The following is a 57,671-nucleotide window of genomic DNA, read 5'->3' as shown; positions in this document are numbered from 1 at the left end:
TCAACATTTAGTGACCGCGACACATCAATTTGATCCCAACTACCAAGGCAACTTAACGAATCACTTACCCATGGCTTTGGTGGCACTGGATCTTAGTGGTGCGTCAGAAGCCCGAATTCAGCGCTTTTATGATCATTACGTCAAAATACTGGATCCCAAGAAAGCCTCACGTACCGCGAAACAGCCACAAATGTCGAACCGAGATCATTTCAATGACTGGCAAGCATTCTTCCTCAATGAAATCCATAGCCACGGCATAGAGACGTGCTTGAAAACTCAACTTCCAGTACTCATTGAAGGGATTGCAGCGGCAGCGTTTCACGGTCTGATTCGGTTATCCTATGCCATTGACTTAGGTTCTCCAGACGAGATATCCCATGCGCTGGCATACCTCGCTAGCGAGTATCAGTATTTGGGCGATCTTCAGACCACAAATTCATACTCGCTGGACGAGCAAATAGTAGAAGGACATAACTTGTTCCACCAACACTCGTTTGAACCGGGAATCATTGTGGATAGAGTGCAAGAAGTGATCGAGTCAGAACGCTACGTATCCATATCAGCGATACCAGATACACTCCCACTGGAAGAGGTGTGCGATGTCATTCTGAAGCAATTTATCCGAACGAATGATTTCACGTATTTACACGGGGTGACAGGTCTACAAGCGTTCATCAATATCCTGCCTTATCTACAAGATCAAACCGTTGGACTACAGCGCTTTTGGCAAGCTTACGTGGCAGCTTATTGTGCGAGTAGCCCATACGCCAAAGCCACGGACTGTGCCATCACTCATCCCAGTAAAAATTGGCAACAACGATTGCAACGTGCGAGCCAAAGCAATGACGACCACACCATAAAGCTGGTTTTCAGTTGTTATCGCATCGATCAATCCCACCCTACCCCATTATCTATTCAAGCTGCTGAAATGCGTCTTGCTAAGGAGTCGTTATGAGTACTTATGTCGAACACGCTAATGTCACCGTTAAAAATGTGGATCGCGCCATAGAGTTTCTTCAAACCGCATTACCTGATTTCAAGATTCGCCATTTCGGACATAGCCATTATCGCTGGTGCCATATCGGTACAGAAGAAACCTATATTGCCTTACAGGAAGTCGTTGAAAAAGAATCCGTAGATCGCTCTCCCTATGTTGATGTAGGTATCAACCACATTGGGTTCGTGGTCGACGATATTGAGGAAGTAGAACGCAGGTTACTGAGTAATGGCTATGAACAGAACCCAATGGAAACAAAGCATCCATATCGTAAACGCCTCTATTTTTACGACAGCGATGGACTGGAATGGGAATTCATTCAATACCTGACTCACGATTCGACAAAACGAAATGACTACGAACACTAATAACCAGCCCACCAATATTAAGGATGACGTCAGTGACTAAAATATCTATTGTCTATTTTTCAAAGTGTGGCGCGACTAAAGCCTTGGCTGAATACATCGCCTGTGGCGTCCGTTCCGCGCCTAACGCATCACCCACACTGTTAGAAATTGAGCCTAAAGACATTCACGAAGGACGTTACAAAAATGACGCGCTGTTTGAAAAACTCAAAAACAGTGATGCCATCATTTTTGGGGCACCCACCTACATGGGCGGTCCCGCCGCCCAATTCAAAGCCTTTATGGATACAAGCAGTGATGCCTATGTTGAACGGGAATGGCATAACAAACTAGCCGCGGGCTTTACTTGCGGTGGAAGCCTGAATGGCGAACAAGAACAAACGCTGTTTTCATTCTTCGTATTGGCTTGCCAGCACGGCATGATTTGGGCTGGCTTAGACGAATCCGAACATGTCAGCGACAGCGGATTAAACCGGTTGGGATCCAATATAGGTCTGACGGCTTGTAATAAAGATATTGAAGAGTTAGTGCATTCAAACGACGCCAAGACCGCTATCTATTTAGGTGAACGTATCGCGAAGCTCACCAACTAGAACTTGATATATCCAAGTGGTTCAGAATTTAGAGCCACTTGGGTATATACCCAAGTGACCTCAAGATGCAGGATTCAGAGCCGCATATTCTGGCTCAGTTCAAGGAAAAGGATGCAGCGGAATGACGAGTCCTTTCCAAGTTCTTTGACGATGAAATGAGACAGAATATGGGCTCCCAAAGGCGAGTTTAACTGGCTTTCATACTGCGTTACCGATTTTTGATTTAGAATGACTAGATCTTCATATCGGTGCCTTGTCTGAACACCAGTTAAATCTCGCTGAACCAAGTACCTTGAGGTCACTTGGGTATAAGCCAATTAATACAGATAACACACTGGAATAAATATCATTTTATCTTAACAATTCAATCATATTTCCTCGTCAGAGTTTTGATTCATATGACACCCATTAAATATGTGATGCTTTAGGCTAATTTATAATTATGATGATAAAACTATAATACGCGAATCACATTTGCTTTTTTTGTGAATACCAAACTTCAGTAAGCTAATATATATTTATGTGAGTAGAGCAATATTCTTGCTTATGGGCAGAGGAACATACAATGAACATGTACCTTAATTGGCAATCCAAATTCCAGCTAACCCTGTTAGACTGGTATACCATCGATCATCAGATTTCATTTCATCTATCTTCTGAATAAGAACTTTCAAGTCAACCTCAGTGACGAAAAAGCACATCTAAAGCAAGCAAAAAACATCGGCGGAAATTGCTGTAAAGAATCATTATATGCTTTATTTTCCACCGCTTAACACCTGCTTTATTCATAGCTAAATCATCACTGTTCTATTTATTAACAATTAATTCTAAACATTGAATTTATTAATAATTTGATGGGCTTCATCTCATCTAAAATAAATATAATCTTGAAAGGTCTTAATATGGAAAACTTTAAACATCTCCCAGAACCATTTCGCATTCGAGTTGTAGAGCCAGTAAAACGTACCACCCGAGAGTACCGTGAACTAGCCATAATGAACTCAGGTATGAACCCATTTTTGTTAGACAGCGAAGATGTTTTTATCGATTTACTGACAGACAGTGGAACCGGTTCTATCACACAAAGCATGCAAGCCGCGATGTTAATGGGAGACGAAGCTTACAGTGGAAGCCGAAGCTACTATGCATTATCAAAAGCGGTAAGCGATATTTTTGGCTATGAATATACCATTCCGACCCACCAAGGACGTGGGGCAGAACAGATCTACATCCCTGTGCTCATCAAAAAAAGAGAGCAAGAAAAAGGATTGGATCGCAGCAAGATGGTCGCACTGTCTAATTACTTCTTTGACACCACACAAGGGCATACTCAAATAAACTGCTGTGTCGCGAGAAACGTGTACACAGAAGATGCCTTCGATACTTCAGTAAATGCTGATTTCAAAGGTAACTTTGATTTAGAAAAATTGGAAAGTGCCATATTGGAAGTTGGCGCTCAGAACGTCCCGTACATAGTCAGCACCATCACGTGTAATTCCTCTGGTGGGCAACCTGTTTCTATCGCGAACTTGAAAGCCGTGTACGAAATTGCTGGAAAATACGACATCCCAGTCATCATGGACTCAGCTCGATTTGCTGAAAATGCGTATTTTATTCAGCAACGTGAACCGGGTTATGAGGATTGGAGTATTGAGGACATTACACGCGAATCGTACAAATACGCAGACGGTCTCGCTATGTCTGCCAAAAAAGACGCCATGGTTCAAATGGGTGGGCTATTGTGCTTTAAAGACAGCCGATTCGACGATGTTTACAACCAATGCCGAACGCTATGTGTAGTTCAAGAAGGTTTTCCTACTTACGGTGGACTAGAAGGCGGAGCAATGGAGCGCTTGGCCGTTGGGCTTTATGAAGCTATGCGACAAGAATGGCTAGAATACCGCATTGGACAAGTTCAATACCTCGTGGATGGGTTAGAAAAACTGGGTATTGTCTGCCAGCAAGCAGGCGGTCACGCCGCGTTTGTTGACGCAGGAAAGCTTCTTCCTCATATCCCTTCACATCAATTCCCCGCACATGCTCTGGCTTGTGAACTCTACAAAGTTGCTGGTATTCGCGCCGTAGAAATTGGCTCACTGCTGCTGGGGCGCGATCCTGCTACCGGCGAACAAATGCCCTCACCTGCCGAGCTGCTCAGGCTCACGATACCTCGAGCCACTTACACGCAAACCCACATGGATTTCATCATCGAGGCATTTGGAAAAGTTCAACAAAATGCTCGAAACATTAAAGGATTGGAGTTCACCTATGAGCCTGAAGTACTCAGGCACTTTACAGCAAAGCTAAAAGAGGTAGAAGAAACAAGGAAGGTCGCACAGGAAGTGCCAATGGCCGAAGTCTAACTTATTCGGGCGCTTTTTAAGCGCCCTTAATTTTGCAGCATACACCTGATATCTCGGTATCGGGGGAGTATTGCTGTGCCTAGATAAACTGTAATCAGGGATACGATTATGAAAAAATCTCCATCAATTTTGGGTGGCGCATGCATTATTGCAAGCGTCTGCGTCGGCGCTGGAATGCTGGGGCTTCCCAGCGCAGGTGCTGGTGGCTGGACGTCTTGGTCGCTCATTGCTATCACCATTACTATGATCATCATGACACTGTCTGGATGGATGCTACTTGAGGCGTTTAAGCATTACGATCTCAAAGTCTCCTTTAATACAGTGACCAAAGATATGCTTGGCAACAACGTCAATAGGTTAAACAATTTGGCGGTGTATTTTGTCGGTGGCATATTACTTTACGCTTACATCACTTCTTCGGGGCTTATTTTACAAGAAGTCCTCGGAGTGAGCAGCCAATTGGCTTCTATCCTATTTGTATTCATCTTTTCTGGATTTGTTTGGCACTCCACCAGAGCGGTTGATCGAATCTCTGTGATTCTGATTGCGTTCATGGTGCTGAGTTTTGTATTTGGCGTGTCTGGTTTGGTCGCCAAAGTCGACATGTCCATCCTATTCGATAAAGCAGGCGATGAAACCCGTTACGCACCTTATGCGATGGCAATGCTACCCGTGGCACTCACTTCATTTGGTTACCATCATTCCGTGTCTAGCATGAGGCGTTATTACGGCGAAGAGAGGCGAGCGAAATACGCCATTTTAGGGGGGACCATTATCGCCATGTCTCTCTACTTCCTTTGGATAATGAGTATTTATGGCAACCTTCCTAGAAGCGGATTCGGTCCTATTTTGGAGCAATGCGGCAATGTCGATGCTCTTTTGAGTGCCCTTGGTTCGGTTATCGAATCTGAGCGTGTCGCCAATGCGATTAACTCATTTTCAATGGCAGCGATCCTATCGTCATTTATCGGAGTCGGGCTTGGCGTTTTCGACTACCTTGCCGATCTGTTCAATTTTGAAGATGACAAAAAAGGTCGCACAAAGACTTGGGCAGTAACCTTCCTTCCTCCACTTGTTCTATCACTGCTTTTTCCGTTCGGTTTTCTTATTGCGATTGGTTATGCCGGTGCAGCAGCAACATTGTGGGCGTGTATTATTCCCGGCTTGTTGGTGATGAAGTCACGCAGCCGAGAAGATGGACAAGAAGGTTTTAAAGCCCCTGGAGGATTACTCATGGTAGTACTGGTTATCTTCTTTGGTGTCACTACCGCTGTTTTCCATTTTCTCTCTATGTTTAATTTACTCCCCGCATTTACGGGCTAGCAAGGAATTCACATGAAAAAAATTGAAACCAACAACGCCCCTGCGGCAATCGGACCTTATGTTCAAGGTATCGACTTAGGTGGCTTAGTCATGACATCAGGGCAATTGCCTATTAATCCTACAACCAAAAGCATGCCCGAAAGCGCAGCCGAGCAAACCCAACAGAGTTTGAACAACGTGCTTGCGATTCTCGAACAAGCAGGGCTTGACGCATCAAACATTGTTAAAACCACTGTTTTCGTAAAAGACTTAAATGAGTTCAGCAATATTAATGTCGTATATGAGGCATTTTTTGTTCAAAATGGCGCACCATTTCCTGCCCGTTCATGCGTTGAAGTCGCGCGATTACCGATGGACGCCAAAGTAGAAATTGAAGTAATCGCGATACGTTATTGATCTCTTTTTACCCCTATATTTTTACCTTGAACCCTATTTAAGCCGCTGAAATAGCGGCTTATTCCACACTCAAAAAGTGATTCGAATCACACAATCACCTCAGAGCTTGTTTCCTTTTTGCTATTTCCTCGGTCTGTAATGTTTTTGCACTGCAGCTTCCTCTTTATGAACTAGTTTTAATAAAACTGTGTTGGATAGGCTAAACATTGGAGATGTCATCATGGAAAACGACCTGATCAGGGATCATCAAACCATTCTTCTTACAGGAGAAAATGAACAGGATAAAAGGAAAGAGCTCCTCCACTATTTTGATCAAACATGGCGCTTGTATGAGTCTTTGTTTGATGTGATCAACAACGATCAGGCTTATTACAAGAAAGCCGAACCCTTACGCCATCCGCTGATTTTTTATTTTGGTCACACCGCCACGTTTTTTATCAACAAACTGAAACTGGGCAAGATCATCGATCAACGCATCAATACGAACTTTGAATCCATGTTTGCTATTGGTGTGGATGAGATGTCTTGGGATGATCTTGATGAAAAACATTATGATTGGCCATCCGTTGAAGACGTCAGACATTACCGAGATCAAGCCAAACTATTGATCGAAAAAACGATCAACTCTATGCCTTTAAGCCTACCGATCACCCAAGACCAACCCGCTTGGGCAATATTAATGGGCATTGAACATGAACGTATTCACCTAGAAACCTCATCAGTCATCATTCGCCAGCTTCCCCTTGATGATGTCAGCCCTCATCCTATATGGGAAAGCTGCGTAGATACTGGAAGCGCCCCGAAAAACAGCTTAATCAGCATTGCAGGTAATAGCGTGACATTAGGGAAATCCCCAGAAGACGCGACTTATGGTTGGGACAACGAGTTTGGCACGCAAAGTTGCCAAGTAGACGATTTCAAAGCATCGAAATACTTGGTATCAAACCAAGAGTTTATGGAATTTGTTAAAGATGAAGGCTATCAACAACTGCGCTTTTGGAATGAGGAAGGGCAGAGCTGGCTTAACTACACGCAAGCGACCAGGCCTCGATTCTGGCGCAATCAGGAAGGGACTTTTTGGCAGCGTAATCTCACAGAAGAAATCCCCCTACCGTTAGACTGGCCAGTAGAAGTCAACCAGCTAGAAGCCAAAGCCTTCTGTAACTGGAAAGCGGAGAAAGCTCAGGCAAACATCCGGCTTCTCACAGAACCTGAATGGCAATTGTTGAGAGAAAACATCGACCAAGGTTCCCCCATTTGGCATGAAGTTCCCGGAAACTTACAGCTTTCATTTTATGCTTCATCTTGCCCAGTTAATCGCTTTGGGCATAACGGTTTGTTTGACGTTGTGGGTAATGTTTGGCAGCACACTGAAACGCCAATCGACGGATTCAGCGGCTTTGAAGTTCATCCACTTTACGATGATTTCTCTACACCCACCTTTGATGGTAAGCACAACATGATCAAAGGGGGATCATGGATATCCACCGGAAATGAAGCCATTCGCTCATCACGCTACGCGTTTCGTCGCCATTTCTATCAACACGCAGGGTTTCGTTATGTCGAGTCGGATCAAAACCCGCAAGATATGATCTCCATGAACATTTATGAAACCGATGAACTCATTTCCCAGTATCTTGAATTCCATTATGGAAAAGAGTACTTCGATGTACCCAATTTTTGCGTGAATGGCATCGAGCAAGTGATGCAAACTATTCAGCTAAAGCAAAGTGCCCGCGCTTTGGATATTGGTTGCTCTGTTGGACGCGCAACGTTTGAACTCGCGAAGCACTTCGACTACGTGGACGGCATTGATTTCTCAGCACGCTTTATTCAACAAGCTTATGCACTGACTGAGCAAGGTGAGAAACGATATACCATCAAAACAGAGGGAGATTTGGTTGAATTCAAAAGCGTGACACTTGAGCAACTTGGGTATGAAAACCTCGCTAATAAAGTGAATTTCATGCAGGGGGACGCCTGTAACCTCAAACCTCAGTACGCCAATTACGATCTGGTTTACGCATCAAATCTGATAGACCGATTGTCGGACCCTAACGCTTTTCTTACCAGTATTAGCCAGCGGCTAAACCAAGGCGGCTATTTAGTGATTGCCTCGCCCTATACTTGGTTAGAAGAATACACAGATAAGGAAAAGTGGCTGGGTGGCATAAAAGTAAATGGTGAAAACCAAACTACACTGGATGGGTTAACCGACGCGTTAATTGACGAATTTGAACGGATTGCCGTGAAAGAAGTGCCGTTTGTTATCCGTGAAACCAAACGTAAATTCCAACATACGTTGTCTGAAATGAGCATTTGGCGAAAACGTTAACGGCTCAAATCTACTTGTATTGGCACGCCCTGTGGTGTGCCTTTTTTTGTGCGCTTATTTGCTACTCAAAACCTCTCTTACACACTGCTGGAACGCATAAACCACGAATTCGAAGATTAAAAAAAGAACACAAATCGCACAATCGCTACCCAAGTCTAATTTACATTGGAGCGCGGCTTTTTTAAGCTTGTGACATTCATAAAGGCAAGGATGTCATATGCCCATCACATTATCCCAAGTACACACAAACAACTCTCCTCACGCGCTATCAATCAAACATTGGAAAATTGAAAACCAACAGAACTGGGGGATATTCTGTGCCAGAGGCGATATTGGTGAGCAACTTTACCAAGTTCTCACTGGCAGTTGTGAACTTGAATCAGGTAGTTGCGAGCTTGAGTCGGGTAGCTGTGAAAGTACAACAAACCAAATTGCTTATGTTTCTCTCTCCCAGCAACAGGCACTCCTTGAACAAGAGATCGCTGATGACGATACAGACTTTATGGATAAGTTTGATAACGGATCAACGGTAAGCGAATTACTATTGGCTTCAGATCAGCCAAGGAGCGACATTGACCTGCTTGTCGAACAGTTAGATTTAAAGCACCTACTTGATCGTGGTTTTCGTTTGCTTTCAACAGGAGAAACACGTCGGTTAATGCTGGCTCGAGCACTGCTTGAGAAGCCTGATCTTCTCATTTTAGATGAACCTTATACTGGGTTGGATCAAGCACACCGAAAAGCACTCGCTCATTTCCTCCAAGACCTCAGCCAAAAGGTACAACTATTGATTCTGGTTTCACGGGAAAATGAGTTGCCAGAATGGATTGAGCATATTGCGTTGTTCGAAAATGGAAAACTGACCCAAACACTCTCAAGAAAGGAGTGGGAAAGCCATCCCATCATCGCTCAGATCAATGCGCAATCCGAAGCCCAGAGTGAGCAAGTGCTCGATTTGTACAACAAGCATCAACACAAAGTGACCTTTTCTGAACCGCTTGTTGAGCTGGTGAATGGCAAAGTGGAGTACACCGACCAGAAAATATTTAGCGGAGTAAATTGGCAAATTAAGCACCACCAGCATTGGCAAGTTAGAGGACCAAACGGTTGTGGGAAAAGTACGTTGCTGGGGCTGATTTTTGGCGATCACCCTCAATGCTACAGTAACGATATTCGTTTGTTCGATATGAAACGTGGTAACGGTGAAACAGTTTGGGACATTAAGAAACACATCGGAATGGTATCTTCATCGCTGCACTTGCAATACCGTGTAAGTTGCAAAGCCATTGAAGTCGTTTTATCTGGCTTTTACGACTCTATCGGGCTTTATGAATCTCCAAGTAAAAATCAGATTGAAACTGCAAAGGAGTGGCTCGCTATTTTCCAAATGAGCGATATTGCCAATCAGCCTTTTAAAGAGCTCGAATATGGACAACAACGATTGCTGCTTATTGCCCGAGCCTTAATCAAACAACCTGCGCTTCTTATATTGGATGAGCCCTATCAAGGGCTGAATTTTCTGGGCAGAAGACTGGTGGTGAACTCGCTTGAATTAATTGCGAAACATAAACTTAGCCAACTTCTGTTTGTTTCTCACTATGAAGAAGATGCCATTGATAGCATTCAAAATTTCGTTGATTTTGTCCCTAGCGAAGACGGTGAAAGCTATGTTGTCCAAATCACTCAATAAGTGTTTTCGCTCACATAACATACAACGACCAAGACAAATGTATTGACGTTTTTTTACTCACACCTCAACCTAACAAAAGTTAGTTAATCAAACTTTTGTTAGGATTTCTTATGACGGAACGTGAACAGCAAATCTTTCAGTTGATTAAACAAGACCCAATGATCCCCCAGCAAAGTATTGCGGAGAAACTTGGGATCAGCCGAAGTGCCGTGGCTGGGCATATCATGAATATGACAAACAAAGGCATCATCCTAGGGAAGGGGTATATTTTGTCAGAATCTCAATACGCCGTAGTGATCGGCGGTGCAAACATGGACATCTTAGGTCAACCCAAACACACCATGCATCAAGGTGATTCCAATCCTGGCGTCGTTTCATGCTCGCCAGGTGGTGTTGGTCGAAACATTGCCGAAAACATTGCAAGGCTTGGTACAGAAGTGCGTTTAATATCCGTTGTGGGTAACGACACCTATGGGCAATTAATATTAGACAAAACACGCCAAGCAGGTGTTGATGTCTCGTCGGTATTGAAGCTTTCCGATGGTACAACATCCACCTATCTTTCTTTGCTCAATGAAGACGGCGACATGCAGGTTGCCGTTTCAGACATGTCTATCCTTGAGCGTTTAACGATTGAATCGCTAGAGCCTCACCTTGAAACCATTAAGCGAGCGGAAGTAATCGTCATCGATACCAATTTGAGTGAGTCATTGCTCGAATACATCTTCAGCCAGTTTTCCGATAAGCCGATATTTGTCGATACGGTGTCCAGTACCAAAGCGGTAAAAATCAAACCCTATTTAAACCAGATCCACACACTCAAACCTAACATCAAAGAAGCGCAATCTTTGTCTGATCTGCCTTATCACAATCAAGAAGATCTCAGCTCGATTGCCGACTGGTTCCTCAATCAAGGGACCCAGCAAATCTTTTTAAGCCTTGGGGCGGAAGGGGTGTTCTATAAAGATCATCAACGTACCCAGCTTTTCCCAACCGTGAGTGCTCGTATTGAAAATGCCAATGGTGCTGGAGATGCTTTCTTGGCTGGGTTAGCGCACAGCTTCATCAATAAATGGTCGGTAGAAAAAAGCGGCGAGTACGCCATGGCAGCCGCCAGCGTTGCGCTTTCTGATGTCGCAACCATCAACCCAAACTTTTCAGACAGCGCAATTCAGCGTGTATTAAATGAGACCGAATGTTAAAGGACACAATATGTTAACTCAGTATTTGGATGTAGCGCCTGAAGTCGCCCAAGCGCTCAAAGCAGGTCAACCCGTTGTTGCGTTGGAATCGACCATCATTTCTCATGGTATGCCCTACCCCCAAAACGTCGAGACCGCCCTTAAAGTGGAACAAACGGTTCGTGATAATGGCGCTGTTCCCGCCACTATTGCCATCCTAAAAGGGCGATTGAAAGTTGGGATGTCTCAAGATGAAATTGAATATCTAGGCAAAGCTGGGCAAAACGTTATCAAAACCAGCCGCCGAGATATTCCGTTTATTGTCGCCAAAGAAGAAGATGGCGCGACTACCGTTGCTTCTACTATGATCCTTGCTGCCATGGCTGGAATCAAAGTATTCGCGACTGGGGGAATTGGAGGTGTGCACCGTGGTGCGGAAACCTCTTACGACGTATCAGCCGACCTCCAAGAGCTTGCCAATACCAACGTAGCCGTTGTGTGCGCTGGGGCAAAATCCATTTTGGATATCGGTTTAACACTGGAATACTTAGAAACGCATGGTGTGCCCGTCATTGGATACCAAACAGAAACCCTCCCTGCATTTTATACACGAGAAAGCGAGTTCCAAGTCGACTACCGCCTAGATTCCCCAACTCAAATTGCTACCGCTTTAAAAGCAAAGTGGGATTTAGGGCTGGACGGTGGCGCTGTAATCGCAAACCCAATTCCAGAGCAATACGCGATGAATAAAGCGGAGATTGATCAGGTGATAGCGAGCGCTATCGAAGAGATGGATGCAAAAGGTATTAAAGGAAAAGACTCTACACCATTCCTTCTTGCAAAAGTCGCCGAAAAAACCGCAGGTAACAGCCTCGCTTCTAACATTCAGCTAGTGTTTAACAATGCGAAATTGGCGGCCGAGGTGGCTGTAAAATTAGCAACCAATCAACACTTATGTAACTGATTCTAAAATCAATATTCATTTATCTTTAGAACACCCCGCAAATAACTTCAATTCGTTTGAATTGTCTATCTGTACAGATATCCTCCGAGGATATTTTCAATTTCTCGGAGGATAGAGTGTATAACAAGTTACTAAAAACTGGAGCAAGTGGGCGCGAAGTTGTTTCACTTCAGTTTTATCTCAATAAAATTTTGATGCCCACAACTCCAACGTTACTTGATGGAAAGTTTGGTTCAGGTACGAAGAAATTAGTCAAAAAATACCAAGCGCAGTTTGGTCTTTTCACAGACGGAGAAGTAGGTTCAAAAACTTGGGAATCCATAAAACTCCAAAACACAAAAAAAGCATACAGAAAGCCACTCAAGTTCAGCAACAAATGTGTTGATATTGCTCACTTACAAAATGCGCTAAACAAACTCCTAAATCTCAGCCCCAAAATGTCACTTGACGGGCGGTTTGGCCCAGATACTGATCGCTATGTTCGTGAGTTTCAAGCTCGTCTATCGCTTGGTATAGATGGAATAGTTGGAAGGGATACTTGGCTAACGATAGAACAGCTATTGACTAATAAAATAGCAATAATGACTTTGAACTTTATTCAAAATTCAATGCACGACCTTCGTAAATTACTTGTTCGAAGAGGGGATACACCGTGGATAAATGTCGCCGAAAAGGAGAAAGATCCAAAGATAAGTAAAGAAATAAAAGGACCGAAGCATAACCCACGAATAATCGAGTACCATTCTACGACAACGCTCAGAGCTCAAACCGATGAAATCCCATGGTGCTCTTCATTTGTTAATTGGGTCATGATCAAGTCTGGTTATAAGGGTACAAATTCTGCAGCAGCGATCAGCTGGTTAAAATGGGGAAAGAAAGCTGCATCGACGCCTGGTTCTATTGTTGTTATTTACAATTCTAATGCAGCAAATTCAAACTTAACGCGTTCCGGAAACCACGTAGGGTTCCTAATTAGTGAAAATGATCAGTACTTTGAAATACTAGGTGGAAATCAAAGAGATCAAGTAAAAATAAGTTTTTACCCGAAGAGTAAGTGGAAAGTACGAGGTTACCGTCTGCCTAGCTAGCCTTTATCAAAACAGGAATCTATTAATGCTGAACGTAATTTTTATAGCCATAGCGTTTTCGGCAGCTATGGTAACAAATACCGGAAATATGTCCCCTCATAAAGCAGTAATTGCTGATGCAAATCACCGATGCGAAGGTTTTGTGGAATTTTGGTACAACTTAAAACCACACATAGAGAACCGAGACTACAACGCTATCGCTGATCATACGCAATTTCCGTTTACGGTTCAGGGTATAGCTGATTTCATTGCGCATAAGAAAGTATATAGAGAAGAATTTAGTGGAGTACTTAACGATATTCTTAATGACATACAGTCCGATAGCTCTGATGCTTTTGACTCTAAAGTAACAACCACGTACCAAATACTTCTAAAAGCTACCCCAATAAAAGGACAGCATTCTGTATGTCAAGGTGAATATGCAAGTATAGGGGATTTGGAGTTTAAGAAGATCGATGGTAGGTGGTATCTGTACGCAGGGTATCTATCAACTCTTGAATAGTTCATCCCTTAAAATCTATATTGTTAACCAATAAAAATCCCCACATATTTTCAAAACGGGGGTTTTCGCTCAATTATTTTCAACTACAGACACTCATATATGGAAATCACCAAAGTTCTATTGGTGCTTCAATTAGCTTTGCAGGCAGCGCTAGCTCAGGAACAGTTAAATCACTCGCTATTGGTATCCAAGAGGAACTAAAGTTTGAGTGATGAAAAACATATCCATCTGACGATTAAAAGTATCGCTTCCGCACTTTCAGTTATCCTCCTTCTTATCATTGGAGGATCGCTAACGATGTCGCTTATTGAAGCAACTTTTAGTGTTGGTGAGAGATTTGGTTATTTTTACTATTGGGTCGTAATGATGGGTACAGCAATAATGCTTGTCTGCATCCCAAATGGCATGATGATAATTCATGGCTTAAAGTTTTTTAGTCAAGTTAACCAGTACAATTGCTACTTTCAATTGGTCACAGCACTTGTTTTATTTAAAACCGGACCAATTTGGTTCTATATATCTTTATCAAATGTTGCCATCCCACTGTTATGTTTTATCTTATTGCGCGGAAAGGCCTACAAAAACTTTGTCGAGTTCTACTACGTATTACAGAGCAATCGTCGACAAGAACGAAGAAGGTTAAAAGAGCTCACCAAGCACAGATAGTCATCACATCAGACAACAAAAAGCCCGCTCATTGAGCGGGCTTCCTTTTATCGTTAGAAATGGCGATTAAGCTAAGCTTTCTTTCACTTTAGCGTGCAATTCCTGAACTGACGTTACGCTTGTTTTCGCATCGGCTGTATGTGCCATACAGGTTGCAAATGCCGCGTTTAGCGTTGTCGTGTAGTTCACTTTTTCTGCTAGAGCACCACGACGAAGTACTTTCGAATCTTCAATCGCTTGACGACCAGCAGCCGTGTTCACGATGTAGGTGTACTCGTTATTCTTGATACGGTCAAGAATATGAGGACGACCTTCATGTACCTTGTTTACCAAACGAGGGTTGATACCCGCTTCACCAAGGATAACCGCTGTGCCGTGAGTTGCGTCTAGCTGGTAACCAAGCTTAGAAAGCTTAGATGCTAGGTCAACAACACGTTCTTTGTCGCCTTCACGAACGGAAAGAAGTGCACGGCCACCTTCTGGGTAAATGTTGCCACAGCCCAATTCGGCTTTCGAGTATGCTTCTGCGAACGTCGCACCCACACCCATTACTTCACCAGTAGAGCGCATTTCTGGGCCTAATAGTGGGTCTACACCAGGGAATTTGTTGAATGGAAGTACCACTTCTTTCACTGAGTAGTATGGTGGGATGATTTCTTTCGTGAAGCCTTGAGACTCAAGAGATTGACCCGCCATTACACGTGCTGCAATCTTAGCGATTGGCGCGCCAGTTGCTTTCGATACGAACGGCACAGTACGAGCTGCACGAGGGTTAACCTCGATTAGGTATACTTGGTTGTTCTTAACCGCAAACTGCGTGTTCATTAGACCGCGAACACCCAATTCGAACGCTAGCTTTTCTACTTGCTCACGCATGACGTCTTGGATTTCTTGGCTTAGTGTGTAAGCAGGAAGAGAACATGCTGAGTCACCTGAGTGAACACCCGCTTGTTCGATGTGCTCCATGATACCGCCGATAACAACGCGCTCACCGTCACAAATCGCATCTACGTCTACTTCAACAGCGTCATCTAGGAAGCTATCCAGTAGTACTGGAGATTCGTTTGAAACGCTGACTGCTTCGTTGAAGTAGCGGCGCAAGTCTTGCTCGTCGTATACGATTTCCATCGCACGGCCACCCAGTACGTAAGAAGGACGTACAACCAATGGGAAGCCGATTTCGCGAGATTTCTCAACCGCGTGATCCATAGTAGTCACGGTCGCATTCTGTGGTTGTAGAAGACCAAGACGGTCTACAGCAACTTGGAAACGCTCACGGTCTTCAGCACGGTCGATAGCGTCTGGGCTTGTACCGATAATTGGCACACCAGCAGCTTCAAGAGCACGAGCCAATTTCAGTGGTGTTTGGCCACCATACTGAACAATCACGCCTTTTGGTTTTTCAACACGAGCGATTGCTAGAACATCTTCCAAAGTAACTGGCTCAAAGTACAGACGATCTGACGTGTCGTAATCGGTAGAAACAGTTTCAGGGTTACAGTTCACCATGATGGTTTCGTAACCGTCTTCACGCAATGCTAGCGACGCATGTACACAACAGTAATCAAACTCAATACCTTGACCGATACGGTTAGGACCGCCACCTAGAACCATGATTTTGTCATTGTCTGTAGGCTGTGCTTCACACTCTTCATCGTAAGATGAGTACATGTAAGCCGTGTCTGATGAGAATTCAGCAGCACACGTATCAACACGCTTGTACACTGGGTGGATATCATATTGGTCACGTAGGCGACGAATTTCGCTTTCAGACACACCTAGTAAGCTTGATAGACGCGCATCGGCGAAACCTTTACGCTTCATTTTGCTTAGTACTTCTTGAGTAAGACCAGCAAAACCGCCCACTTTCACTTCGTTCTCTAGTTTCACTAGTTCTTCAATTTGAACTAAGAACCAACGATCGATTTGAGTTAGGTTGAACACACCATCAACGGATAACCCGGCACGGAATGCATCTGCAATGTACCAAATTCGTTCTGCACCCGCCTCTTTAAGCTCGTGGCGAATTTTCGATAGTGCGTCAGGCGCGTCCAGATCAACCATTTCATCGAAACCATTTGCACCTACTTCCAAGCCACGCAGTGCCTTTTGTAGAGATTCTTGCTGGTTACGACCAATTGCCATCACTTCACCGACTGACTTCATTTGAGTCGTCAGACGGTCATTGGCTCCTGCAAATTTTTCGAAGTTGAAACGAGGAATCTTAGTGACAACGTAGTCGATAGTTGGTTCGAATGACGCTGGAGTTGCACCGCCCGTGATGTCGTTCATTAGCTCATCAAGAGTGAAACCAACCGCAAGCTTCGCTGCGATTTTCGCGATTGGGAAACCCGTCGCTTTAGACGCAAGAGCAGAAGAACGAGATACACGTGGGTTCATCTCGATGATAACCATACGGCCATCTTTCGGGTTGATACCAAACTGTACGTTTGAGCCACCCGTTTCGACACCTATTTCACGCAGTACCGCTAATGAAGCGTTACGCATAAGTTGGTATTCTTTGTCTGTCAGCGTTTGAGCTGGAGCTACGGTGATTGAATCACCCGTGTGAATACCCATTGGGTCGAAGTTTTCGATTGCACATACAATGATACAGTTGTCTGCTTTATCGCGAACAACTTCCATTTCGTATTCTTTCCAACCGATTAGAGATTCGTCGATAAGAAGCTCGTTGGTTGGAGACAAGTCCAAACCACGGCGACAAATTTCTTCAAACTCTTCTTTGTTGTATGCGATGCCACCGCCAGTACCACCCATGGTAAACGATGGACGAATGATACAAGGGAAGCCAACCATGTCTAAAACTTTGTAAGCTTCTTCCATGTTTTTTGCAGTATCAGCAGTTGGACACTCAAGACCAATGGATTTCATCGCTTTATCGAAGCGTGAACGGTCTTCTGCTTTATCAATTGCATCTGCCGTTGCGCCAATCATCTCAACGCCAAATTCTTCAAGAACACCGTGTTTCTCTAGATCTAGAGCACAGTTTAATGCAGTTTGACCACCCATGGTTGGTAGAACCGCATCAGGCTTCTCTTTAGCAATGATATTACGAACAACTTCCCATTGAATTGGCTCGATGTAAGTTGCATCCGCCATTTCAGGGTCTGTCATGATGGTTGCTGGGTTTGAGTTAACCAAAATAACTCGGTAGCCTTCTTCACGAAGTGCTTTACATGCTTGAGCACCAGAGTAGTCAAACTCACATGCCTGACCGATAACGATCGGACCAGCGCCCAGAATAAGAATACTTTGTATGTCAGTACGTTTTGGCATTTTCTCTCTACTCCAAATTACGCTGAGTGCTGTTTAATGAGTTCGATAAAGTGATCAAATAGTGGCGCGGCATCATGTGGACCAGGGCTTGCTTCTGGGTGCCCTTGGAAACTAAATGCTGGCTTATCTGTGCGATGAATACCTTGTAGAGAACCATCGAACAGTGATTTATGCGTCGCGCGAAGGTTTTCTGGCAATGTCTCTTCATCCGCTGCAAAACCGTGGTTTTGAGAAGTGATCATAACCACATTGCGATCCAAATCTTTCACTGGGTGGTTTGCACCGTGGTGACCAAACTTCATTTTCACAGTTTGTGCACCAGACGCCAGTGCCAAGATTTGGTGTCCAAGACAGATACCAAAAATTGGAAGGCCTTTATCAAGGAAAACTTTAGTTGCTTCAATTGCGTAAGTACATGGCTCTGGGTCACCAGGTCCATTAGATAAGAATACGCCATCAGGGTTAAGAGCAAGCACGTCTTCTGCTGATGTTTCAGCAGGCACAACCGTTAAGCGGCAACCGCGGTCGACGAGCATACGCAAGATGTTACGCTTTGCGCCGAAGTCGTAGGCAACAACGTGATATGGCAATTCAGCATCGCCTTTCGCTTCCGGAAGACCTCCCGTGAGCGTCCACGAACCTTGCTTCCATTGGTACGCTTCTTTTGTTGTAACTTCTTTCGCAAGATCCATACCTTTCAAACCAGGGAACTCTTTTGCTTTAGCAAGAGCCAAAGCTTCATCAAGGCTATTGCCGGCTACAACACAGCCATTTTGAGCACCTTTTTCACGGAGAATACGAGTTAGCTTGCGCGTATCAATATCGGCGATGCCAACAATATTTTGTGATTTAAGGTAATCAGAAAGAGATTGTTCGTTACGGAAATTTGAAGCGATAAGAGGGAGATCGCGAATCACAAGGCCTTGTGCATGAATTGAAGAAGATTCTTCGTCTTCGGAATTGGTTCCGGTATTGCCAATGTGAGGATAAGTAAGAGTAACGATTTGTTGAGAATAGGAAGGATCAGTGAGGATTTCTTGGTACCCCGTCATCGAGGTGTTAAAGACGACTTCACCAACAGCTGAGCCATCTGCTCCAATGGATTGTCCATGGAACACAGTCCCATCTTCTAGGACTAACAGTGCTGACTTACTCAAGGCAACCTCCAGAATAAAAATGCATTAACAGTGTATTTAATTGCAAACTCAGCCCTAAATTCGTTATAAAAACGCGCTTTTGGGGAATTTAGACAAATTGGCGGTATTCTAGTGATCACTGTGATTTGTGTCAACATTCTCAGTAAAAGAAATTTATCATTTGTTCGCCAAAACACATTAACTGGTGCAAAAGCCATATAAACCTAACTTATCTTCCTACAGCAATGCTCCAAATGGGTATTGTTCATTAAAAACACCCTTCTTTAGTAATAAATATAGGAAAATTGGTCACATGGAAAAAGCAAACGATAATATATTACCAGTTAATGTTCTTTTTAAGTCATTAAGGCGAAAATTAAGCTTAAGAGGCTCAAACTATAAGATTAATACCCGTAAAACTGGCGTAAAATTTGAGCTTATTTTGCAGAGTAGAGATGAAATGAGGTTATGCGCCAGAAGGCTCTAGCGCATAAATATTTAATTAAAGCTCATTCAGACCAAGAACATCGGTCATCGTGTAGAAGCCAGCAGGTTTTGATGCCAACCAAACCGCTGCTTTTACGGCACCATTGGCAAATGTCATGCGGTCGGTCGCTTTATGAGTAATTTCAACACGCTCACCAATATCTGCAAACATTGCTGTATGTTCACCAACAATATCGCCAGCACGGATGGTAGCAAAACCGATTTCATCTTTAGTGCGCTCACCAGTAATACCCTCACGAGCATAAACTGCAACATCACTTAGCTGATTTCCCATCGCCCCAGCAATTGCCTCTCCCATACCTATAGCAGTACCAGAAGGTGCATCGACTTTATGGCGATGATGCGCTTCAACAATTTCGACATCACAGTAATCACCCATAACTTTTGCTGCTTTCTCTAACAGCTTAAAAACTAGGTTTACACCAACGCTGTAGTTTGGCGCCATAACGATAGAGATATTTTTTGCCGCTTCATCGATCTGCGCTCGCTCTTCATCTGAAAAACCCGTCGTACCAATAACGATTTGCTTCCCATACTTCTTACAAAGTTCGATGTTAGCTAAAGTGCTCACTGGGGCTGTAAAATCAATGATGACATCAAATTCTTCAACCGCTTTGGCAAAGTCATCGACTAAAGCGACTTCGAAACGACCTTCGCCGCACAATTCGCCTGCATCAACGCCGATAAGAGAAGATTCTGGTCTTTCAGAGGCTGCGCCAAGTCGCGCATCAGAATTCAGGTGGGTGGCCTTCACCAAGTTGCGGCCCATACGGCCTGCTGCTCCTGCAATCGCAATTTTTACCATTGCGTAAGTTCTCCATTTGTTACGATGTGATCAATGTAACGTAAAGGCTCGAAAGTTACCACAGTTAAACAAGGTTTATTCTTTGTACAAGACAGCAGAGTAAGAAGATACAAAAAGAGCCGCGACTGCGGCTCTTTTGGGAGAAGGGGGAAAAGAATCAAATCTTACCGTGGCACTGTTTAAACTTCTTACCACTACCACATGGGCAAGGTTCGTTGCGCCCAACTTTGCGCTCTTCACGTTGAGTAGGTTGTTGACTAGCTTCTTCTTGCTCACCATCAGAAAGCGGGTTTTCAGCTTGTTGATGCTGGAACTGCTGACGTCGCGCAGCTTCTTCCGCCTGTGCACGACGTTGAGCTTCCATACGCTCAACTTCTTCTTCCTGTTGAACGCGAACTTTGCTGAGCACAGTAATCACATCAATTTTGAGTGAGTCCAGCAAGCCTTCGAACAATTCAAACGACTCACGTTTGTATTCTTGTTTCGGGTTCTTCTGTGCATAGCCACGCAAATGAATACCTTGGCGCAGGTGATCCATCGCAGCAAGGTGTTCTTTCCAAAGTGTATCAAGAGTCTGTAGCATCACGGACTTTTCAAAGTTACGTAGGATATTCTCTCCCACCACTTTTTCTTTCTCTTTGTATGTTTCAACAGCAGTATCAAGAATCTTCTCGCGAAGTGCTTCTTCATATAACTTGTCGTCTTCATCAAGCCAAGCTTGGAGCGGCATGGTTAAATCAAAATCTGCTTTTAAGCGATCTTCAAGACCTTTCACATCCCACATATCTTCTAGAGACTGAGGCGGGATGTATTCACTAATTACGCTGTCGAATACATCTGTACGGTTTTGTTCAATCATGTCGCTGATGTCGTCAGCACTCATGAGTTCGTCACGCAACTCGTAGACAACTTTACGTTGGTCGTTAGCAACGTCATCGAATTCAAGAAGCTGCTTACGAATATCGAAGTTACGACCTTCGACTTTACGCTGCGCTTTCTCGATAGAACGCGACAACATTTTACTTTCAATCGCTTCACCTTCTTCCATACCACTTTGGATAAGGCTCGCCATACGGTCAGAAGTAAAGATACGCAGCAGTGAGTCTTCCATCGATAGGTAGAAGCGCGATGAACCCGCATCCCCTTGACGACCAGAACGACCACGCAGCTGGTTATCAATACGGCGAGATTCATGGCGCTCAGTACCGATGATATGTAAACCACCCGCTTCAAGTACTATGTCGTGTACTTCTTTCCAATCGGCTTTAACTTGGTCTATCTGCTCTTGAGAAGGGTTGTCCAATTGCTCCAGCTTCGCTTGCCAGCTACCACCTAATACGATATCAGTACCACGACCCGCCATGTTGGTTGCAATGGTAACCGCACCTGGAGTACCGGCTTGAGCAACAATTTCCGCTTCTTTTTCGTGGAACTTAGCATTCAGTACGTTGTGTTTAACCTTGGCACTCTTCAGCGCATTTGAAAGAAGCTCCGACTTTTCAATAGATACTGTACCAACCAAAGATGGTTGGCCTTTTGCAGTACGTTCTTTGATGTCCTCAATGATGGCATTGAACTTCTCGGTTTCTGTGCGGTATACCACATCTGGCATATCATCACGGATCATTGGTTTGTTGGTTGGAATAACTACCGTTTCCAGACCATAAATTGACTGGAACTCAAACGCTTCAGTATCCGCAGTACCTGTCATACCCGAAAGTTTTTCGTATAGACGGAAGAAATTCTGGAATGTGATAGACGCAAGGGTCTGGTTTTCATTCTGAATTTTAACGCCTTCTTTTGCTTCTACCGCTTGATGCAGACCTTCAGACCAACGACGACCAGGCATTGTACGACCCGTATGCTCATCGACAATCACAACCTCATCATCTTCATTAACGATGTAGTCTACATTGCGCTCAAATAAAACATGCGCACGCAACGCTGCATTTACATGGTGAAGTAGGCTTATATTGGTTGGAGAGTAAAGCGTATCGCCTTCTTCCATCAAACCATTCTTAATCATCAACTCTTCAACAAATTCCTGACCATTTTCAGTCAGGTGAACCTGCTTGGATTTTTCATCCAGAGTGTAGTGTCCATCACCACGGTATTCTTCTGTGTCTTCCTTCTCTTGGCGAACAAGGTTGGGAATCAGAGTGTTAATCTGAGTATAAAGATCCGAACTATCTTCAGCTGGACCAGAGATGATTAGCGGCGTACGAGCTTCATCAATAAGGATGGAATCCACCTCATCGACAACGGCAAAGAAACGCTCTCGCTGAACACGGTCTTCGTCTCTGAAAGCCATGTTGTCGCGTAAATAATCGAAACCAAACTCGTTATTCGTTCCGTAAAGAATATCCGCTTGATAGGCTTCTTTTTTTGCTAAAGGAGGCATATTCGGTACGTTAACGCCAACCGTCATACCAAGGAATTCGAAAAGTGGGCGGTTTGTTTCTGCATCACGAGATGCTAAGTAATCATTCACCGTTACAATGTGCACCCCCTTACTAGGAAGAGCGTTAAGGTAAGCTGGAAGAGTTGCGGTTAAGGTTTTACCTTCACCTGTACGCATTTCAGCAATCTGACCATTGTTAAGGACCATACCGCCTATGAGCTGTACGTCGAAATGACGCATGCCAAAAACACGCTTAGATGCTTCTCGTACGGTTGCAAATGCTTCCGGAAGTAAACTATCTAGAGAATCGCCTTTTTCTAGGCGCTCGCGAAACTCTACCGTTTTCGCTTTCAGTTCTTCATCAGATAATGTTTCAAATTCTGGTTCGTAATTATTAATTTCTTTGACTATTTTTCGCAGACGACGCAGAGTTCGATCGTTGCGGCTGCCAATTACTTTTGTCAGTAGCTTAGTTATCATTTTCAGTGAATCTCTCTGTTTAGATCGTGCTCGATCTATCCTTGTAACTTTCAGTCTCTACCAGTTCCAAACTAAGAATACTGAGATACATCATGTTTGTAAGAATATTGAGGCGGCACCTTTGATTTTCAAGCGCCAATCTTAATTTTCAAATTTGCCTCGTATATTAAGTGATTATCAAATTAACGACCATGGCTATTAGCAATTGTTTGAGACAGGTTTAGAAATTTTCGATGTTCGGACAATAATCCCTCAGAAATTTTAGACGCAGAGGCAGAAACTTACCCAAAGGCTTGGTATTCAAAGGTCACTGCTCTACACTCTCGAGTTAAGGAAGTCTCGGAATACAGTAGTGAGGAGATGGCTATGCGCGATCACAGACCGACACTGACAAATGATCTGCTTGAATCTCAGCAGCTCAGTAAAATTCAAGAACATGCTAAGCAGATCAATGAACTAAACAAGCTATTAAAATCGCTATTACCCGCAAGCTTACTGGAGCATTGTCGAGCGGCTAATATAAAGGATAACCACTTGGTCATCGAAGTTGCTAGCGCTTCCGTACAAATGAAACTGAATTATGATCGTTTGCACTTATTGACTCAGCTTCGCCAACAAGGGTACGCAAAACTAATGGGCGTTCAAATTCGAATAAACCCGTCACTTTACCGAGGGCAAGATATGTCCGATCCGGATCCAGAATGGCAGGAAGTTCCTGTTTCAGAGGTGGCAGCAGAGTTCTTAATTGCAACAGCAAATATGCCCAATGCAACACCAAAGGTGAAGCAAAGGCTAGAAAACATTGCAAAATTAGCGAAAAAGAAAAAGTAACCTAACCCTAGAAATAAGAAAACTTGAGAAATAAGAAAATTGGCAGCAAGTAAATTCTGTTTTTCAAAAACAAAAAAACCAGACTAATGTCTGGTTTTTTTAATTCTTTATGTTCTCTTCTACGCAAGAACCATATTAGGTTCACCAAACGCGACTGGAGACCCAGCTTCTTCTTCGAAAGTTGCCCACTCCCACGCTTCTTGATCGGCAAGTACCGCTCTTAGTACTTTGTTGTTCATCGCATGACCAGATTTATAGGCGCGAAGTTCACCGACAATACTATGACCACACATGTACAAATCGCCAATAGCATCGAGTACTTTATGAGTCACAAATTCGTTTTCGAAACGTAGCCCTTCTTCATTAAGAATTCGGTACTCGTCCAAAACAATTGCACAATCAAAGCTACCACCAAGACACAAGTTCTGAGATTGAAGGTATTCAATGTCCTTCATGAACCCAAAAGTTCGAGCTCGTGAGATATCTTTGACAAACGCTTGAGAAGAAAAATCAAAAAGTAGGTGCTGTTCGTCAGATTCAATTGCTGGATGATCAAATTCGATGGCAAAGTCCATACGGAAGCCATCGTGAGGGACTAACTCAGCCCATTTATCACCATCTTCAACGCGAACCTTTTTCTTAATACGTACGAAACGTTTAGGGGCGTTGAGCGTCTCAATACCAGCCGACTGCAACAGGTAAACAAACGGACTCGCACTGCCATCCATAATAGGGATTTCAGGTGCGTCCACTTCAACAATTACGTTATCAATCCCCATGCCTGCTAATGCGGCATTGAGGTGCTCAACGGTTGAGATTCTGATACCTTCATCGTTGACTAGCGCAGTACAAAGCATGGTGTCACGAACTGACGCAGGATCGGCCGGAAAATCGACAGGCGGATTCATATCCGTTCTGCGATAAATAACCCCTGTGTTCGCCGCAGCTGGACGAAGAGTAAGTGTGACTTTTCTACCCGAGTGCAAACCCACTCCAGTTGTCTTCACCATCTCTTTCAGAGTTCTTTGTCTGATCATTTACCTACCCCTACTACGTATACCAGCCGTGCGACCGGAAAATCGACCGCACATGCTACCACGTTTCTGACGAATATCAATTATTTCGTACAATAATCAGTCAGCTTGGCGTCTCAAGAACGCTGGAATGTCCAAATAACCATTCTCTTTTTCCTGCTTCGGTGCAGCGTTTGCACCACCTTGAGCAGGAGTCGAAGGGCTAGCTGGAGTGGCTGGCTGACTCTTCACCTCTTCACCTTTTGGCAAGTTATTCGCTTGCAAAGGCTGTGCCGTTTTTTCTTCAACTTTGGCTGCTGGGGCAGCTGGCTGTTGAGCTGGCGTGGTGTTTTGTGGCTTGGAAGCACCTGTTACTAAAGTAATTTCAGGTTTTTTCTCGTTGCCAATTCCGGTTGCAACAACAGTTACGCGGATCTCATCGGTCATATCTGGATCCAGAGATGTACCAATAACTACCGTCGCATTATCTGATGCAAATGCTTTTACAGTATTACCGACAGTTTCGAATTCGTCCAGACGCATATCCAAACCTGCAGTGATGTTCACAAGAACACCTCTTGCGCCAGCCAAATCAATATCTTCCAGAAGTGGGCTAGAAATTGCCGTCTCTGCCGCTTCTTCTGCTCGGTCCTCTCCTTTAGAGACACCGCTTCCCATCATCGCATGACCCATTTCCGACATTACAGTGCGTACGTCCGCAAAGTCGACGTTAATCATGCCTGGGCGAGTAATCAATTCAGCAATACCTTGTACTGCGTTCTTAAGAACGTCATTGGCGCTTGCAAATGCTTCAAGTAGAGTGACACCACGTCCCAATACTTTAAGCAGCTTTTCATTCGGGATGGTAATCAAAGAATCAACATGCTTTGATAATTCTTCGATGCCTTGCTCTGCAAAAGCAAGACGTTTCTTGCCTTCAAATCCAAATGGCTTAGTCACGACAGCTACCGTCAGAACTCCAAGCTCTTTCGCTACTTCTGCGATCACTGGAGCTGCACCTGTACCTGTACCACCACCCATGCCGGCCGCTATAAATACCATATCGGCACCGGTTAGAATTTCTTTAAGTCTGTCTCTGTCTTCAAGAGCCGCTTCGCGACCTACCTGCGGGTTTGCGCCAGCTCCAAGACCTTTGGTGATATCGCCACCAATTTGAATGACAGTGTTTACGCTCGTTTTACGAAGTGCTTGAGCATCTGTGTTGACACTGATGAATTCCACGCCTTCAATAGATTCACGCACCATGTGCTCTACGGCATTACCACCGCCACCACCAACTCCAACGACTTTAATTACCGCATCGTCAGACATTTCCATCATCGGTTCAAACATTTGTTATCTCCGTTTTTCCTGTATTTCAGGTTAAAACTCTTTCTGTATCCAATTACGCATTTTTTGAAACAACCCAGAAACATTAGACTGTCGCTTGGGTTCGTTGTAGTCACCATCTTCAGAGAACTGGCTGTCTTTTGCGTAATGAAGTAATCCAACTGCCGTAGAATCATACGGCTCTTTAACATAATCAGTTAGACCGCTAATTTCCAACGGTTTACCCACTCTGACTTGGTTGCGAAAAACCCTTTCGGCACATTCCACAATCCCATCAATCTGTGCAGCTCCACCCGTTAAGACGACGCCTGCTGCGAGATGGTGTTTAATTCCCTCTGCACGCAGTTTGTCTTGAACGTTATCGATAGTCTGATTGACTAAACCCATAAGTTCAGTATATCTGGGCTCTATCACTTCCGATAGTGTTTGTCGTTGCAAACTTCGAGACGGACGACCACCAACACTTGGAACATTCACGGTATCGTCTTTACTGACAAGCTCACTTAGCGCACAACCGTACTTTACTTTTATCTCTTCAGCATCGCTAACAGGCGTGCCAAAAGCAAATGCGATATCGCTTGTCACTGCGTTGCCAGCGTAGGAAAATACTTCCGTATGTCTAAGCGCACCACCAGTCCAAATGGATACATCCATTGTCCCAGCACCGATATCGACGACGCAAACACCTAGCTCTCGTTCATCTTCGGTAATGACTGCATTACTCGAAGCTAAGCCAGAAAAAACCAGCTGCTCTACTTTCAGTCCGCAACGTTCTACCGCTTTAATAATATTTCTCGCCATGTCGTTATGGCAAGAAATCAGATGAACGCTGACCTCCATCCTTACCCCTGATAAGCCAAGCGGGTTCTTAATCCCTTCTTGATAATCAATAGTAAATTCTTGAGGAATTACATGTAAAATTCGCTGTTCATCACCAATTTTTATGGACTTTGCTGTGTGGATCGCACGATCCATATCGTCCTGAGAAACCTCTTCATCTGAAATGGTTCCCATTCCTTTTTCAATCCTGCTAGCAATATGACGCCCAGAAAGCGAAATAAATACTTTGCTGATTTGGCATTCAGCCATTAATTCAGCTTGATCAACAGCCCTTTGTACTGACTTGACCACAGATTCAAGATCATTCACGCCACCTTTGTCCATACCTCTCGACGGACTTGTGCCAGCGCCAATAATATTAATCTGTCCATCTGGTAGGCATTCACCTACCAAAGCGGAAACGGTCGCAGTACCAATATCAAGACCAACAATGATGTTGTCATCTGTGGTTTTAGTCATCTGTGCTCTCTTGTACTAAATCCTGATTTGGAAACCAACCTATTGCCGCTCCTGTATCATACCGTAAGTCGATATGACTAATCTGTTGCGATTTTGAGCCAAGCTTTTGATAAAGCGCAACAAAACGTGTTATTCGTTCAAGAAGCGCTTCTTTTCCAAGCTCCAAACGTATTCCGCTAGTCAAAATAACCTGCCATGCACGTCTGTCGTTTAGGAGTACGGAAGAAACGGTTAGGTCCATAGGAACCAGTAGCTCTTGAATTTTTTGCCAGGCTTGCAAGACTTGCTGATGACTCCCTTCGGGACCATAAAGTTTAATCTTTTCACTCGTCAGCTCTGCAATATCGGCATCAAATACATTTCCTTCCATGTTGAGCATGGAAATACCATTCCAAATAGCCTGGGCTTCATGCTCAACTAAATATACTTTGATTGTGTCTGGCCATTGTTTACGTATTGACACTCTCGCTACCCACGGTAGGGCTAATAAGGCATTTTGAAGCTCATCGACGTCTTGAGACATAAAGGTGCCAATATGCTCGAAAGAAGCAAAGGCACTTTGCACCTCTTTTGGCTGCACGTGAGTCAAATCCCCTTGCAATACCAATTTAGATAATGGTAGTCGTTGCTCATCCCACATCCAATTTAATGTAGAAAACATCAACCAACCAATAAACAAGACAACAACGACTAAAAAACCTATCCCCATGAATGTATTATGGGGCTTGGGTAACTCTTCGTACGTTTCTATTTCGCTTTCGTGGCTCACTGAGTACATACCAATGCTATCAATTATTTAACGATATTCTTGTTCGGTTTGGAGCAGAACATCCTAAAACTAAAGATCATTCGACTGATTTACTCAAACTAGCGATTATACTGACCATCATCCCATAGTCCATCAACCACAAGAATAAATATGGTCTAGTGTGACACACCGGACAAAAAACAGACAAAATAAAGGCTTGGCTATTATTCCTGACGCATACGTTCTACGTTCAACTCTAAACCAGCCAGCACTTTGGCAACTTTACCAACATCACCAGCCCCTTGTGTTAATACTAGGTCACCATCTTGGAGAACATTTGCTAGGACACTCGGTAAGTTTTGAGTTTCTGGAACAAAAATTGGGTCTAACTTACCTCGGCTACGAATCGTTCGACATAAAGCACGACCATCTGCTCCAGCAATCGGCGCTTCACCAGCTGAATAGACATCTAGCATAATAAGCACATCAACCTTTTCGAGCACATTTGCGAAATCATCATACAAATCTCTCGTTCGGCTATATCGGTGCGGCTGAAATACCATGACCAATCGCTTGTCTTCCCACCCAGCCCTTGCAGCATCGATGGTGACATCCACTTCACTAGGGTGGTGACCATAGTCATCGACGAGCATTGCCTTACCACAGCCTGTTTCAAACTCTCCCAAGTGATCAAAACGTCGTCCAGTACCTTGAGTACCAGCCATTGCGCTTAGTATCGCTTCATCAGCCACGTCATCTTCTGTTGCCACAGCAATGGCAGCAGATGCGTTTAGTGCGTTGTGCTTACCCGGGATGTTCAATGTAATGTCTAGATTGGCTTTGCCTTTGCGAACAACCGTGAATTTGCCTTGTTGCCCTTCTTGGCGGTAGTTTTCAATTCTTACATCTGCATCTTCAGAGAATCCGTACGTAATAACTTGGCGGCTGACTCTTGGAATCAGTTCGCGTACAACCGGATCATCAATACACATGATTGCCTGCCCATAGAATGGCAGGTTATGGAGAAAATCAATGAACGTTTGTTTTAAGGTCTCGAAGTCGCCGCCATATGTATCCATATGATCGGCTTCTATATTGGTAACGATGCTGACCATTGGCTGTAAATGTAAGAATGACGCATCACTTTCATCGGCTTCCGCAATAAGAATCCGGCTAGACCCTAAACGAGCATTTGTACCGACACTTTTAACTAGTCCGCCATTGACAAATGTTGGATCGAGTCCAGCTTCAGAATAAATCTGCGTGACAAGCGCTGTTGTCGTTGTTTTACCATGCGTTCCTGCCACAGCAATACCATGTCGGAATCTCATTAATTCAGCCAACATTTCAGCACGACGAACGACTGGAATACGCCTTTCTTTCGCGGCGACTAACTCTGGGTTATCTTGTTGAATGGCAGTCGAGACAACGACGACACTGGCTTTTTCAACATTGCCTGCATCATGACCAAAATAGATCGTTGCACCTTTACCACTCAACCTTTCTGTTACTGGGTTTTCGGCTAGATCTGATCCTGAGATGTGGTAACCTTCATTTAAGAGCACTTCAGCGATACCACTCATTCCGGCACCACCAATTCCGACAAAATGAATGGACTTCACTCTTCTCATCTCAGGCACCATTGCACGGATTTGAGAGATGTCTTGGTTGTGTTCTATTGTCATTTTGTGTTTCTCATTCTATCGGTCAACAGACTGTTGAGTTAATTCTTTAATCGCATTCGCTACATATTGGTCAGCATTGGGTTTTGCCGACTTTTGGGCATTGCTTGCCATCTTCACCAAGCTCGCTCTGTCTAGCTGCTTTATGGCTTCTGACAATTTTTCTGAAGTCAGGTCAGGTTGCTCAATCATAATCGCAGCATTGGCATCAACAAGATGATCGGCATTCAATGCTTGTTGACGATCTTTATGCATAAAAGGTACAAAAATTGCGCCGACCCCAGCGGATGATATCTCGGAAACAGTTAATGCTCCGGATCGACATACAACTAAATCTGCCCATTCATAAGCAGCCGATACATCATCAATAAACTCGGTTGCTTCGGCTTGAATACCAGCGCTTTCGTAGGCAGATTGGACAGACTCTTGGTTTCCTTTACCAGCTTGATGGCGAATAACATAGCCGTTTCCAAGTAAGGCTGCTGTTTCAGGTACTGTTGTATTCAGGATTCTCGCCCCTTGGCTTCCACCCATAACCAAAATACGTACATCACCTTCACGAGATGCTATCCGAGATTCTGCAGAGCCAAGAGTAGTCACATCTTTTCTCACAGGGTTACCCACTACCGGAACATCTTTAAAAGCACCGGGAAAGGCCTGAAAGACTTTGGTTGCGATTTTTGATAGCCATTGATTCGTTAAGCCCGCTACCGCATTTTGCTCATGAAGAACCAAAGGAATACCCGATAACCAAGCCGCAACACCGCCAGGTCCACTTACATATCCGCCCATCCCCAACACAACGTCAGGTTGCCACGCCTTGATATGCTTTTTAGCTTGAAGGATAGCATTGAGGATTTGAAAAGGTGCTTTAATCAATTTTACAACGCCCTGCCCACGAAGACCTTTCACTTGAATAAAGTCGATATCAATGCCGTGTTTTGGGACAAGGTCAGCTTCCATACGGTCAGCCGTGCCTAACCAACGAATTTCCCACCCTTCATCTTGCAAGCATTTGGCAACAGCAAGCCCCGGGAAAACATGCCCCCCCGAACCACCAGCCATTACTAATAAACGTTTATTTTGTTTCATTTGAGTTCTTATTTTCAGGAATCTTTATTTGTTGCGACAATCGCCGCTCATGATCAATCCGCATTAATATTGCAACCGCGACACACATCACGATTAAACTGGAACCACCATAGCTAATCAGCGGCAGAGTGAGCCCTTTAGTCGGAACCATACCCGCGGCTGCACCAACGTTGACCAGTGTTTGAAAAGCAAACCATATTCCAATACCAAATGCCAAGTATCCACCAAACATTTGCTTTGCTTCAAACGCTTTCTTTCCAATAAATATCGCTTTCAGTACTAACGCAAAAATCAACACCAGTACAATACTAACGCCAACAAACCCAAGCTCTTCGGCGATCACCGCGAAAACAAAGTCTGTATGCGCTTCAGGAAGGTATTCTAACTTTTGAATGGAATTACCTAACCCCTGACCAAACCAGCCACCTCGACCAAATGCCATCAAGGATTGAGTCAACTGATAGCCACTACCAAATGGGTCGTCCCATGGATCTAAAAAGGATGTAACTCGTCGCACTCGATAGGGCTCTACCAATATCAACACAACAACGCCAGCTATCCCAACCATCATCAGCGCCAAAAACTGCCACAGTTTTGCGCCTGCAATGAATAACAGTCCGAACATGGTCACCAGCATGACAATCACAGTGCCCAAATCTGGCTGTCCCAACAATAAAAGAGCAACAAGACCGAAAACAATAATGGGCTTCATAAAACCACCGAAGAAGGTTTTCCTTACTTCGTCTTGTTTTCGAACTAAATAACCCGCCATAAACATGAACAAGGATAATTTGGTCAATTCTGCTGGCTGCAAATTGAAAACCCCTAGCGGGATCCAGCGCGAAGCACCATTCACGGACTTGCCTGCCACCAGCACAACCATCAATAGAACGAAACAAATCCCCAATAATATATGACTGTATTTGAACCAACGATCCATGGGAATTTGAACAACAACTGAAGCCGCAGCAAACCCCACAACACAAAACACAAGCTGCTTATACATGAAGTAAAATGGTGTATCTGTAAGGCGACTACTAACGGGAAAAGAAGCTGAGGTCACCATGACCAGGCCGATAAGCATTAGACCAAACGACAGCCAAAGTAGCTGTCTATCAAACAGTGCTTTGGGTGCTGGTTCAAACAGCCAGTGTTTGCAGTTTGAAAATGTTTCGATTAAGCGTCCCAACAGAATTCCCTTTAGCCTTACAAGGACGCGTAACGTTGAGCGAGTTGAGTAAACGCATCGCCACGCGCCATAAAGTTTGGATATTGGTCAAAACTGGCGCAAGCGGGGGACAGCATAACGATATCACCAGCGTTTAACTTGGATGAAATACTCGATAATGCCTCATCCATAGTATTCCAGCGGATAGCTGACGGGTGTAAAGACAAAAACTCGCTGCCATCTTCGCCGTAACAATGCAATGTCACTGGTAAAGACGCCAATACGGGTTCAAGTTCAGAAAAATCGGCACCTTTTCCATCACCACCAACCAACAGATGAAGTTGTCCTTCACATTGTAACCCCGACAAAGCGGCTAAAGTACTGGCGACATTGGTAGCTTTGGAATCATTCACCCACTTTACGCCATTGGATTGAGCAACAACCTGACAACGGTGGGTTAATCCAGTGTAGTTTTGGAGAGCGGAAACAGATGAATGGTAGTCGATACCTGCCGCATCAAGTAAAGCCATTGCGACCAAGGCATTCATACTATTATGCTGACCAACAAGGCTTAAAGAAGAAGTCGGAACAAAGGGGTCATCGTCTTTTGCGAGAAAAACGTCATCACTCACTGTTTTCAAACAATAGTCTGCATTGGAAGGCGCAAAAGTGATGATATCACCGGAATATTTAGGCGTTGGGAACGTCGCTGAATCCTGTTGATTAACAATGGCTTTTTGGGCATTTAAGAAAATTCGCTGCTTGGCTGCACCATAGCCGGCAAAATCATCATATCGGTCCATATGATCTTCGGTCAGATTCAAATAAGCGGCAGCAGCTAGTGGTAAGTTCGATGTCGTTTCAAGTTGGAAGCTCGATAGCTCAAGCACGTAAAGATCGGCATCCTCTACAAGGAGATCCAAAGCGGGAATCCCAATATTACCACCAATTCTTGTTCTACAACCCGCAGCATTAGCCATCACTCCAGTCAAATCGGTAACGGTACTTTTACCATTTGATCCTGTAATAGCTATAACGGGTTTGGTCACTGCCCAACCAAACAATTCAATATCACCGACAACAGGGACGCCTTGTTCAATAGCACGCTGCAATTCTGGTGTGGCTAACGCAATACCAGGATTCGCCACAATGAGGTCAGCATTCTTAAGCCAGCTCTCATTCCAACTTCCAGTGTGGACAGCAACATCCTCATTCAGTTTATCCAAACCCGGAGGGTTTTCTCGAGTATCGATGACTTTAACATTAAGAGATTGCTTCTGGCGTAGCAAATGATTGACGACAGAAAGACCTGTAATACCAAGCCCTACGACCACGACGTCTTTCACGTTCTCCCAACGCTGCTTGTTCGGAATTTCATTCATCGATTAACGTACCTTCAATGTTGCCAGACCAATAAGAACCAAAATAATAGAGATGATCCAGAAGCGCACAATAACGCGAGGTTCAGGCCAACCTTTCAATTCGTAGTGATGGTGAATAGGCGCCATACGAAAAATACGTTGACCACGAAGTTTGTATGATCCGACTTGAAGGATAACGGATACCGTTTCCATCACGAACACGCCCCCCATGATCACCAACAAAAGTTCTTGGCGCACTAATACCGCGATAGTCCCAAGCGCTCCACCTAATGCAAGGGAGCCGACATCACCCATGAAGACCTGCGCAGGGTATGTGTTGAACCACAAAAAGCCCATGCCAGCGCCAACAATCGCAGTACACACAACAACCAGCTCACTGGTATAAGGGATATGAGGGATATGCAGGTATGCGGCAAAATTCACATTACCCGTCGCCCACGCGATAACAGCAAATCCAGCAGCAACCATGACTGTTGGCATAATCGCGAGACCATCTAACCCATCGGTTAAGTTCACCGCGTTACTGGTACCAACGATCACGAAATACGTAAATACAATATACAGTAAGCCCAGTTGAGGCATGACGTCTTTAAAGAATGGCACCACCAATTGAGTTGCCGCTGTATCTTTACCATGTGCATAGAGTGCAAACGCGACGACAAGTGCAATACTCGATTGCCAAAAATATTTCCAACGAGCGATAAGACCATCGGTATTTTTACGTACGACTTTACGATAATCATCGACAAACCCAACAGCGCCATACCCTAATAAGACCGCCATTACAGCCCAAACATAAGGGTTGGATAAATCAGCCCAGAGTAAAACCGTTATTGCAATGGAGGATAGAATCATCAATCCTCCCATTGTTGGAGTACCGCGCTTACTAAAGTGAGATTCAGGACCGTCATTACGAACAACTTGACCGATTTGCAACATTTGCAAACGCTCAATCAATCGAGGTCCCATCCATAATGAAAGACCCAGTGCGGTCAATACGCTGAGGATGGCACGAAAAGACAGATATTCGAACAATCGAAAGAAAGAAAAATATGGCTGAAGTAACTCCGCGAGCCAAATAATCATTATTGAATCTCCTTCAAAGCAGCGACTACTTTGCTCATTCCGGCGCTGTTCGCCCCTTTGACCAAAAGTGTGTGCATTTGATTTTGTTGTGTTTCTAGCTGCTGCTTAATAAATTGGATCATCGCGTCGTGAGAATCAAAATGTTGCCCACCACACTCTTCGCTGATCACTTTTGTGTCGTCCCCGTAGGTCAACACATATTCAAAATTAAATGGTGCCGAATGTTGTCCGACTTCACGGTGAAGTTCAAGGCTTTCGTCACCTAATTCCGCCATGAAGCCCAAAATTAACCAGCGCACACCATCGTAATGATCCAGCAAATCGGCGGCGGCTTTCATAGCAGGGACGCTGGCATTGTAACTATCATCGATAAGGCGAACATGTTCATTGAGCTTGATCACTTCTACCCGACCCGAAACATTTGTCATGTTAGCCAGACCAGATTGTATTTCTGTCAGCGTAGCGCCAGCGTTTTGTCCAAGCGCAGCTGCCGCAACAGCGTTAGCAACATTGTGCTCGCCAACTAAGGTTAAACTCACTGATGCATTGCCAAGCGGGGTGCAAAGTGTAAAAGAGGGAAGCCCTTCTTTCGATATTTCAATATCTTTTGCGAAAAAATCAGCACTGTAATCTGAAGCAGAAAACGTAACGACTTGCTTATCGCTTAACGTTTCCCCCCAAAATGCCAATCCATTACTGTCTTTATTTACAACAGCAATATCGTTACTGGACAACCCTTGAAAAATTTCACCTTTTGCTTGTTTTACTCCGTCCATAGAGCCAAAACCTTCAAGATGCGCAGCCGCCACATTGTTAACTAGCGCTATTTTGGGCTTCACTATGCGAGTCGTGTAGGCAATCTCTCCAATATGATTTGCCCCCAACTCAATAACGGCATAGTCGTTTTTCTTTTCTGAGCGAAGTAATGTTAGAGGCACACCAAACTCATTGTTAAAGTTGCCAAGTGTTGCCAATACGTGACCTTTTTGACGCAAGACTGCACTCAACATTTCTTTCACTGTCGTCTTTCCGCAGCTTCCTGTTAGAGCTATGGTTAAGCTTTCACTTTGTTCGTGTATCCAAGAACCAAGCGCGCCAAGTGCTTTTGTTGTGTCTTCCACAATTATTTGCGGTATGTCGATGGGAAGTTCTCGCTCAACTAAAAACGCTTTTGCACCCTTGTCTATCGCTTGCTGGCAAAAATCATGGGCATCAAATCGCTCACCGACGATGGCGATAAACAGGGCTGACTCTTCAATGGCGCGAGTGTCCGTTGAGACAGAATGTATCTGAACATCCTCTCCTTTCAATTTCCCTTCAAGAATCTGACTTGCTTGAGAAAGGTAAAAGCTGATCATCCCATGATTCCTAATAATTGCTCTGCGGTTTCCCTATCCGAATAGTGCACCGTTTTGTCAGCCAATACTTGGTAGTCTTCGTGCCCTTTACCTGCCAATAAGATAATGTCATTTTCAGATGCATTGCGCAGAGCATACGAACAAGCATCAAATCTATCATGCTTAATCACCACCCTATCTGGCTGCTTCATACCTCCAAGCATATGCTTAACGATTAATTCAGGGGACTCACTTCTTGGGTTATCGTCCGTTAAAATCGCGTGATCGGCCAGCCTTTCTGCTATATCCGCCATCATCGGGCGCTTGCCAATGTCTCTATCTCCGCCGCACCCAAAAATTGCCCACAGTTTTCCTTCGCAATGGACACGCAGTGCCGATAGCGCTTTTTCTAATGCATCGGGTGTATGTGCATAATCCACAACAACTTTGGCTTTGCCGCTGCGCTGGAAGAGTTCCATACGACCAATAACGGGGGAAAGCCTAGGGGCAGCTTCCATTAACGCCTCTTTTTCAAAGCCCAATTCCAACAAAGAACCAAACGCAAGCAATATGTTACTCGCATTAAAAGCGCCAATCAGAGGAACAGAAAGCTTGCCGGCCCCCCAATTACTATTAAATGAGAGCTCAATACCTTTGGTGCTGTATTTCACCTCTGTGGCATATAGGGACTTTTCTGTATTTGGATTTGACTCTAAAGACACCGCCAAAGGCGACGATAGTTGTTGAACCCATTGCGCCCCAACCGAATCATCGACATTTATTACTGCTTTACGGCAGTCATGGTCTCGGAACAAAGTAAATTTCGCATCAGCGTAGGACTTCATAGTTTCATGGTAGTCGAGATGATCACGACTCAAGTTAGTAAACACGCCCACAGAAAAAGTCAGGGCCTTCACTCTTCCTTGAATCAAACCATGAGAAGAGACTTCAATAGCCACATGTTCTGCGCCTTGCTGTCTTAGGCTAGATAATGTTTCAACCACTTCAATTGCACTGCCAGTAGTATTCACCGCAGGTTTAATATTGTGGAGAAAACCATTACCGGCAGTACCCATCACTGCGGCTTTTTGACCAACCAGTTCTATCCATTGAGCGATAATTTGCGTAATGGTGGTTTTCCCATTGGTCCCAGTGACACCAATGAGTTTTGTATCGATGTCGCCATATGCTCGTAAAGAAATCGCCGATAAGATCATATTCAAATCGCTGAGATAAACGATCAGTGTTCCGCTTTGTTCTTCATAGCTGCCATGTGGGTGCTCTTCGATTGCTTGAGCAATCACTGCCACAACTCCACTGTTAATGGCCGCTGGAATAAAATCATGACCATTAATTGCATGACCAGAAAGCGCCACAAATGTGTCACCTGGCTGAACTTTTCGACTGTCCAATACTAACTGTGTAATACGGACATTAAATTCTTCGGGAATGTTTGCATCTGTCCATGGGCTAATCAGAGAAGCTAAATTATGCACGCAATTTCCTCTTATCTATTCTTTAGAAATTCTATTATTCCGAAAACTGGTTTTCATCCGGTGCGACATTGAGAATTTGCAGCGCACCTTTCATAATTTCAGAAAATACAGGTGCGGCAACAGTACCGCCGTAATACTGGTCACCTTGCGGCTCATTCACGACCACAACTAATGCCAATCTTGGATCACTGACTGGTGCAATGCCCGCTGTATAAGCAAAATATTCGTCACTGTAACCACCAGCCGTCGCTTTACGGGATGTCCCCGTTTTGGCGGCAATCCGATAACCTGGAACGGCAGCACGCGTGGCGCTGCCCCCTTTTTGGGTTACCTTTTCCATCATATTCAGTACTAACTTTACGTTATGCTCATCGATCACTTGTTTTGAAATATCGTGTTTATTGTTTTTCACAATGTGTAAAGGTCGATACATTCCATAATTACCCAAGGTCGCGTAAGCATGCGCTAGTTGAATTGGTGAAACCGATAGCCCATAACCAAATGATAGCGTTGCGATTTCAAACTTAGACCAACGTCGTCGAGACGGGAATATACCGGTTGTTTCGCCGACAAGGTTCAAACCACTGACTTCGCCAAACCCTACAGAGCTGTACATTCCCAGCAATGCTTCCAGCGGCATAGCGAGCGCTAACTTAGTGACACCGATATTACTCGATTTTTTTAATATGGTGGTGAGATCGGCTTTCCCGACCTTCGAGACATCTCTTACTCGGCTTCCGCCAATCTGGAGAATGCCATTCCCTGTATCAATTTCTGTATTTTCATCAGCCACACCATTTTCTAGAGCAGCCAATACGACGAAAGGTTTCACTGTCGAACCCGGCTCGAATGCATCTGTAATGGTGCGATTTCTCATTCGAAAACTTTGTCGTTGAGACCGATTGTTTGGGTTATAAGATGGCGCATTAACCATCGCCAACACTTCGCCCGTTTTGACATCGAGGAGTACCGCTGAAGCCGAAGTCGCGTTGTGATCGGCCACCGCCTGTTTCATCGCTCGGTACGCGATGGATTGCAATCTTTGGTCCACAGTAAGTTGAAGTGGTTGCCCTTCCTCTCTTTCTTCAAGCGAGATATTTTCGACAACCCGCCCAAAGCGATCTTTCCGAATGGTACGTTTTCCTGCCTCACCCATGAGCCATTTGTCGTACGAACGCTCTATGCCTTCCAGCCCATGTCCATCGATTCCAGTCACACCAATCAAGTGAGCACTAACTTCACCGGAAGGATAATAACGTCGAGACTCTTGCTTTAACCCTACGCCCGCTAACTTTAATTCTCGAATATAATTTGCCATGGCAGGACTGACTTGGCGTTGAAGATAAATAAAACGGCGCGACTTATTCTTATTAATGCGCGCAATAAGCTTTTGACGGTCCATTCCGAGTACGTCGGCCAATGCATACCAGCGCTCTATCGGCTCAAGTCCGGATTCTTTAAATATGGTAACTGGATCTGCCCAAACGGCTTCAACGGGTACGGAGACTGCAAGTTGCTCACCGTTCCGATCAGAAATAATCCCTCGGGCAGAAGGTAGCGCCTTGACACGAACAGAGCGTAAATCACCCTGTCTAATTAGATTATCTGGCTCAATAACCTGAATGTAAGCCAACCGCGCTAACAATGTCCCCATAACACACACAACGAACCCAAGTACAACAGCAAAACGCCAACGGATAAGAATTGGCGTTTCTTTTTCGGGTTGCTTTCTTGTGTTAGAGGTGGTTTTAGACTTGCTCATTGGAAAGAAACTATAACCTCTTTGTCGGCATCAGGACGCTTCATATCTAACTCTTTCTGAGCCATTTCTTGCACACGACTGTGCTCTGCCAATGCGTTCTCTTCCAATATTAAGTTGCGCCATTCATTATCTAAGCGATCCCTTTCAACAAGTTCACTATCACGTTGGTGAATGGCTGCCCTCGTATCGTGAGTGGTATGCACAACCCACATAGCCGAAGCAAACGCTAATAATAGTAGAGTCGCAGGCACTCTTCCGACGGTAACAATGTCGATAAAAATGAGCTTGGCGAGATTAGGGGAAGCGTCCTTGGCACTCGGCATATTAGAGTTTTTCCGCAATCCTTAGCACTGAACTGCGTGAACGCGTATTTTCATCCACTTCTTGTTTAGAAGGTTTAATTGCTTTAGTGAGCGTTTTCATTCGCGGGCTGCCCAATGCCTTAATTTGATCTTCCGTCATTGGGATACCATGTGGCACTTCAGGTCCTTTACTCTCTTTTCGCATGAAACGCTTGACCATGCGATCTTCGAGAGAGTGAAAACTGATGACAGAAAGACGCCCTTCTGCCGCTAAAATCTCGGCCGCCCCTTTCAAAGCGGTATCGATCTCTTCCAACTCACTATTGATGTAAATTCGGAATGCTTGGAAACTGCGAGTCGCTGGGTGCTTTTTCTCTTTGAAATTTTTTGGGGCTGCATCTGAAATCAACTTAGCGAGCTGACCTGTGCGTGTCATTGGCTCGTTTTCTTCATTTTCACGATAGGCCACAATGGCTTTAGCAATTCGTCTTGCGTGCTTATCTTCACCAAATTCACGAATGACCCAGGTAATGTCATCTAAATCGGCTTCTTTTAGCCACTCAGAAACAGGCATACCTGACGTCGGATCCATTCTCATATCCAATGGACCATCTTTCATGAAACTAAATCCACGTTCAGCATCATCTAATTGTGGAGAAGAGACACCGAGGTCAAGAAGCACACCATCAACCTTGCCAACAAGATCATAGCGCTCGGCGTATTCTGCAATACCAGAAAATGGACCATGAACGATGGTAAAACGAGGATCATCAATTTTTTCAGCTTCAGCAATCGCCGTCGGATCGCGATCGATACTAAACAAGCGACCGTTTTCTCCCAACTTAGAAAGAATGGTTCGGCTATGACCACCACGACCAAAAGTGCCGTCTATATAAATGCCGTCGGGCTTAATTGCTAACCCATCAATAGATTCATTTAGTAAAACGGAAATGTGCTGAAAAGTTTCTGTCATGGTTTTCTCTTGTGCCGAATGGCGAAAATAAAGCAAGGGTTTAGTGTACTGATTTCGCTCTTTGCTGCCAGTACTTAATCTTAATTTGTTAGGATTTGTATCCAAGTCACGCCTAGTTTCTCAATTCAACGCCTAGTTTAGTAGGAATCGTCTAATATGCGTCAGTAAATAGCAAAAAACCCATCATTACTCGGTAAAGTAATGATGGGTTCTGAATAGGTGGAGTCGACACATAAGCCGGGTTCTGTTCCGCTTGCGCGGCAGTAGCCATTCGTCTAGGCCAGCAATCGCTCACTGGCTCAAGCAACCTACCCGCTTCCTTACGCGAGCAACGCAATGTGGAAGCCTATTTGGTCTTGCTCCGGGTGGAGTTTACCTTGCTACGAACTGTTGCCAGTCGCACGGTGCGCTCTTACCGCACCCTTTCACCCTTACCTGTGCCCTTCCCGAAGGAAATAGGCCATCGGCGGTTTTCTCTCTGCTGCACTTGTCGTGGGCTTGCGCCCCCCAGGCGTTACCTGGCACCCTGCTCTTTGGAGCCCGGACTTTCCTCCCCTCCGTCAGTCTCCCGAAGGACATCAACGAAGCAGCGACTACCCAGTCAACTCCGACGCGGATTGTATAGAGATAGATGTCTACTGTCTAGGGGCTCATTAGGGTTGACGATATTTTTTAATGCCAATCGTATAAAACTCAAGCAACTTACCGACGAGTTTTAATCTAAATGCTCTAATCCCCATTTATACAGAGCATTTTTTTTGAGGTTGTATATTTCTGCCGTCATTGCTGCCGCTTTTTTGAGTGGTAACTCTTTGGTTAAAATGCTCAAAGTACGGGTCACCTCATCAGGTATTTCTTCTGTGGCTTGTTCTCGGTGCCCGTGTATGAGCAACACCATTTCACCTTTTTTACGGTTGTCATTTTCCTCAATCCAAGGAATAAGTTCGCCTAACGGCATCCCTTGGATGGTTTCATACGTTTTGGTCAGCTCTCGGGCTAGAACCACTTCTCTATCAGCACCAAGGATCTCAAGCATGTCTTTGAGAGAGTCCATGATACGGTGTGGCGACTCATAAAAAATACAGGTACGCTCAGCTTTGGCAATTTCAAGAAACTTATCTTTTCGACCTTTACTCTTAGGAGGAAGAAAACCTTCAAAACTGAATCGATCGGAAGGCAGCCCCGCAGCGCTCAATGCGGTCACCACAGCACAGGCACCAGGTAATGGCACAACTTTGACACCCGCCTGACGACATTGATTCACTAGGTGATACCCTGGATCACTGATTAATGGCGTTCCAGCATCGGAAACCAGAGCAATAGAAAGCCCTTGTTGTAACCTATCAACCAGTACTTGCGCTTTTTGTTGTTCATTGTGATCATGCAGAGCGAATGTTTTCGTTGATATATTGAAGTGGGAAAGTAACTTGCCTGTGTGTCGGGTATCTTCAGCGGCAATAAGATCCACATTGGATAAAACCTCTATGGCTCGCTGCGTAATATCTCCCAAATTTCCGATTGGGGTGGGAACAATATAGAGAGTTGAGACCTCAGACGGGGAAGAATTGTTGTCTGTCATTTGTTTACCATCACTTCAACGATTAATATAGAGATAATTTTGTATTTGTTTAACAAGAACTCATGGCTATGAAGCACCAGAATAAATTTAGTGTACCACGCCTTCTGACCCCTATCGCCTTGGCAGTCACTTTAGCGGCGTGTTCGACTACTTCACAAACACCTGTGAATATTGACGTTACACAAGATCCAACGCAAAGTGCACAGGCCTATGTCATGCAAGCCGACAGTGCGAAAGGTGGCACCCAAAATGATCTTCTGATCATGGCGTTAAAAGCGGCTTTACAAGAAAACGATTTGGTCAGAGCCGATCATTTAGTAAAACGTCTATCTAAGCAAGCTTTATCACCCGTGCAAATGGCTGAATGGCAAATTTCGCGCGCGCAATTGCTCTTCCGCACAGGCGAAATTCAATCCGCTCTACAACAGCTGAATTATCAGCCTTGGTGGGAGCTAAATAATGCTCAGTGGAGTGAGTATCATGAATTTCGTGCTCAGTTGTTTGAGTTGCTCTCGGATCATCTAAACGCTAGCCGAGAATATATTGCTGCTAATCAGTATTCGTTTGAAGATGCGCAAGTGCGAAATCATCAGAATATTTGGCTCAATCTGAGTACGTACTCTGAGCACGATATTACTTCTCTGCAAGCCGAGGATGGGGAATCCGAATTACAAGGCTGGCTTCAACTCGCCGTCTACATGAAAACCATTTCCGGGAATCCAGCTCAACTCAAAAGTACATTAGAAACTTGGTTTGCAGCCAATCCAGAGCACCCAGCGAACATTTATACCCCTGACGATGTCCAAGCCATTCTCGCCTTAGAAATCATTAAGCCTACAAATACTGGGCTGGTATTGCCTCTCAGTGGAAAATATGGGAAACAAGGTCAGTTGGTTCGCGATGGGTTCATTCATGCGATGATGGATGATTTTAATCGAGAAGACATGGCGACATTGACGGTTCTTGATTCCGCTGCGCTTTCAACCGATGAAATACAGCAAGAGCTTGAAAAGCGTCATGTTGATTTTGTTGTCGGTCCATTGGTAAAAGACAAAGTGGAAGTGCTTCAACAATCTACACAACTTCCCATGCTTGCACTAAACATCCCAGACGCAAAGCTACCAGAAACTCGTGTGTGTTATTTCACTCTCTCTCCCGAACAAGAAGTTGCTCAAGCCGCGAAATATCTATTTGCAAATGGGTTTCAGTATCCCCTGATTCTGGCCCCTGTAGGAAGTTTTGGTGAGCGAGTCACTCAAGCATTCAAGTCAGAATGGGAAAAATACAGCAAGAACCCAGCGGCGTTCAGCTATTTTGGTAACAAGTCCCAGCTTCAAAAGAACATCAACTCAGTCTTTGGTCTGGCGGACAGTCAAGCTCGCATTGCCCAACTTAACCGCCTAATCAACATTCAAACTGAGTCTCAACCTCGTAGCCGTCGCGATATTGATGCGGTCTATGTTGTGGCTAAAAGTTCCGAGCTGACGCTTATTAAACCTTTCATCGAAGTGGCCATCAATCCAGACACGACACCTCCTAAACTGTTTTCAAACTCGCGGAGTAACAGTGGGAAAAAGCGTCAGTATGAAGACTTAAGCGGTGTGGTTTACAGTGATATTCCGATGCTAATTGAGCAAAACTCCACTTTAAAGGCGCAACTTGAAGAAAATTGGCCGAAAAGTGGTAATGTAGAAAAACGCCTACATGCGCTTGGAATGGATGCATACAAGCTCATCTTAGAGTTGCCACAAATGAAAGTTATGCCAGAATACTCAGTTAAAGGGCAAACTGGCACTCTAACCATTAATAACGAGTGTGTGGTTCAGCGCGAAGTTAGCTGGGCTGAGCATGAGGCTATTTAACCGTAGAGCGTTAGGTGAACGATACGAATCCTTTGCCAGTAACTTTCTTGCTGGTAAAGGGTTAAAACCGATTGAATCTAATTTTAATACCAAAGTGGGTGAATTAGATTTGATAATGAAAGAACAAAGCACGGTAGTGTTTGTCGAAGTAAAGTATCGTAAACAGAGCCACTACGGGCACGCAGCGGAAATGGTAACACCAGCTAAACAACGAAAGCTTGTTAAAGTCGCTATGATATGGCTAAGTAAGAACAACTTATCTCCTTACGATACCGATTTCCGGTTTGACGTCGTTGCCATTCATGATGAGGGGCGTCAAGTTGAGTGGATAAAGAACGCAATAACTCAAGGATAATCGATGCTAGACAGCATTAAAGAAAGCTTTACAGAAAGTATTCAAATTCAAATTGCAGCGGCCGAAGCGCTGCCTGATCACATCATGCATGCCGCACAGGCAATGGTGACCACGTTACTTAACGGCAATAAAATTCTTTGCTGTGGTAATGGAGGCTCAGCCTCAAATGCTCAACAATTTGTTTCTTGCCTTCTCAATCGTTTTGAAACTGAAAGACCGAGCCTTCCGGCCATGGCACTTACGGCAGATAATACAACTCTAACCGCAGTCGCCAACGATTATCACTATCAAGAAATTTTTTCCAAACAAGTACGGGCATTTGGTCAAACAGGTGACATTCTTCTCGCTATTTCGACGAGCGGGAATAGCAAAAACATCATCAAAGCAATGGAAGCTGCTGTAACCAGAGACATGACCATTATCGCATTCACGGGTAAAGATGGCGGCGAGATGGCTGGATTGTTAGGTGAGTCGGACGTCGAAATTCGCATCCCATCCCACCGTACCGCTCGTATCCATGAAGTTCATATGGTAACCCTACATTGTTTATGCGACCTTATCGATCAAGTGCTCTTTCCATCGCATGACGAATAGCTGGTTAAACAGCAAAGCATTTTGATTAGAGGTGCAAAAATGAAAAAATGGATTTTAGCCGCTGCTTGCAGCTTGAGCCTTACAGGTTGTGCTGGTTTGTTGGTGGCTGGTGCAGCTACCACTGCCAATATCGTTTCAGATACGCGCACAACTCAAGAGCAATGGCAGGATAGTCAATTGGAATTTGAGGTAGCTGGCATTGGGAACAAAGCCCCTTATACTGGAAACGTAAAGGCAACTGCAACTGCTTTTCGTGGCAAAGTCATTCTAATCGGTCAAGCTATAACTCAAGACTACAAAGAGCAATTCGGTACGAGAGTGTCAGAAGCTGAGGGTGTAAGTAGTGTATCTAATCAATTACGCGTTCGCCCACTGCTTGATTTGCAAACCATTACGCACGATAGCTGGATAACCACAAAAGTGAAAGCCAGTTTAATTGCGAACGAAAATCTGACAACGGTAAAAGTCAAAGTTATCACGGAAGACGGTGAAGTTTTTTTACTTGGGTACGTTACCCCAGAGCAAGCAGACATCGCGACCGATATTGTTCGCAATATCTCTGGTGTGAAACAAGTTATTCGAGCTTTTGAAATAGCCGAACAACCTTAGCTTCGAATGACAGGTACCTGAATAGGATCCTTCTTTTTATCTCAATAAAAAAGCAGCGAAAATTCGCTGCTTTTTTGTATTATCCGATTAGAGAATAGGAACCCAGTAACTATTTGACGACCCTTAAACTAGGTCGACCTTTCGGTCTCTCAGGTGAAGTATTATCCGATGGAGACTCAGCTTGTTCGGATTCCGCAATGCTGTCGACAACATCGAACCCGATATCTTCAGAGTCTTCCTCAACAATGCCTTCCTCTGCGTCTATGTAACCTTCTTCAGGTTCAAACATAGTTCCTGCACCATTTTCACGAGCATATATCGCATGCACAGCGTAAAGGGGTGCGATGACAGAATGAGGTTTACCGCCAAATCGAGCGTTGAAAGTAATCGCATCGTTGCTCATTTCCAAGTTACCCACTGCGCGCGGGGCAATATTCAAAATGATTTGACCATCCTGAATAAACTCTTGAGGAACTCGTACACCAGACAACGTTGCATCAACAACCAAATGCGGGGTTAAGTCATTATCAACCAACCACTCATAAAACGCGCGTACCAAATAAGGGCGGCGCGGTGTCATTTTCTCTATATCCATTAACGAACCAAACGCATTTCACGCTCAGCTTCTGTTAAAGAAGCCAAGAAAGAATCACGCTCAAACACGCGATTCATGTAAATCTTAAGTTCTTTCGAACCAGGTCCAATTAAATCGATACCTAACGTAGGCAAACGCCATAGAAGCGGAGCCAAGTAGCAATCGATCAAGCTGAATTCTTCACTCATGAAGTATTCGTATTCTGCAAAAACTGGAGCAAGAGTAAGTAGATCGTTACGCAATTTAGTGCGAGCAGATTCTGCTTCTTCAGCGTTCCCTTTCTGTACCTTCTCTGCCAACGAATACCAGTTGTTCTCAATTCGGAACATCATCAAACGGCTGTTACCACGGGCAACAGGGTAGACTGGCATCAATGGTGGGTGCGGAAAACGCTCATCCAGATACTCCATAATAATCTTGGAGTTATATAGTGCTAGTTCACGGTCGACCAAAGTTGGCACCGTCTTATAAGGGTTTAGTTCGATAAGCTCACTTGGTAAGTTTGCTTCTTCAACCAGTTCAACTTCGAAACTCACCCCTTTCTCAGCCAGAACAATACGAACCTGGTGGCTGTACATATCAGAAGCACTAGAAAATAGAGTCATCACGGAACGTTTATTGGCAGCTACAGCCATTGAGCCCTCCAGCACACTTGAAAATAAAAAAAACAATGGAGACCGATTGCCTCCATTGTAGAAAAATTAGCGATGTATTATAGCACGATTAGTGAACATCACGCCAATACTCTTTCTTGAGGAATATTACCACTATAGTCAAGAGAACGAGGAATGCCATAGCCCACCAGCCCATGACATGACGCTCAAGTTTGACAGGGTCACCAGAGTACTCCAAGAAATTCACTAAATCCCTAACTGCATCGTCGTATTCCGTTGGGCTGAGCTCTCCGCGACCATCCGTTTCAATTCGGGCAATCACCTGTTTCTCTTCACCATTTACAGTATGTGTTTCATACACAGCAGTTGGCACACCTTGCAACTCTTCAAGTACATGTGGCATACCAACGCTTGGGAATACAACGTTGTTCACACCAAAAGGACGTGATGGATCAGCATAGAAAGAACGAAGGTAGGTGTATAGCCAATCCGCTCCACGAACTCGTGCGACTAAAGTCAGATCAGGTGGTGGCGCACCAAACCAGTTTCCTGCTTGCTTATCTGGAATCGAGTTTTCCATTAAAGAACCAATTTTAACTTCCGGATCAAAAATCAAATGTTCCTTCATAAGATCGAGAGGAATATTAAGATCAGTAGCTACACGTTCATAACGCTGATACTGCGCTGAGTGACAGCCAAAGCAATAGTTCATAAATAGCTTCGCACCATTTTGCAGAGAAGCCTCATCGCTTAAATCGTTGTTCGCTTTGTCTAGTGGTACGTTCGCACCAGCAGCCATCACCAAAGACGGCATCAAAGCAAAAAGCATTACAATCCACTTTTTCATTTGAATGTCACCCTCTCTGGTAATGGTTTCGTGGCTTCATTTTTACTGTAGAAGTACAGAAACACAAAGAACATGAAATAACCCAAACTAAATATCTGCGCCATAAGCGTATAGGTTGGTGTCGCAGGTAAAGCACCTAAAACACCCAACGCGATAAAACAGATGGTGAATTGAATGATGTTGAATAAATGGAACTTGCTGCGATAACGATAAGAACGTACTTTACAGCGATCAAGCCATGGTAGTAGGAACAACACAACAATCGAAGCCCCCATAGCAACCACACCTAACAACTTATCAGGTACAGCACGTAATATGGCGTAGAAAGGTGTGAAGTACCAAACTGGCGCAATATGCTCTGGTGTTTTCAGCGGGTTTGCTGCTTCAAAGTTAGGTGGCTCAAGGAAGTAGCCTCCCATTTCTGGATTAAAGAACAATACGTAGCAGAATAGGAATAAGAACCCAGCAACACCGACTAAATCTTTAACGGTTCCATACGGATGGAAAGGTACCGAATCAATAATGTCGTATTTTTTGCTGTAATAATCGTGGAATTTGAATTGCGTTTTGTAGTCGTCACCCATACTGCCTTTCGGTAGCTTGGTTTCGATACCATCAGGGTTATTAGAGCCGACTTCATGCAGGGCTAAAATATGCAAAACAACAAGCAGTAGCAATACGATTGGCAATGCTATGACGTGAAGTGCAAAGAAACGGTTAAGCGTCGCACCAGAAATAACATAGTCACCACGAATCCAAAGAGTTAAGTCATCTCCGATTACAGGGATCGCACCAAATAGCGAAATAATTACCTGCGCACCCCAATACGACATCTGCCCCCAAGGGAGTAGGTATCCCATAAAGGCTTCAGCCATAAGTACGAGGAAGATCAACATACCAAAGATCCACAGTAACTCACGAGGCTTTTGGTAAGAGCCGTAAATTAGCCCACGGAACATGTGGAGGTAAACTACGACAAAAAATGCAGACGCGCCTGTTGAATGCATGTAGCGAAGAAGCCAACCATACTCAACATCTCGCATTATGTATTCAATGGAAGCAAATGCACCATCACCAGACGGTACGTAGTTCATTGTCAACCAGATACCCGTTAAGATCTGATTAACCAAAACCAACATTGCTAAAGAACCGAAAAGATACCAGAAATTGAAGTTCTTTGGCATTGGGTATTCTGAAAGGTGCTTTTTATAAGCATTCATCGCGGGTAGGCGTTTTTCTACCCAATCAAGTATCGCTTGCATTAGGCTTCCCCTCCTTCATCAACTCCGATAAGAATCTTAGAGTCGGTCAAGTATGTATGCTTGGGAACAACCAAGTTTAAAGGAGCTGGAACCCCTTGGAATACTCGTCCTGCCATATCAAACTTAGAACCATGACATGGACAAAAGAATCCAGACTTAACTCCTTGCACTTGTTCGGCAAAGCTATCCGGCAGGTAAGTTGGAGAACAGCCCAAATGAGTACATATACCTACTGCTACGAAATACTCAGGCTTGATAGACCGGTAAGCATTTTGTGCATAAGCAGGTTGCTGCTCCTCTGATGAAGCCGGATCACGAAGCTGCCCGTCCAGCTCCTTGAGTTCTTCAACTATGGAATTTGAACGACGAACCACCCAAACAGGTTTGCCTCGCCATTCAACACGAACCATTTGACCTTCTTCCAGTTTCCCGATTTCAACTTCAACAGGGGCTCCGGCGGCCTTAGCTTTGGCGCTAGGGTTCCAAGATTTGATAAAAGGAACGGCGACGGCGATACTTCCCACAGCACCCACAACTGCAGTTGTGGCTGTTAGGAAGCGCCGACGTCCGTTATTTATAGGCGCATTGCTCATCCAACATTCTCCCATTTGCTCCCAGTGTCTTATTATTTTTTCGACTTCCAAAAGAGCATGGCTAAAAATTACGCGTTTTTTATACTTATTTGCTTAAGAAATGATAAATAAAACCCTACTTTTTGACAAGGTAATACTACTTTTTTGTAACAAATGTGAGTGAAAGTGGCGATTACATCACAAAAGATAGGGATATTTAAAAAATGTAAAGTAAGAAGAAAGAGTTACAAAGAATTTTCAGGAGGGAAATAAACAAAAAGCCCGGTATAAATACCGAGCTTTTGGTGCCACAATCCAGTAAAACTGGAGCGGTAACTTTCTGAATAGAGAAAGATTAACGCTTAGAGAACTGTGGACGACGACGTGCTTTACGTAGACCAACTTTCTTACGTTCAACGCAACGAGCGTCACGAGTAACGTAACCAGCTGCACGTAGCGCAGGACGTAGAGACTCATCGTACTCCATAAGAGCACGAGTGATGCCGTGACGGATAGCGCCAGCTTGACCAGAAATACCACCACCAGAAACAGTGATGTATAGGTCTAGCTTCTCAGTCAATTCAACTAGCTCAAGTGGCTGACGAACAACCATACGAGAAGTTTCACGACCAAAGTAAACATCAAGGCTACGCTTGTTGATTACAATTTCACCGCTGCCTGGTTTGATGAAAACACGGGCTGCTGAGCTTTTGCGACGACCAGTGCCGTAGTATTGATTCTCTGCCATTTTCATAATCCCCGATTAGATGTCTAGTACTTGTGGTTGTTGAGCAGCATGGTTGTGCTCAGCGCCAGCGTAAACTTTCAGCTTACGGTACATAGCACGGCCAAGAGGACCACGTGGTAGCATGCCTTTAACCGCAAGTTCGATAGCCATTTCAGGTTTACGATCGATCAACTTTTCAAAAGTGATAGATTTTAGACCACCTGGGAACTCAGAGTGACGGTAGTACACTTTACCTTTAGCTTTGTTACCAGTAACAGCAACTTTCTCAGCGTTAACAACGATGATGTAATCACCAGTGTCTACGTGAGGAGTGTATTCTGCTTTATGCTTGCCGCGTAGGCGAGATGCAATTTCACTTGCAATACGACCCAGAGTTTTACCTTCTGCATCTACAACGTACCAGTCGCGTTTTACAGTTTCTGGTTTAGCAACGAAAGTTTTCATGCTAATAATTACCTATTAAAAAATTTACACTTAAGGAACAATTACTTGTCCCCACTGTCTGAAAGCCCCATTCATCACCCCTTCGAGTGTTGGAAACTCTCGGCATAGCTACTTATCATGTGTAGCCAGAGGCTCGCAGTAACGGTAGGTCGCAGAATTATAGAGAAGAGTGAGGAAAAAATCACCTTTTTTTCTCTAAAAAGATCATTTTTTTCCTCTTTGGGAAGTGAATAGGCTAATTGTACGTTTTTCTGATACTAAGGTAAGTGTTCTTTAGCCAAATAATCATGACTTTGCATTTCAATTAGACGCGACTGACAGCGCTTAAATTCGAAGTTCAAATGCCCTTCTGTGTAGAGTTCTTCCAAGGCCACTTCTGAAGAAATAATGAGTTTTACATTCCTTTCATAAAATTCATCGACTAACGCTATAAATCGTCTTGCAGCATCATCATTATTTTTCCCCATTTGCTTCACGTCACCTAGCAATACAGTGTGATATTCACGAGACATCTCAATGTAATCATTTTGACTTCTCATCGATTCACACAGCTGCCCGAACGTTGCCATCAGTACGTCATCATGAACGTTAATGACATCAATTATTCGATGATTCACTTCTATTTGAGTAACGTATTGATGACTTTCACCAACCAGTTGACGATAATATCGATTCAAATTGATGGTGGCATCTTCGTCCAACGGAAAATGGAAAATTTCAGCTTGTTCAAGGGTTCTAAGGCGGTAATCAATACCGCTGTCGACATTAAGTACATCACAATGCTTTTCGATTAGCGCGATAGCCGGTAAAAAACGAGCCCTTTGCAATCCATTTCGGTACAAATCTTGTGGCGGAATGTTAGATGTTGCTACTAGAACAACATTTCTGGCAAACAACGCCTGCATCAAGGTACCCAATATCATCGCATCGGTAATATCCGATACAAAAAACTCGTCAAAACAAATGATGTCAGCTTCAGACTTTAATACATCAGCCACTTTCTCTAGAGGATCCGCAACTTCACCCAATGCTTTCAGTTCATCATGCACCCGATACATAAAGCGGTGAAAATGAACCCTAAGTTTCTTATCAGTGGGCAACGCATCAAAAAACGTATCCATTAGATAAGTTTTCCCACGCCCTACACCGCCCCAAAAATATAAACCATTTGGTGGCTCAGGTTTTTGAGGCTTCTTCCCCATCAATTTTTGCCAGGTAGAAAGTGGTTCGATAGGAGTATTTAAATAGTCTTGAAATCGGTGATATAAGTTGTCTAATTTTTCAACAGCACGTTGCTGAGCAAGGTCAACCGAAAATCCGTTGTTTTCTATATCTTCTTGATATTTAAGCTTAGGCGTCATTGGAAACTACGTTTATTATTGTTCATTAGTCGTGTTGATACTATTACGATTATAGCGACTTGAAAGAGTTGAGACATGTCGTTTTTTTGTTCTCAGTATAAGACGCTTTCTCTTTATCGTACTCTGAACTCATAGTACCATGCCCCTTCGGCTGTGTAACACACCAATAACAAATCAAGCCTTAAAGGTGATTTGGTCTCTGCAATTGAATTCCCCAAAATTCAGCCAAACACAGCTTACTGTAACGATGATAAAGGAGCATTTATGCCTGGGATGTATATTGTCATTGGGATTGTGATCGGGTTAGTTGCCGGTTATTTTCTGGCAAAACTGATGACACCGGATGCAAATAAGCAAAAATCCATTCAAAAAGAATTAGAGAAATCCAAGTTCGAATTAGAGCAGCAAAGACAAGAACTTGCAGATCACTTCGCTCAAACAGCAGAAATGTTAGATGTGCTTGGAAAAGACTACACAAAGCTTTATCAGCATATGGCGAAAACGTCGACGGAATTACTGCCTAACGTTCCCGAACAAGATAATCCATTTGTAAAAAAGATAGCCCAACATACTGAAGAAGAAATAATTTCTAAAGATAGCGGTCAAGAAGCACCTAAAGATTATGCGCATGGTGCAACGGGTTTGCTGAAAGACCAAGAGAAAGAAGTTATCAATACACCTACCGATGAACCAGCTCCAAAACTGTCTTGATGCAAAAAGCTATCTTTATACAAAAAACGGTCTAGGTACAAAAAGTATCATGACTTGAAAAATGGATGATTGAACTTTATGTAGGTTACTGAGTCATAATCTTCACCTATCAAAGAGGAGCCTTATGATGAAAAAACCTTTGCTTGTTTTAAGTGCATTAACATTAAGCTTAAGTTCAATCATCGCGCCACTGCCCGCTACTGCGGCATTACCAGTAGCGGTTAGCGGTGAACAGTTACCTAGCCTTGCACCTATGCTTGAAAAAGTAACCCCTGCGGTTGTAAGTATAGCCGTCGAAGGCAAGCACGTTGCCACTCAACGTGTTCCAGAAGCATTCCGATTCTTTTTTGGCCCAGACTTTCCTGCCGAACAAGTGCAAGAGCGTCCGTTTCGCGGGCTCGGTTCTGGTGTCGTCATTGACGCCGAAAAAGGACACATTGTCACCAACTACCACGTAATTAAAGGCGCTGACGAAATCCGCGTTCAACTACACGATGGTCGCGAATACGATGCAGAGCTCATCGGTGGTGATGAAATGTCGGATGTGGCATTGCTCAAGTTAGAAAAGTCAGACAACCTAACCCAAATCGTATTGGCGGATTCCGACAAATTGCGTGTTGGTGATTTTACCGTCGCAATAGGTAACCCGTTTGGTTTGGGCCAAACTGTTACTTCAGGAATAGTGTCTGCGCTTGGGCGTTCTGGCTTAAACGTACAGAATTTCGAAAACTTCATTCAAACCGATGCCGCGATTAATAGCGGTAACTCCGGTGGAGCATTGGTGAACCTAAATGGTGAACTAATCGGCATAAACACTGCGATTCTTGGGCCAAATGGCGGTAATGTCGGGATTGGATTCGCGATTCCTGCCAATATGATGAAAAACCTGACACAGCAAATACTGGAGTTTGGTCAAGTCAAACGAGGCTTACTTGGCGTTCAAGGAAGTGAAATCACATCTGAGCTCGCTGAAGCCCTTGGTTACGAATCAAATAAAGGTGCATTCGTAAGCCAGGTTGTGCCTGAAAGTGCGGCAGATGAAGCGGGGCTGGAAGCGGGTGACGTTATTGTTTCATTAAACGGCAAGTCCATTAGCACGTTCGGAGAACTTCGGGCGAAAATAGCGACGCTAGGTGCCGGTAAAGAAATCACCATTGGCGTTATTCGAGACGGTAAAAACAAAACATTCGACGCGACTCTGCAAGAAGCCGGTGACAATAAGACGCGGGCAGACAAGCTGCATGAAGGGCTTGCTGGGGCGGAACTTTCAAACACAGACAACAACGATGCACTGTCTGGCGTGAAAGTCACCAGTGTTGAGAAAGGCTCTCCAGCCGATGCTTATCAGCTTAAGGAAGGAGATATCATCATAGGTGTTAACCGTACTCGTGTTAAAAATCTTGGACAATTGAGAGCCATTTTGGAAAACAAACCAAATGTACTCGCACTGAACATCCAACGAGGCGAAAGAACAATTTACCTTGTTGTTAGATAAGCATCACTGTTATATAAGCACTTGTTGTTAATGAAATTATTGATATTAAGTTAGCACTTATTGTCATTTCACGAACAACATTTCTAAAAAGGAAGCAAATAACTGCTTCCTTTTTTTATACCTGCCGACTTAAAAACTCTATCTGGGCTAACACACAGCTGACATAGCCAGTACTGGCATACGTTGGCTAATCAGTGCTATGCTTTCTCTCTCAATATAAATCAAATTCTTATGGGGTTTTCCCCTTTATACCCACTCTGAGGATAGTATGTGGAAGACCCTTTTACGCTCTTCATTCATAGGGCTCCTTACCGCAGGTTTACTTCTTGCCGTATTGCCATCACTGCGAACAGCTGCGGTAGAAGCAACAATAGATGACACGCCGACTAATATAGAAGATCTTCAGGTATCGTTCAGTCATGCTGTACGTAGAGCAAGCCCTGCTGTCGTCAACATTTATACCAGTAAGCCAAATGATGGTGACAGAGCTGGAATTAAACAAGATCTGGGTTCTGGTGTCATTGTAAGTAAAAAAGGCTACATCATAACAAACTACCACGTCATCGCTCAGGCTGCGGAAATAACGGTAGCATTACAAGATGGTCGATATTTCTCGGCTCAATTGGTCGGCAAAGACCGTAGAACAGATATTGCTGTTTTGCGTATTGAAGGAGCAAATCTACCTGTTATCCCTCTGAACCCAAACTATCAAGAAAAAGTCGGTGACGTCGTACTCGCAATAGGTAACCCGTATAACTTAGGTCAAACTACCACTTTTGGTATCATTTCTGCGATTGAGCGCTTTGCCATTAGCGCAGATGGTCGTCAACCATTTATACAAACCGACGCGGCAATCAATAAAGGTAACTCAGGCGGTGCTTTGGTTAACACGAAAGGTGAGTTAGTTGGTATCAATACGGCTTCATTCCAGCAGGCAACAAACACAAATACCTATGGAATTTCATTTGCTATACCGTACTTTTTAGCGGATAGGGTAATGGAAAAAATCATTGCTGATGGTCGTGTTATTCGTGGTTACATCGGTATTAGTGGTCAAGACATCACTTCCATCTCATCAAGAATACTTGGAGCTGAATACGTAGGAGGCATCATCGTGATGAGTGTGGATGTAGGAGGTCCAGCAGAAGACGCGGGCATTCGAGTAAAAGACATCATACTTGAAATTGGCGGTGCAAAGGTTAATGGAAAAGAAGGGGTTCTTGAAATTGTAACGGGTCTTCGCCCTGGTGCAGAAGTAGAGATGACCGTTCTTCGTAAAGGCGAGAAAGTAAAACTCAATGTACTTGTAGGTGATGACCCACAAGGTTAAAAAACTTCCCTTTGCTATCTTGCTCCATTCACATGTATTGCTCAATTAACACCAAACAAAAACCCCCTAGCTAAACTAGGGGGTTTTTACTATTCACTGTCCGATTCAGAGGCAGATAACTGCGTGCTACTCTCAATTTCTATTCGAGTCACGCGCTGCAAGCCTCGCGGTAACAAACTACCTCTTCGACCTCGCTCTCCTCGGAAGTTATCCAAGTCAGCAGGTTTCAAACCAAGTTTACGCTTGCCAGCGTACAAAGTAATAGAGACACCACTAGGAAGAGCCATTAAGTGAGAAACCGTTTCTTCACGCTCTTTGGCTTTCGCTGATGGGATATTAATGATCTTATTCCCTTTACCTTTACTCAGCTGAGGGAGATCTTTAATAGCAAATATTAGCATTCGACCTTGATTGGTAATCGCGAGTATCTCGTCATTGTCTAAATCAGAAATAGCGCTTGGCGTCATCACCTCAGAGTTTTGAGGAAGATTGACCAACGCCTTACCGCTGCGGTTTTTGGAAAGTAAATCAGTGCCTTTACAGACAAACCCATAACCCGCATCTGAACCAACAAGCCAAAGCTGTTCTTCTTCGCCCATAATCACCTGACTGATCGTTGTACCCGCGGTAATGTTTAAGCGACCTGTGATGGGCTCACCTTGGCTCCGCGCCGAAGGCAATGAGTGGGATTCGAGCGAATAGCTGCGACCATCTGTACCCAGAAAAACTGCTTGTTGATTACTCTTACCACGAGCATGAGCGAGATATTTGTCACCAGATTTATAGTTCAAACTCTCTGAGTCGACATCATGACCTTTTGCATGACGTATCCAGCCTTTTTCTGATAGAACTACGGTGATTGGTTCACTCGGCATTAGATCTCGTTCAGTCAACGCTTTCGCTTCTGCTCGCTCAACAATTGGCGAGCGACGATCGTCGCCATATTTTTCGGCATCCGCTTTGATCTCTTTTTTAATCAAAGTATTCAAGCGACGCTCAGAGCCAAGCAACTGCTCCAGTTTCTCACGCTCTTTTTCTAATTCTTCCTGCTCTCCACGGATCTTCATCTCTTCCAGCTTGGCAAGATTACGAAGTTTCGTATCGAGGATCGCATCAGCTTGAATTTCAGAGATACTAAAGCGAGACATCAGCACGGCTTTAGGATCATCTTCTGTTCGAATGATTTCGATCACTTCATCAAGGTTTAGGTACGCGATCAACAAACCTTCCAAGATGTGCAGACGCGCCAACACTTTGTCTAAACGATACTGCAGCCTGCGACGAACCGTTTCCCGGCGAAATTCAATCCACTCTTTCAGGATCATCACCAGCCCTTTCACTTGCGGGCGATTATCCAAGCCAATCATGTTTAAGTTAACGCGATAGCTTTTTTCCAGATCCGTGGAAGCAAACAAATGATTCATCAGTTGATCACTGTCCACTCGGTTTGATCTTGGAACAATAACAATACGTGTTGGGTTTTCGTGATCAGATTCATCACGAAGATCGTCAACCATTGGTAGCTTCTTCGCTCGCATCTGACTAGCGATCTGTTCCAGCAATTTAGCGCCAGAGACTTGGTGAGGTAAAGAGGTAATAACGATCTCGCCATTCTCTTTGTTCCACACCGCGCGCATTTTAATGCTACCGCGACCACTGCGGTATATCTTCTCGATTTCAGCTTTTGGAGAAATGATCTCCGCCTCTGTCGGATAATCCGGACCTTGGACATGCTGCATTATGTCTTCAAGTTCCAGTTTAGGATTATCAATCAGCTTTATCGTAGCATCGGCAACTTCACGTACATTATGTGGTGGGATGTCTGTCGCCATACCAACCGCAATACCGGTTACGCCGTTTAGAAGAATATGTGGCAGCCTTGCTGGCAACATTTGTGGCTCTTTCATGGTGCCATCAAAGTTTGGTTGCCATTCAACGGTTCCCTGCCCTAATTCTCCAAGTAATACTTCGGCAAATTTAGACAGTTTGGCTTCGGTATATCGCATTGCAGCGAAGGATTTCGGATCGTCCGGTGCCCCCCAGTTTCCCTGGCCATCAACCAATGGGTAACGATAGGAGAAAG

General features: G+C 44.2%; 49 protein-coding genes and 1 other RNA gene (2 of these 50 cut by a window edge). 21 read left to right on the top strand and 29 right to left on the bottom strand.

Going from position 1 to position 57,671, the window contains the following annotated elements:
* The 13 genes from Q8W40_RS16860 to Q8W40_RS16800 all read left to right on the top strand — a co-directional run.
* Window positions 1-955 carry the 3' portion of a questin oxidase family protein gene (locus Q8W40_RS16860; protein ID WP_305398859.1) on the top strand. Its footprint begins 23 nt before the window's first position, so only the last 955 of its 978 coding nucleotides appear in the window; the start codon falls outside the window, past its left edge; the stop codon is at window positions 953-955.
* Window positions 952-1,365 (top strand): VOC family protein, encoded by a 414-nt coding sequence (locus Q8W40_RS16855; protein ID WP_305398857.1) that lies wholly within the window; start codon window positions 952-954, stop codon window positions 1,363-1,365. Before Q8W40_RS16860 ends, Q8W40_RS16855 begins: the two co-directional genes overlap by 4 nt.
* Before the next feature lie 23 nt (window positions 1,366-1,388).
* Window positions 1,389-1,955 (top strand): flavodoxin family protein, encoded by a 567-nt coding sequence (locus Q8W40_RS16850; protein ID WP_305398855.1) that lies wholly within the window; start codon window positions 1,389-1,391, stop codon window positions 1,953-1,955.
* Between the two features lie 902 nt (window positions 1,956-2,857).
* The gene (gene tnaA / locus Q8W40_RS16845) at window positions 2,858-4,318 is read left to right on the top strand and encodes a tryptophanase (protein ID WP_305398854.1); all 1,461 of its coding nucleotides are present in this window, start codon (window positions 2,858-2,860) and stop codon (window positions 4,316-4,318) included.
* Window positions 4,319-4,426: 108 nt separating this feature from the next.
* The gene (locus Q8W40_RS16840) at window positions 4,427-5,641 is read left to right on the top strand and encodes an aromatic amino acid transporter (protein WP_305398853.1); all 1,215 of its coding nucleotides are present in this window, start codon (window positions 4,427-4,429) and stop codon (window positions 5,639-5,641) included.
* Between the two features lie 12 nt (window positions 5,642-5,653).
* Complete coding sequence (locus Q8W40_RS16835; RefSeq protein WP_305398851.1) at window positions 5,654-6,037, top strand: Rid family detoxifying hydrolase; 384 nt, start codon at window positions 5,654-5,656, stop codon at window positions 6,035-6,037.
* 220 nt (window positions 6,038-6,257) lie between these two features.
* Entirely contained in the window at window positions 6,258-8,372 is a 2,115-nt protein-coding gene (gene ovoA / locus Q8W40_RS16830; protein WP_305398849.1) for a 5-histidylcysteine sulfoxide synthase, read from the top strand.
* Window positions 8,373-8,589: 217 nt separating this feature from the next.
* Window positions 8,590-10,062, top strand: coding sequence for a molybdate ABC transporter ATP-binding protein ModF (gene modF / locus Q8W40_RS16825; protein WP_305398847.1), 1,473 nt, complete (start codon window positions 8,590-8,592; stop codon window positions 10,060-10,062).
* 110 nt (window positions 10,063-10,172) lie between these two features.
* Window positions 10,173-11,264 (top strand): PfkB family carbohydrate kinase, encoded by a 1,092-nt coding sequence (locus Q8W40_RS16820; RefSeq protein WP_305398846.1) that lies wholly within the window; start codon window positions 10,173-10,175, stop codon window positions 11,262-11,264.
* A gap of 10 nt (window positions 11,265-11,274) precedes the next feature.
* Window positions 11,275-12,207: a pseudouridine-5'-phosphate glycosidase gene (locus Q8W40_RS16815; protein WP_305398845.1), complete on the top strand. Its 933-nt coding sequence runs from the start codon at window positions 11,275-11,277 to the stop codon at window positions 12,205-12,207.
* A 116-nt stretch (window positions 12,208-12,323) separates the two neighbouring features.
* Window positions 12,324-13,295, top strand: coding sequence for an NlpC/P60 family protein (locus tag Q8W40_RS16810; RefSeq protein ID WP_101112408.1), 972 nt, complete (start codon window positions 12,324-12,326; stop codon window positions 13,293-13,295).
* A 25-nt stretch (window positions 13,296-13,320) separates the two neighbouring features.
* Window positions 13,321-13,797, top strand: coding sequence for a hypothetical protein (locus Q8W40_RS16805; protein ID WP_305398844.1), 477 nt, complete (start codon window positions 13,321-13,323; stop codon window positions 13,795-13,797).
* 204 nt (window positions 13,798-14,001) lie between these two features.
* Window positions 14,002-14,463: a hypothetical protein gene (locus Q8W40_RS16800; protein ID WP_305398843.1), complete on the top strand. Its 462-nt coding sequence runs from the start codon at window positions 14,002-14,004 to the stop codon at window positions 14,461-14,463.
* 66 nt (window positions 14,464-14,529) lie between these two features.
* On the opposite strand, the gene carB is transcribed toward Q8W40_RS16800, so the two are convergent.
* The 4 genes from carB to secA all read right to left on the bottom strand — a co-directional run bounded on the left by carB (window position 14,530) and on the right by secA (window position 23,089).
* Window positions 14,530-17,760, bottom strand: a complete 3,231-nt coding sequence (gene carB / locus Q8W40_RS16795) for a carbamoyl-phosphate synthase large subunit (RefSeq protein WP_305398841.1) — start codon at window positions 17,758-17,760, stop codon at window positions 14,530-14,532.
* Window positions 17,761-17,777: 17 nt separating this feature from the next.
* On the bottom strand, window positions 17,778-18,917 hold the full coding sequence (carA, locus tag Q8W40_RS16790; RefSeq protein ID WP_305398839.1) for a glutamine-hydrolyzing carbamoyl-phosphate synthase small subunit: 1,140 nt from the start codon (window positions 18,915-18,917) through the stop codon (window positions 17,778-17,780).
* Between the two features lie 481 nt (window positions 18,918-19,398).
* Window positions 19,399-20,208 carry a 4-hydroxy-tetrahydrodipicolinate reductase gene (gene dapB, locus Q8W40_RS16785; RefSeq protein WP_305398837.1) on the bottom strand — a complete coding sequence of 270 codons (810 nt, stop codon included), beginning with the start codon at window positions 20,206-20,208 and terminating at the stop codon, window positions 19,399-19,401.
* Between the two features lie 157 nt (window positions 20,209-20,365).
* On the bottom strand, window positions 20,366-23,089 hold the full coding sequence (secA, locus tag Q8W40_RS16780; RefSeq protein WP_305398835.1) for a preprotein translocase subunit SecA: 2,724 nt from the start codon (window positions 23,087-23,089) through the stop codon (window positions 20,366-20,368).
* Window positions 23,090-23,455: 366 nt separating this feature from the next.
* Here secA and Q8W40_RS16775 point away from each other — a divergent pair, with 366 nt between their 5' ends.
* A complete protein-coding gene (locus Q8W40_RS16775) occupies window positions 23,456-23,920 on the top strand; it encodes a DUF721 domain-containing protein (RefSeq protein WP_305398834.1) in 465 nt (154 codons plus the stop codon).
* Between the two features lie 119 nt (window positions 23,921-24,039).
* Here Q8W40_RS16775 and lpxC read toward each other — a convergent pair whose 3' ends face one another.
* The 16 genes from lpxC to rsmI all read right to left on the bottom strand — a co-directional run bounded on the left by lpxC (window position 24,040) and on the right by rsmI (window position 42,189).
* On the bottom strand, window positions 24,040-24,957 hold the full coding sequence (lpxC, locus tag Q8W40_RS16770; RefSeq protein ID WP_305398833.1) for a UDP-3-O-acyl-N-acetylglucosamine deacetylase: 918 nt from the start codon (window positions 24,955-24,957) through the stop codon (window positions 24,040-24,042).
* 96 nt (window positions 24,958-25,053) lie between these two features.
* Window positions 25,054-26,286, bottom strand: a complete 1,233-nt coding sequence (ftsZ, locus tag Q8W40_RS16765; RefSeq protein WP_305398831.1) for a cell division protein FtsZ — start codon at window positions 26,284-26,286, stop codon at window positions 25,054-25,056.
* A gap of 30 nt (window positions 26,287-26,316) precedes the next feature.
* Window positions 26,317-27,582, bottom strand: coding sequence for a cell division protein FtsA (gene ftsA, locus Q8W40_RS16760; RefSeq protein WP_305398830.1), 1,266 nt, complete (start codon window positions 27,580-27,582; stop codon window positions 26,317-26,319).
* Entirely contained in the window at window positions 27,575-28,360 is a 786-nt protein-coding gene (locus Q8W40_RS16755) for a cell division protein FtsQ/DivIB (RefSeq protein ID WP_370693398.1), read from the bottom strand. The genes ftsA and Q8W40_RS16755 overlap by 8 nt, the downstream gene beginning before the upstream one ends.
* Before the next feature lie 194 nt (window positions 28,361-28,554).
* Entirely contained in the window at window positions 28,555-30,015 is a 1,461-nt protein-coding gene (gene murC / locus Q8W40_RS16750) for a UDP-N-acetylmuramate--L-alanine ligase (RefSeq protein WP_104401288.1), read from the bottom strand.
* A 15-nt stretch (window positions 30,016-30,030) separates the two neighbouring features.
* A complete protein-coding gene (gene murG / locus Q8W40_RS16745) occupies window positions 30,031-31,104 on the bottom strand; it encodes an undecaprenyldiphospho-muramoylpentapeptide beta-N-acetylglucosaminyltransferase (RefSeq protein WP_305398828.1) in 1,074 nt (357 codons plus the stop codon).
* The gene (gene ftsW / locus Q8W40_RS16740) at window positions 31,091-32,281 is read right to left on the bottom strand and encodes a cell division protein FtsW (RefSeq protein WP_370693401.1); all 1,191 of its coding nucleotides are present in this window, start codon (window positions 32,279-32,281) and stop codon (window positions 31,091-31,093) included. The genes murG and ftsW overlap by 14 nt, the downstream gene beginning before the upstream one ends.
* A gap of 29 nt (window positions 32,282-32,310) precedes the next feature.
* Window positions 32,311-33,654 carry a UDP-N-acetylmuramoyl-L-alanine--D-glutamate ligase gene (gene murD / locus Q8W40_RS16735; RefSeq protein WP_305398826.1) on the bottom strand — a complete coding sequence of 448 codons (1,344 nt, stop codon included), beginning with the start codon at window positions 33,652-33,654 and terminating at the stop codon, window positions 32,311-32,313.
* 3 nt (window positions 33,655-33,657) lie between these two features.
* Window positions 33,658-34,740, bottom strand: a complete 1,083-nt coding sequence (mraY, locus tag Q8W40_RS16730; RefSeq protein WP_101112423.1) for a phospho-N-acetylmuramoyl-pentapeptide-transferase — start codon at window positions 34,738-34,740, stop codon at window positions 33,658-33,660.
* Window positions 34,740-36,098 (bottom strand): UDP-N-acetylmuramoyl-tripeptide--D-alanyl-D-alanine ligase, encoded by a 1,359-nt coding sequence (locus Q8W40_RS16725; RefSeq protein ID WP_305398825.1) that lies wholly within the window; start codon window positions 36,096-36,098, stop codon window positions 34,740-34,742. The genes mraY and Q8W40_RS16725 overlap by 1 nt, the downstream gene beginning before the upstream one ends.
* Entirely contained in the window at window positions 36,095-37,573 is a 1,479-nt protein-coding gene (gene murE, locus Q8W40_RS16720) for a UDP-N-acetylmuramoyl-L-alanyl-D-glutamate--2,6-diaminopimelate ligase (protein WP_370693397.1), read from the bottom strand. Before murE ends, Q8W40_RS16725 begins: the two co-directional genes overlap by 4 nt.
* A 34-nt stretch (window positions 37,574-37,607) precedes the next feature.
* Window positions 37,608-39,335: a penicillin-binding transpeptidase domain-containing protein gene (locus tag Q8W40_RS16715; RefSeq protein WP_305398823.1), complete on the bottom strand. Its 1,728-nt coding sequence runs from the start codon at window positions 39,333-39,335 to the stop codon at window positions 37,608-37,610.
* Window positions 39,332-39,658, bottom strand: coding sequence for a cell division protein FtsL (gene ftsL / locus Q8W40_RS16710; protein ID WP_101112427.1), 327 nt, complete (start codon window positions 39,656-39,658; stop codon window positions 39,332-39,334). The genes Q8W40_RS16715 and ftsL overlap by 4 nt, the downstream gene beginning before the upstream one ends.
* Before the next feature lies 1 nt (window position 39,659).
* A complete protein-coding gene (gene rsmH / locus Q8W40_RS16705; protein WP_305398821.1) occupies window positions 39,660-40,610 on the bottom strand; it encodes a 16S rRNA (cytosine(1402)-N(4))-methyltransferase RsmH in 951 nt (316 codons plus the stop codon).
* A gap of 217 nt (window positions 40,611-40,827) precedes the next feature.
* Window positions 40,828-41,219, bottom strand: an RNA gene (gene rnpB, locus Q8W40_RS16700) — RNase P RNA component class A.
* Between the two features lie 106 nt (window positions 41,220-41,325).
* Window positions 41,326-42,189, bottom strand: a complete 864-nt coding sequence (rsmI, locus tag Q8W40_RS16695) for a 16S rRNA (cytidine(1402)-2'-O)-methyltransferase (RefSeq protein WP_305398819.1) — start codon at window positions 42,187-42,189, stop codon at window positions 41,326-41,328.
* 62 nt (window positions 42,190-42,251) lie between these two features.
* Between rsmI and Q8W40_RS16690 the strand changes: the two genes are divergently transcribed.
* From Q8W40_RS16690 to Q8W40_RS16675, 4 genes are read left to right on the top strand one after another with little or no spacing between them, the layout of a single operon-like run.
* On the top strand, window positions 42,252-44,051 hold the full coding sequence (locus Q8W40_RS16690) for a penicillin-binding protein activator (RefSeq protein ID WP_370693396.1): 1,800 nt from the start codon (window positions 42,252-42,254) through the stop codon (window positions 44,049-44,051).
* A complete protein-coding gene (locus Q8W40_RS16685; protein ID WP_305398816.1) occupies window positions 44,038-44,406 on the top strand; it encodes a YraN family protein in 369 nt (122 codons plus the stop codon). Before Q8W40_RS16690 ends, Q8W40_RS16685 begins: the two co-directional genes overlap by 14 nt.
* Window positions 44,407-44,409: 3 nt before the next feature.
* Window positions 44,410-45,000, top strand: coding sequence for a phosphoheptose isomerase (locus Q8W40_RS16680; RefSeq protein ID WP_305398815.1), 591 nt, complete (start codon window positions 44,410-44,412; stop codon window positions 44,998-45,000).
* 39 nt (window positions 45,001-45,039) lie between these two features.
* The gene (locus Q8W40_RS16675) at window positions 45,040-45,609 is read left to right on the top strand and encodes a BON domain-containing protein (RefSeq protein ID WP_305398814.1); all 570 of its coding nucleotides are present in this window, start codon (window positions 45,040-45,042) and stop codon (window positions 45,607-45,609) included.
* A gap of 109 nt (window positions 45,610-45,718) precedes the next feature.
* Here Q8W40_RS16675 and sspB read toward each other — a convergent pair whose 3' ends face one another.
* The 8 genes from sspB to zapE form a co-directional block, all read right to left on the bottom strand.
* The gene (gene sspB, locus Q8W40_RS16670) at window positions 45,719-46,204 is read right to left on the bottom strand and encodes a ClpXP protease specificity-enhancing factor (RefSeq protein WP_305398812.1); all 486 of its coding nucleotides are present in this window, start codon (window positions 46,202-46,204) and stop codon (window positions 45,719-45,721) included.
* The gene (sspA, locus tag Q8W40_RS16665) at window positions 46,204-46,839 is read right to left on the bottom strand and encodes a stringent starvation protein SspA (RefSeq protein WP_305398810.1); all 636 of its coding nucleotides are present in this window, start codon (window positions 46,837-46,839) and stop codon (window positions 46,204-46,206) included. Before sspA ends, sspB begins: the two co-directional genes overlap by 1 nt.
* Window positions 46,840-46,927: 88 nt before the next feature.
* Complete coding sequence (locus Q8W40_RS16660) at window positions 46,928-47,665, bottom strand: cytochrome c1 (protein ID WP_305398808.1); 738 nt, start codon at window positions 47,663-47,665, stop codon at window positions 46,928-46,930.
* Window positions 47,662-48,927 (bottom strand): cytochrome b, encoded by a 1,266-nt coding sequence (locus Q8W40_RS16655; protein WP_305398806.1) that lies wholly within the window; start codon window positions 48,925-48,927, stop codon window positions 47,662-47,664. Before Q8W40_RS16655 ends, Q8W40_RS16660 begins: the two co-directional genes overlap by 4 nt.
* On the bottom strand, window positions 48,927-49,520 hold the full coding sequence (petA, locus tag Q8W40_RS16650) for a ubiquinol-cytochrome c reductase iron-sulfur subunit (RefSeq protein ID WP_305398805.1): 594 nt from the start codon (window positions 49,518-49,520) through the stop codon (window positions 48,927-48,929). Before petA ends, Q8W40_RS16655 begins: the two co-directional genes overlap by 1 nt.
* Before the next feature lie 334 nt (window positions 49,521-49,854).
* Window positions 49,855-50,247: a 30S ribosomal protein S9 gene (rpsI, locus tag Q8W40_RS16645; protein ID WP_101112439.1), complete on the bottom strand. Its 393-nt coding sequence runs from the start codon at window positions 50,245-50,247 to the stop codon at window positions 49,855-49,857.
* 15 nt (window positions 50,248-50,262) lie between these two features.
* A complete protein-coding gene (gene rplM, locus Q8W40_RS16640; RefSeq protein WP_101112440.1) occupies window positions 50,263-50,691 on the bottom strand; it encodes a 50S ribosomal protein L13 in 429 nt (142 codons plus the stop codon).
* A 257-nt stretch (window positions 50,692-50,948) separates the two neighbouring features.
* Window positions 50,949-52,052 (bottom strand): cell division protein ZapE, encoded by a 1,104-nt coding sequence (gene zapE / locus Q8W40_RS16635; protein WP_305398802.1) that lies wholly within the window; start codon window positions 52,050-52,052, stop codon window positions 50,949-50,951.
* Window positions 52,053-52,316: 264 nt separating this feature from the next.
* Between zapE and zapG the strand changes: the two genes are divergently transcribed.
* The 3 genes from zapG (at window position 52,317) to degS (ending at window position 55,588) form a co-directional block, all read left to right on the top strand.
* Window positions 52,317-52,763, top strand: coding sequence for a Z-ring associated protein ZapG (gene zapG, locus Q8W40_RS16630; protein WP_305398801.1), 447 nt, complete (start codon window positions 52,317-52,319; stop codon window positions 52,761-52,763).
* Window positions 52,764-52,890: 127 nt separating this feature from the next.
* A complete protein-coding gene (locus Q8W40_RS16625) occupies window positions 52,891-54,258 on the top strand; it encodes a Do family serine endopeptidase (protein ID WP_305398968.1) in 1,368 nt (455 codons plus the stop codon).
* 268 nt (window positions 54,259-54,526) lie between these two features.
* Window positions 54,527-55,588 carry an outer membrane-stress sensor serine endopeptidase DegS gene (gene degS, locus Q8W40_RS16620; RefSeq protein ID WP_101112444.1) on the top strand — a complete coding sequence of 354 codons (1,062 nt, stop codon included), beginning with the start codon at window positions 54,527-54,529 and terminating at the stop codon, window positions 55,586-55,588.
* 89 nt (window positions 55,589-55,677) lie between these two features.
* On the opposite strand, the gene parC is transcribed toward degS, so the two are convergent.
* Window positions 55,678-57,671, bottom strand: the 3' portion of a protein-coding gene (gene parC / locus Q8W40_RS16615; RefSeq protein WP_305398799.1) for a DNA topoisomerase IV subunit A. The gene runs 289 nt beyond the window's last position; 1,994 of the gene's 2,283 nt are visible here — the last part of the coding sequence; its start codon lies beyond the right edge, outside the window; the stop codon is at window positions 55,678-55,680.

The sequence above is a fragment of the Vibrio penaeicida genome (assembly GCF_030689305.1).
Classification (GTDB): Bacteria; Pseudomonadota; Gammaproteobacteria; order Enterobacterales; family Vibrionaceae; genus Vibrio; species Vibrio penaeicida_B.
The sequence above is the reverse complement of the archived record's forward strand: the minus strand, read 5'-3'. Positions and strand labels throughout refer to the sequence as shown.

What these genes read in the sequence shown, in the direction of transcription:
- Q8W40_RS16855 (WP_305398857.1), top strand. Translation starts at nt 952, where the DNA reads ATGAGTACTTATGTCGAACACGCTAATGTCACCGTTAAAAATGTGGAT.
- Q8W40_RS16850 (WP_305398855.1), top strand. Translation starts at nt 1,389, where the DNA reads ATGACGTCAGTGACTAAAATATCTATTGTCTATTTTTCAAAGTGTGGC.
- tnaA (WP_305398854.1), top strand. Translation starts at nt 2,858, where the DNA reads ATGGAAAACTTTAAACATCTCCCAGAACCATTTCGCATTCGAGTTGTA.
- Q8W40_RS16840 (WP_305398853.1), top strand. Translation starts at nt 4,427, where the DNA reads ATGAAAAAATCTCCATCAATTTTGGGTGGCGCATGCATTATTGCAAGC.
- Q8W40_RS16835 (WP_305398851.1), top strand. Translation starts at nt 5,654, where the DNA reads ATGAAAAAAATTGAAACCAACAACGCCCCTGCGGCAATCGGACCTTAT.
- ovoA (WP_305398849.1), top strand. Translation starts at nt 6,258, where the DNA reads ATGGAAAACGACCTGATCAGGGATCATCAAACCATTCTTCTTACAGGA.
- modF (WP_305398847.1), top strand. Translation starts at nt 8,590, where the DNA reads ATGCCCATCACATTATCCCAAGTACACACAAACAACTCTCCTCACGCG.
- Q8W40_RS16820 (WP_305398846.1), top strand. Translation starts at nt 10,173, where the DNA reads ATGACGGAACGTGAACAGCAAATCTTTCAGTTGATTAAACAAGACCCA.
- Q8W40_RS16815 (WP_305398845.1), top strand. Translation starts at nt 11,275, where the DNA reads ATGTTAACTCAGTATTTGGATGTAGCGCCTGAAGTCGCCCAAGCGCTC.
- Q8W40_RS16805 (WP_305398844.1), top strand. Translation starts at nt 13,321, where the DNA reads ATGCTGAACGTAATTTTTATAGCCATAGCGTTTTCGGCAGCTATGGTA.
- carB (WP_305398841.1), bottom strand. Translation starts at nt 17,760, where the DNA reads ATGCCAAAACGTACTGACATACAAAGTATTCTTATTCTGGGCGCTGGT.
- dapB (WP_305398837.1), bottom strand. Translation starts at nt 20,208, where the DNA reads ATGGTAAAAATTGCGATTGCAGGAGCAGCAGGCCGTATGGGCCGCAAC.
- secA (WP_305398835.1), bottom strand. Translation starts at nt 23,089, where the DNA reads ATGATAACTAAGCTACTGACAAAAGTAATTGGCAGCCGCAACGATCGA.
- Q8W40_RS16775 (WP_305398834.1), top strand. Translation starts at nt 23,456, where the DNA reads ATGCGCGATCACAGACCGACACTGACAAATGATCTGCTTGAATCTCAG.
- lpxC (WP_305398833.1), bottom strand. Translation starts at nt 24,957, where the DNA reads ATGATCAGACAAAGAACTCTGAAAGAGATGGTGAAGACAACTGGAGTG.
- ftsZ (WP_305398831.1), bottom strand. Translation starts at nt 26,286, where the DNA reads ATGTTTGAACCGATGATGGAAATGTCTGACGATGCGGTAATTAAAGTC.
- ftsA (WP_305398830.1), bottom strand. Translation starts at nt 27,582, where the DNA reads ATGACTAAAACCACAGATGACAACATCATTGTTGGTCTTGATATTGGT.
- Q8W40_RS16755 (WP_370693398.1), bottom strand. Translation starts at nt 28,360, where the DNA reads ATGTACTCAGTGAGCCACGAAAGCGAAATAGAAACGTACGAAGAGTTA.
- murC (WP_104401288.1), bottom strand. Translation starts at nt 30,015, where the DNA reads ATGACAATAGAACACAACCAAGACATCTCTCAAATCCGTGCAATGGTG.
- murG (WP_305398828.1), bottom strand. Translation starts at nt 31,104, where the DNA reads ATGAAACAAAATAAACGTTTATTAGTAATGGCTGGTGGTTCGGGGGGG.
- murD (WP_305398826.1), bottom strand. Translation starts at nt 33,654, where the DNA reads ATGAATGAAATTCCGAACAAGCAGCGTTGGGAGAACGTGAAAGACGTC.
- mraY (WP_101112423.1), bottom strand. Translation starts at nt 34,740, where the DNA reads ATGATTATTTGGCTCGCGGAGTTACTTCAGCCATATTTTTCTTTCTTT.
- Q8W40_RS16725 (WP_305398825.1), bottom strand. Translation starts at nt 36,098, where the DNA reads ATGATCAGCTTTTACCTTTCTCAAGCAAGTCAGATTCTTGAAGGGAAA.
- Q8W40_RS16715 (WP_305398823.1), bottom strand. Translation starts at nt 39,335, where the DNA reads ATGAGCAAGTCTAAAACCACCTCTAACACAAGAAAGCAACCCGAAAAA.
- ftsL (WP_101112427.1), bottom strand. Translation starts at nt 39,658, where the DNA reads ATGCCGAGTGCCAAGGACGCTTCCCCTAATCTCGCCAAGCTCATTTTT.
- rsmH (WP_305398821.1), bottom strand. Translation starts at nt 40,610, where the DNA reads ATGACAGAAACTTTTCAGCACATTTCCGTTTTACTAAATGAATCTATT.
- rsmI (WP_305398819.1), bottom strand. Translation starts at nt 42,189, where the DNA reads ATGACAGACAACAATTCTTCCCCGTCTGAGGTCTCAACTCTCTATATT.
- Q8W40_RS16690 (WP_370693396.1), top strand. Translation starts at nt 42,252, where the DNA reads ATGGCTATGAAGCACCAGAATAAATTTAGTGTACCACGCCTTCTGACC.
- Q8W40_RS16685 (WP_305398816.1), top strand. Translation starts at nt 44,038, where the DNA reads ATGAGGCTATTTAACCGTAGAGCGTTAGGTGAACGATACGAATCCTTT.
- Q8W40_RS16680 (WP_305398815.1), top strand. Translation starts at nt 44,410, where the DNA reads ATGCTAGACAGCATTAAAGAAAGCTTTACAGAAAGTATTCAAATTCAA.
- Q8W40_RS16675 (WP_305398814.1), top strand. Translation starts at nt 45,040, where the DNA reads ATGAAAAAATGGATTTTAGCCGCTGCTTGCAGCTTGAGCCTTACAGGT.
- sspB (WP_305398812.1), bottom strand. Translation starts at nt 46,204, where the DNA reads ATGGATATAGAGAAAATGACACCGCGCCGCCCTTATTTGGTACGCGCG.
- sspA (WP_305398810.1), bottom strand. Translation starts at nt 46,839, where the DNA reads ATGGCTGTAGCTGCCAATAAACGTTCCGTGATGACTCTATTTTCTAGT.
- Q8W40_RS16660 (WP_305398808.1), bottom strand. Translation starts at nt 47,665, where the DNA reads ATGAAAAAGTGGATTGTAATGCTTTTTGCTTTGATGCCGTCTTTGGTG.
- Q8W40_RS16655 (WP_305398806.1), bottom strand. Translation starts at nt 48,927, where the DNA reads ATGCAAGCGATACTTGATTGGGTAGAAAAACGCCTACCCGCGATGAAT.
- petA (WP_305398805.1), bottom strand. Translation starts at nt 49,520, where the DNA reads ATGAGCAATGCGCCTATAAATAACGGACGTCGGCGCTTCCTAACAGCC.
- rpsI (WP_101112439.1), bottom strand. Translation starts at nt 50,247, where the DNA reads ATGGCAGAGAATCAATACTACGGCACTGGTCGTCGCAAAAGCTCAGCA.
- rplM (WP_101112440.1), bottom strand. Translation starts at nt 50,691, where the DNA reads ATGAAAACTTTCGTTGCTAAACCAGAAACTGTAAAACGCGACTGGTAC.
- zapE (WP_305398802.1), bottom strand. Translation starts at nt 52,052, where the DNA reads ATGACGCCTAAGCTTAAATATCAAGAAGATATAGAAAACAACGGATTT.
- zapG (WP_305398801.1), top strand. Translation starts at nt 52,317, where the DNA reads ATGCCTGGGATGTATATTGTCATTGGGATTGTGATCGGGTTAGTTGCC.
- Q8W40_RS16625 (WP_305398968.1), top strand. Translation starts at nt 52,891, where the DNA reads ATGAAAAAACCTTTGCTTGTTTTAAGTGCATTAACATTAAGCTTAAGT.
- degS (WP_101112444.1), top strand. Translation starts at nt 54,527, where the DNA reads ATGTGGAAGACCCTTTTACGCTCTTCATTCATAGGGCTCCTTACCGCA.